This window comes from Latilactobacillus graminis DSM 20719 (genome assembly GCF_001436415.1).
Taxonomy (GTDB): domain Bacteria; phylum Bacillota; class Bacilli; order Lactobacillales; family Lactobacillaceae; genus Latilactobacillus; species Latilactobacillus graminis.
This window is the reverse complement of record NZ_AYZB01000035.1, coordinates 247,252-301,205: the sequence shown is the minus strand read 5'-3', so window position 1 is coordinate 301,205 and position 53,954 is coordinate 247,252. Positions and strand designations below refer to the sequence as shown.

Below are 53,954 nucleotides of genomic sequence, written 5' to 3'. Positions count from 1 at the left end.
TTGAATTCATTCATTACTTCGAGCAAAGCGGTCATTCCGTATGTGTTATTGTCAAAGTATTTTAAAGGCGATTGCATTGATTCAGGCACGATTGAAAAGGCCGCAAAGTGAATTACACCGCTTACTTTTTCTTGTTGGAAAACACTACGCATGAAATCCTTATCACGAATATCACCTTGATAAAAGCGTGCCTGTGCGTTGATCGCAGCTTGGTGACCAGTCACTAAGCTATCAACAACAGCAACATCTGTGCCGCTTTGAATTAATTGATCAACAGTGTGTGAGCCAATATAACCCGCACCACCTAATACTAAAACTGTCATGGTTAGTTCCCCCTATGTAATAACCTTGTATTTCAATTAACAGTATATCATTTGGACCAATAAACAAAAGTCCTGATTGGATTTTAAACGAAATATTATAATTTTTGCTATAATGGGTAAGTTAATGATTTGGAAGTAGTGAGGGATAAATGTGGAAGCACAATATAAATGGCAATTAAAGGCAACACCAACCGATCAAGACTTACAAGCAATAATGGCGGTTGAATCCCTGCCTAAAGCAGCGGCACAGTTATTGTGGCAACGCGGAATAAAAACACCAGCGGCAATCAATGCTTTTATGCATCCGAATGTCGGACAATTGCATGATCCATATGCGCTGCATGATATGCAAACGGCTGTTGATCGGATTCAAGCAGCAGTCATGAATGGTGAGAAAATCACTATTTATGGCGATTATGACGCAGATGGAATTACGAGCACTGCACTGATGCAAGAAACACTGGAAAGTTTAGGTGCAGAGGTGGCAGTCTATGTCCCTAATCGTTTTAGAGACGGCTATGGTCCTAATTTAGATGTCTATAAACAACTGGTTGAAAATGGCACTCAGTTGATTGTAACGGTTGATAATGGGGTGAGTGGAGTAGAGCCAATCGCTTATGCGCAAGAACATGGGGTTGATGTTGTTGTGACCGACCATCATGAGCTTCCCAGTGAATTACCCGGTGCAACGGCGATTGTCCATCCGCGGCATCCAGAAGGGCAATATCCGTTTGGTGATTTATGTGGGGTTGGCGTAGCCTTTAAAGTTGCAACAGCATTATTAGAAGAAGTGCCTTATGAAAGTTTGGACTTAGTTGCAATTGGGACGGTTTGTGATTTAGTTTCATTAACTGATGAAAACCGAGTTTTAGTTAGCTTGGGCTTACAGCAATTACAAAATACAAGTCGACCGGGTTTGGTAGCCTTGTGTCATTCAGCTGGGATTGAGCAAGCTGAACTTGATGCAACTTCAATTGGTTTTAGCATCGGACCACGGCTAAATGCCATTGGACGCTTAGGCGATGCAAATTTAGGCGTCAATTTACTAACGACTTTTGATGAAGAACAAGCAGTCGAACAGGCGCAATTTATTGAACAACAAAATAAAAAACGTCAAGAATTGGTACAAGCGATTAGTACCACTGCGCTTGAAATGGCCCAATCATTAGAAAATCAGGCAAGCTCAACTCTTGTATTGGCACATGAAGGCTGGCATGAAGGTGTATTGGGAATTGTGGCCAGTCGGATTGTCGAGCAAACTGGCAAACCCACGTTAGTATTAACGATTGATCCAGCAACCGGACAGGCCAAAGGATCAGGCCGTAGTGTTGAAGCATACCACCTTTTTAAAGCGCTTGATGAACAACGCGCACTGTTGACACATTTTGGGGGGCATCATATGGCAGTTGGTCTAACACTACCTACGGATCAATTAGGGGCTTTACAAGCTGCCATGAATGCTTACGCAAATGAACATCAAATTGATTTAACGACGAAACTAACAATGGCGATTGATTTGCAGCTTGGGTTATCTGATGTGACGCCAGAGGTCTATCAAGCTGTCAGTCAATTAGCACCATATGGGACGGATAATCCGGAACCACTAATTGAAATCAATGTGCCAACAGTGGCCAATTTGAAACAAATTGGTGCTGATCAAAAGCATCTGAAGTTTACGGCGGTAGACCAAGACGTACAATTGGCGGTACTAGCTTTTAATCGTGGCGCTTTGTATGATGATTTGCAAACAGTTGAACAGCTAAAGTTAGTCGGTCAATTAAGTGAGAATACTTGGCGCGGACAAACAACGTTGCAATTGATGCTCAAAGACTTGCAAACTAGTGGTCGCGTGTTAATCGATCAGCGCAGTAATCGGCTGACGCAACAATCATTTGTGGCCAGAGGGACCTACGTTTTTTTTGATGAAAAGAATTTAGCGCAGTTGCATAATTATGTGCCGACAGGTTGTCAAGCTATTTTAGCCACAGATGTTGACCAGCAAACAGCGCTAATTGTGGTTGATGAACCAGCCGATTTAACTGAGTTTGAAACCTTTTATCGGCAACAACAAGCTGATAAAATTAGCTTTATTTTCTATAGTAAACATTCAGCTTATCTGGAAGGGATTCCGGATAAGCAACAGTTTGCGCAATGCTTAATTTATTTGCGCCAACATGCGTACATTGAAAAAAAACGGCTTGATGAGCTAGCGATTTATCTAAAAATTAAATTGCCACTATTAATTTTTATGTTGCAGGTGTTTTTTGACCTAGGATTTGTTAAAATAGATCGTGGTCTCATTTCGGCCGTGAAACAACCGGAAAAGCATCCACTTGAGAGTGCAGCGAGTTATCAACAACGATTAGCTAAAATTGAAATGGAAAAGCAGCTTGTTTACTCAACCTTCGCGGAGATGAAAGACTGGCTGGTAGGACTCAATCAGTAGCAAACCGTTGAAAGAGTTAAGGAGCGAATTAAAATGACAATCAATTTTAAAGATTATGTTGCAAGTGTATCTGATTTTCCTGAAAAAGGGGTTACATTTCGGGATATCTCACCTTTGATGACTAATGGTGAAGCGTACGCAGCAGCAACCGATAAGATCGTCGAATATGCACAAAGTAAAGGGGTTGAAATGATTGTTGGCCCGGAAGCCCGTGGGTTTATCGTTGGCTGCCCGGTAGCTTACAAATTAGGGGTTGGCTTTGCACCCGCCCGTAAAAAAGGTAAGTTACCCCGTGAAACGGTTTCAGCTAATTATGACTTGGAATATGGTGAATCGACCTTATACATGCATAAAGATGCAGTTAAACCAGGTCAAAAAGTCTTAGTTACTGATGATTTGTTGGCTACAGGTGGAACTATAGCGGCCACCATCAAAATGGTTGAAGAACTAGGTGGGATTGTTGTTGGGACAGCGTTCTTAATTGAATTAAGTGCGTTAAATGGCCGTCAAAAAATTCAAAACTATGATATTTTTAAATTAATGGAATACTAAAATCAATATTTATAGAGCATTGAGTCGTTGGAATTACTGGGATGTGTATACCCGCGTTAAATATAATCGCCAAAAAAAGGTCTGCCGCTATGGCAGACCTTTTTTTTGGCGATTACATCCGGTCGCGGTATAAGCCGACAACCTTACCTAGAATACTAACCTCATTCAAAATAATTGGGGCAAATGTGTCATTTTCAGGTTGCAGACGATAGTGATCCGGTTCTTTAAAAAATCGTTTACACGTTGCTTCATCTTCAGCAGTCATTGCAATAACAATATCGCCGTTATCAGCAGTAGTTTGTTTGCGAACGATAACCTCATCACCGTCTAAAATGCCAGCGTTAATCATACTTTCACCACGAATCGTCAGCATGAATAAATCCTGTTCAGTTTGAAGACTGGGGGGGATTGGGAAGTAGTCAGTGGCTTCTTCGACCGCCAGAATTGGTACTCCAGCTGTGACGACCCCTAATACGGGAATTTTCTTTTGAGAGACCCCGATTGCCGATAAGCCAGCGGCAGTTAATTCAATTGCACGGGGTTTAGTTGGATCTTTTTGTAAAAATCCTTTTTTCTCAAGGCGTGCTAAATGGCCATGAACGGTGGAAGTCGAGGATAAATTAACGGCTTCGCAGATTTCACGAACTGTTGGTGGATAACCTTTATCTTGAACACGGTCATGGATAAAACGTAAGACCTCTAGTTGTTTGGATTCTGTTCTTGTCATAAGAGCACCTCATTTGTTCTAATAATGTTATGGTAGCATACCTATAGTGGGATTTCAAACAAGTGTTCGTGCTTTTTGACATATTAAAGCTTTTAGTTCAAAATAGTTAGATAGTTTGGATTGGAGGGTAATAAGGTGGCAATGGATCAAAAACGATTAGACCGAATTAATGAATTAGCACACAAAGCAAAAGCTGAAGGACTGACTGATGCTGAAACAGCAGAACGTCAAACACTGCGCGATGCCTATTTAAAGGATTTCCGTGAAAGTTTCCGTTCACAAGTTGAGATGCTACAAGTGTACGACAAAGAAGGTAAGGAAGTTACACCTGAAAAAGTGAAAGATATCCAACGGGAAAAAGGCTTGCGTGACGATTAATCTAAGAATTCTGCTTTCTTTTTTAGGTAATTATGTGTAAACTACTAAGTGAACTGAATTAGGAAGGGGTGCATAAGACATGGGATTAAGCATTTTATTATTTTTCATTGGCGCAATCTTAGGTGCAGTCGCTGGTTTCTTTGGCGCACGAGCTTACATGAAGAAGTATTTTCAAGACAATCCACCAGTTAACGAAGATATGTTGAAAGCAATGATGATGCAAATGGGCCAAAAGCCATCTGAAAAGAAATTAAATCAGATGATGAGCTCAATGAAAGCACAACAAAAGCGTAGCAACAAAAAGTAAATAATTAGACGTTTCTAGAGGGTTTCTAACAAGCAATTGGTTTGTTGAAACCCTTTTTTGATGTTGAAATTAAGCTATCAAAATTATTAATTTATGGAAAGATAAATGTTTGTTCCACATAGGCAAGATTGCTATAATGATAGTTATCGAATTTTAGAGGACAGGAGTATAGCATGGGAATTTTTAAAAAATTAGGATGGTATTTTAAACAAGAATATCGGCGCTATCTATTAGGAGTAACTTTTTTAATTCTAGTGGCAATCGTTCAAATTGTACCACCAAAAGTCATTGGGACTTTAGTTGACTTAATGGATACTAAACAATTGACAGCTACCAAATTAGTGATGTGGTTGATCATCTTACTAGCTGCCGCGATTTTGCAATATGTCTTCCGATATGGTTGGCGGACACGTATTTGGGGTGGCGCTGCTAAATTAGAACGGACATTACGGAGCCGATTATTCTGGCATTTCATGAAGATGGATACGACGTTCTTTCAAAAACATCGGACTGGAGACTTAATGGCCCATGCGACAAATGATTTAACGGCGATTCAACAGGTGGCCGGAGCTGGTATTTTAACGTTTGCCGATTCCATTATCACGGGTGGGACGACAATTATCGCAATGGTTATCTTTGTCGATTGGCGCCTGACATTGATGGCGCTGATTCCAATGCCATTATTGGCAGTTGTCTCCCGTCGTTTAGGGGCACATTTGCACACTGCTTTCGGGCAATCACAGGCAGCCTTTTCACGGTTGAACGATAAGACACAAGAGAGTGTTTCAGGTATTAAGGTGTTAAAAACTTTCGGGCAAGAAGCGGCCGATATTGATGACTTTAATGTAATTGTCACTAAAACGGTGAAGATTAACAAACGCGTTAACCTTATCGATGGGTTATTCGATCCATCAATCAGTCTGATTATTGGCTTAACTTACATCGTAACGATTATCTATGGTGGTACATTAGTCATGAATCATAGTATTTCAATCGGTCAATTGATTTCGTTTATCAGCTATATTGCAGCTCTTGTTTGGCCGATGTTTGCGATTGGTCGTTTATTTAATGTCTTAGAGCGAGGCAATGCTAGTTATGATCGGGTTGAAGAACTTTTACAGGAAACAAGTACGATTATCGAAACACCGGATGCACTGCAAATACCGGCAACTGGTGACATTAATTATGCAATCCAGAAATTTACTTATCCAGGTGATCAGCAACCAACATTAGCTAACGTGTCCTTTACCTTACAACAGGGCAAAACATTAGGAATCGTTGGTAAAGTTGGTTCTGGTAAGACGACGTTGATTAAATTATTATTACGCGAATATGACCAATATCAAGGGAAAATCGAAATCAATAGACATGATATTCGGGATTATTCATTAGATGCATTACTCGATAGCATCGGTTATGTTCCCCAAGATAATTTCTTATTTTCAACGGATGTCCGTGATAACATTCGCTTTGCTGACTTTGAACGGGATCAAGCTGCGGTTGAAGCTGCTGCTACATCAAGTGCGGTCCATGATGACATCCTAAGATTTGCGCAAGGCTATGAAACAGTAGTTGGCGAACGTGGAGTTTCATTGTCTGGTGGTCAAAAACAACGAATTGCAATCGCCAGAGCAATCATGACTGATCCCGAAATTTTGATCTTAGATGATTCGTTATCGGCTGTTGACGCGAAAACTGAAGAAGCGATTTTAATGAATTTAAAAACATTGCGCGCGAATCAAACAACCATCATTACCGCCAATCGTTTAAGCAGTGTGATGCATGCCGATGAAATCATTGTGATGGATAACGGGCAGATTGCTGAACGAGGGACACATGAAGCATTGCTAGCTGCAGATGGTTGGTATGCCAAAATGTGGTGGAAGCAACAATTGAACCAAGCTTTAGGAGGTGTATAAGATGGCTAAGCAATACCAATCAGAATGGACTAAAAAGGTACCATTAAAGGAACAGCTCTACATTATGAAACGCCTTTTTGGCTACACCAAACGGTACAAGCGCCAATTTATCGGGGCCATTGTAGCCGCCGCTGGATTAGCAACGATTAATATTTTATTACCACGTCTATTACAAGTATTTATGGACCGTTATTTAACTAATCAAAGTGCAACAACTCAAATTTTATTAGGGGTTGCGGTGTTGTACGGATTGGGGGTCATGTTAAAAGCCGTCACACAATTCTTCCAATCATTTCTCTTTGGAATGGGTTCAGAGCGGGCAATGGAAGATGTGCGCCGCGATTTGTTTCAGAAATTACATCAATTAGGAATGCGGTATTTTGATCAAACGCCAGCCGGTTCGATTGTTTCGCGAATTACTAATGATACGATGACTTTAGTCGATTATTGGAATGTTTTCTTATCATTGCTGGTTGGTTCGTTTTCAATTATCTCAGCGTTTATCGCAATGTGGTTGATTGCACCCAAGATCGCACTGGCAACACTAACTTTCTTACCAGTGTTGTTAATTGTTATCTGGTATTACAGTAGCTATAGCGCGCGGGTTTATCGGCGGATGCGGGAAAAATTGAGCCAGTTGAATACCAAATTGAATGAATCGATTGAAGGCATTACAATTATTCAACAATTTCGGCAGGAAAAACGGTTGACGGATGAATTTGAACAGGTTAACGCCGACTATTTGAAGACGCGCGAAGCGATGATTCGGACGAATTCGTTATTACTCGCACCGATTGTTAATTTATTATATACCTTGGCATTAGTGGTCGTTTTGAGCTTATTCGGGATTTCTGCGTTGCATAGTTTTGTGACAGCGGGTCTAGTCTACGCCTTCACAACGTATGTTGGGAATTTCTTCAATCCAATGACCAATATGATGGATTCCTTATCATCGCTACAAGATGGGATGGTTGCTGGCCGGCGAATTTTTAGAATTCTTGATCAGGAAGAATATGCACCGGCTCAAAATCCAGATGCCACCAATGAAATCACAAAAGGCCGTGTCGAGTTTAAGCACGTTTCATTTTCCTACGATGGGGAACATGAGATTCTACACGATGTATCATTTGTCGTTGAACCAGGCCAGACAGTCGCCTTAGTCGGCCACACTGGTTCTGGAAAAAGTTCAATTATCAACGTTATGATGCGCTTTTACGAATTCTATGAAGGTCAAATATTGATTGATGGCCATGATATTCGAAGCTTTCCAATGACCGAATTGCGACGTAAGATGGGGCTTGTTCTACAGGATGCATTTATGTTTTACGGCGATATTGCGTCGAATATTCGCTTATTCAATGAGCAGATTACAGATGCACAGATTCGATCAGCGGCTGAATTTGTGCAAGCTGATGGGTTTATCGAACAGTTACCCGGCCAATATCATGCTCGCGTAATTGAAGGTGGCGCTCAATTTTCTAGTGGTCAGCGACAATTAATTTCGTTTGCGCGGACATTGGTTACGAATCCGAAAATCTTGGTGTTGGATGAAGCGACGGCCAATATCGATACGGAAACGGAATCCATGATTCAAACTGGGCTTGCTCGTTTACGACAAGGGCGGACTAGTATTGCAATCGCCCATCGCTTATCAACGATTCGTGATGCTGAGTTGATTTTGGTATTGGAGCAAGGTCAAATCGTGGAACGTGGCAATCACGAGAGCTTAGTTGCACAAAAAGGGCGGTACTATGAAATGTATCAACTCCAAAATGGGGCGGAGTAATCAGGAGGAACCTAACATATGAAGAAAAGACGCTGGCTGAAATGGTCGTTAATTAGTGCTATTGCGCTAGTAGTAGTGGTCTTATGGGGTGCTACTATGTATATGTATCAATACGCATTTGTTCCGGGGCAAAAATCATTTTTAAACAGCGGACAGCCGACCAAAGTCTATCAAGCCAATCAACGATGGCTAAAAAATGTCAAACAAACAAAGTGGTATCAACAATCAGCAACCGATCATTTGAAGTTGACGGCACTTTATGTTCCAGCGGCCCAACCAACTAGCAAGACCATATTGGTTGCCCATGGTTATATGGGGAAAAAAGAAGATATGGCACGTTATATACATCTATATCATGATTTAGGTTACAATGTGTTAGCACCAGATGATCGCGCTTCTGGTGAATCAGAAGGACACGCAATCGGCTATGGCTGGACCGATCGTTTGGATTATGTCAAATGGACTAAGCAAGTTGTTCAAAAAAACGGGCAACAAAGTCAGATCGGCTTGTTTGGCGTGAGTATGGGCGGCGCCACTGTGATGATGACGGCCGGTGAAAAATTACCCGTGCAAGTCAAAGCCGTCGTTGAAGATTGTGGGTACAGTAGCATTGAAGGCGAGCTAGCTTATCAATTAAATGATTTGTTTGGTTTACCGAAGTTTCCGATTTTCTATACGACGAATCTAATGGCTCGTGCTCGTGCCGGCTATAATTTTTTTGATGGCGATGCAACGAAAAGTTTAGCGAAGTCCAAGATACCAATTTTCTTCATTCATGGGGGTCAAGATAAGTTTGTACCGACGAAGATGGTGTATGAAAACTATGCAGCAGCAAATCAACCTAAAAAGCTGTGGGTGGTAAAAGGTGCTGGCCATGCTAAAGCAATGGCTAAACAACCTAAATTATATCGGCAAAAAGTCGGGGCTTTTTTTGAACAGTATTTTAAATAAAAATAGCGACTGGTCATCCACTACAGGATAATTAAGTGCTATTTCCATTTAACCAAGTTGCTTGAGAAGAAAATACTAATTGATAAAGATTGTTATTTCTAGGGTGTAAGATCCGAGAAAAAAGTCTGCTATGATGGCTTACTTAAATGAGTTATAAAAACAAATATTTAAGCTTATTTTTGACAACTGTGCTTTTAAAGTTAATAGGCTTTGTCTCCGTAAAATTTATTTAGAGGATTATTACACTCATACAACAAATAGAAGGGGATAATGGTGATCATGGGATCAAGAATTATGCATTATGCGATTGCAAGCATATTAGAAAAAAAATACGGGTTCGACAACAACTTTCTAATTGGAAGCATTGCGCCAGATATTAATAAGAATTCAAAAACACCAAAGGAATTAACACATTTCATGAAAGTGAGAAGTGATGGCGAACATGACATGTTTCCTGAAGACTTCATAAAAGAATACGGGAATTCGATTGATTCATTTAAACAGGGTTATTATTTACATTTGATTTCAGATAATATTTGGTTAAATATGATTTACAAAAAGTACGTTCTTAATAATTCAAATGATGAAAAAAGGATTGCACTTGAGAAATTTTATAAAGACTTTCATTATTTTAATCAAAGAATCATTACCCAGTATAATTTAAAACCATTGAAGATTAGCCATACGGTGATCAGTCATATCAATGAAATTAATGATGACGATCTTCCTTTGATTATTAAGGATTTAAATCTTGATTTTACTGATTTTTCAACTCAAAAAAGCCCTTATTTACTCAGTATTGAAGACATCGACAGATATATAAATACATGTGTTCACTCTTTTGATGCTATTTTAGAAAAAATAAAATGAAGGAATAAGTAGTTTATTGTTTTAGCGATTTCTAGATTGACGTTGATGGATAAATTTAATAACTAGTGAAATCTGTACTAGATTCTGTCAAATTGGCGGATGAAATAGGATAAAATTTTGATGGCGCTAAAGGCCCTCACTCCTATATTCATCTAGAGTAAGGCTATTTCTTGAGTTTGAATAATTAGAATAATTGAAGTGCTTAATATATTCTTCAACCAGTTTCACTAGTTTTTCGATAGTTTTATCCTCATTATTCTTTAAAAACCAGTCTGGTAGTCGACTCTTCACTGTCATCCTAATATAATTGTCAACTCGGAATTGTTTCTGCTCCAACTAATAGGCGTGGATGACTATCAGTTCAAGTATTTTAGAAGAATATTTGTTTTAGGCTTCTCCGTAAATATGAAAGCCCACTACGTTCGTATAAACTATATTCGCAATGTTAGGGGATTCTTATCCAAAATGATATGTAAGAGACGGTTAACTGTTGAAACGCTCTCGATAAATTTTTTTTTTGATAGCCTAGCACTTGAATTTAGACCTAAAAAAGCCCCTCCATAATTATGGAGGGGCTTTTGCATAAATTGTTAAGGCTTTTTGGGGAAGGGACGCTTCGTTTACTTATTTTTTCTCGTTTGGTACGTATTTAAAGTCTGGATTAATTGCGTAGTCGAGTTCATCGAAGGCGGTTTGCATTTGTTCACCAATTTGTGCGATATTTTCATCGGTCATTTTTAATTTACTGTCAACTGGAATCGGTTCGCCAAAACGAATCGTAACTTTTTGCCGCTTTAATAGATCGCGAAAACGTACAGGACCTTGATAAACGGCTGGTACTAACGGAACGTGGGCCATCTTTGCAATGACTACTGCACCGCCTTTTAAATCGCTAGCGTAGCGACTACCAGTGGGAAACATAATCAATGAGAGTTCTTTTGATCGTAAAGCTTTCACCGGGGTTTTAATCGCTGAAGGGCCTGGCTTTTGCCGATTAACCGGAAATGCGTTGGCGTGCACTAAAATAAAACGAATCAATGGATTTTTGAAGAGCTCTTCTTTGGCCATAAACGTAAATTTTCGCGGACTAGCCGCTAAAGCGAAGAAGATTGGGTCCCACCAGGTGCGATGTGGTCCTACTAAAACGTAAGTGCCTTCAGGTAGGGTTTCTTTATTTTCAATGTTTAAATTACCATTTAATACCCATACCAAAATACGGACGATAAAACGTGCAAATGAGAAAAACATAATTTAAATTCCTTTCAAACGTGACTAGTATTTTCTCATTATACCAAATAACAATCCTCTTTGTTATAATAAGTCTTAAAGACAAATGAGGTTGAAGGTAGAACAATGTTAAAAGCAGATGAGCGAATCGATCAATTGTTTCGCTTAGATATCCAAATTATTCAAAGCCCATCCGTTTTTTCTTATTCGATGGATGCGGTGTTGTTAGCCGACTTTGCACAATTGCCAAAACGAGGAACGATTGTCGATTTATGCGCAGGTAACGGGGCCGTCGGTTTATTTATGACGCCTAAAACAAATGGTCAGATTATTGGCGTTGAATTACAAGCACGACTAGCTGATATGGCACAGCGTTCAATTCAATTGAATGCTTTAACTGAACAAGTTTCAATGCTTAATATGGATTTGAAAGATGTTCACACGGTAATTCCCAAAGATAGTGTTGATGTCGTTACCTGTAATCCACCATATTTTAAAGTTAGTGAACAGAGCCAGAAAAATCCGAATGTGCATTTGGCACTTGCTCGGCACGAAATTGCGACTGATTTAAGAACCGTTGTCCAAACAATGAGTGGTTTATTGAAGATGAACGGTAAGGGCTATTTAGTCCATCGTCCAGAGCGATTCTTAGAAATTTGTGATGAGTTGCGCGCGGCTCGCTTAGAACCCAAACGCGTGCAATTTGTTTATCCAAAGATGGGTAAAGAAGCAAGTATGGTTTTAATCGAAGCGGTGAAAGATGGTAAGAAAGGTGGCTTCAGATTATTACCACCATTTTCAATTTACAATCAAGCTGGAGAATATACGTCAGAGATGAGAAAGAAGTTATACATGGATGACTGAAAGTGAAAAACAGTATTTTTTTTACGTTTTACGCTGTCATGATGGCAGTTTTTATGGTGGTTTTACGACAGACGTTACCCAACGTGTGGCCAGCCACAATGCCGGCAAAGGGGCTAAGTATACGAAACAACATCGGCCAGTGAAACTGCTGTATTATGAAACGTTTGAAGATAAATCAGCGGCCCTAAAAGCCGAATATGCCTTTAAACATCAGCCGCGTGCTAAGAAAGAACAGTACTTATTAGCACACGGTGTTTCAATGCAACAACAACGTGGGATTAAATAGGACTAAACGTTGACACTACGTTAAAATTTTAGTATACTTTTAAACGGTATTTGTTTACCAAAAAAATTCACACTGATTGATTTCTAGAGGGGTGCTTGTTAACAAGTTCTCTAAAAAAGTGAAATCAGTGGTCGAAAAAAACCATATGGAGGTCTGTTGACATGGCTGTATTGTCAATGAAACAATTATTAGAAGCGGGTGTTCACTTCGGTCACCAAACACGTCGTTGGAACCCAAAAATGAAGAAGTTTATCTTTACTGAAAGAAATGGGATCTACATCATCGACTTGCAAAAGACAGTTCGCATGGTTGACGATGCTTATGACTTCGTTAAAGAAGAAGCCGCTAACGATGGCGTATTCTTATTCGTTGGTACTAAGAAACAAGCACAAGATGCAATTGCTGAAGAATCAACACGTGCTGGGCAATACTTTGTAAACCACCGTTGGTTAGGTGGGACTTTAACTAACTGGGACACAATCCAAAAACGGATTAAACGTCTTAAAGAAATTAAAGCAATGGACGAAGATGGCACATTCGATCGTTTACCTAAGAAAGAAGTTGCCTTGTTGAAGAAACAACAAGAAAAACTCGAAAAATTCTTAGGCGGTATCGAAGATATGCCTCGTATCCCAGATGTAATGTTCGTTGTTGATCCTCGTAAAGAACGCATTGCTATCAAGGAAGCACAAAAATTAAATATTCCAGTCGTTGCTATGGTTGATACTAACTCAGATCCTGATGATATTGATGTTATTATCCCATCAAACGATGACGCTATCCGCGCTGTTCGTTTAATCACTGCTAAAATGGCTGACGCTATCATTGAAGGCCGTCAAGGTGAAGATGATGTTGAAGAAGCTACATTTGCTGCAGAAAACAAATCAGCAGATTCAATGGAAGAAATCGTTGAAGCAGTTGAAGGCGACAACGATACTAACACTGACGCTAAATAGTAGATTCAAATAAGCTGTCTTAGAGGTTTCGCAAATACTGCCTGACTTGTGGGACAGTTTTTTTTAAACCAGTTATATTGAATATAAATTGTCGGAGGTATGAATGATGGCTGAAATTAAAGCTGCACAAGTAATGGAATTACGTAAGAAAACTGGCGTTGGGATTATGGACGCTAAAAAAGCTCTTGTAGAAAGTAACGGTGACGTTGCTCAAGCAATCGATGCTTTACGTGAAAAAGGGATGGCAAAGGCTGCTAAGAAGAGCGACCGGATTGCTGCTGAAGGTTTAGCAGGTATCGCAATCGATGGCAACACTGCAGCTATCGTTGAAGTGAACTCAGAAACTGACTTTGTTGCTTCAAATGACCAATTTAAAGCTTTATTGAAAGATATTGCTGAAACAATTGCTAAGAACAAACCAGCTGACATGGCTGCTGCTGAAGCATTACCAATGGGCGATGGCACAATTGGTAGCGCAGTAATCAACTTAACTGCTGTGATTGGTGAAAAAATCAGTTTCCGTCGTTTTGCATTAGTAGCAAAGAATGATGGCGATCATTTCGGCTCATATTTACACAATGGCGGCCAAATTGCCTCATTAGTTACATTAGAAGGCACTGACGAAGAAGTTGCACATGATGTGGCAATGCATGTTTCTGCTGTAAATCCACAATACGTTTCACGCGAAGAGGTACCTGCTGAAACATTGGCTCATGAACGAGAAGTATTAACTGAAGAAACCAAGAATGAAGGTAAACCAGAAAATATCATTCCTAAGATTGTTGAAGGACGGGTCAATAAATTCTTGTCAGAGATCAGCTTGAATGACCAAGCTTTCATCAAGGATTCAGATCAAACAGTTGCCCAATATGTTGCATCTAAGAATGGTAGCGTTAAAGGTTTCGTTCGTTTTGCAGTTGGCGAAGGAATTGAGAAAAAAGAAAATAACTTTGTTGATGAAGTTATGGGCCAAATTAAATAAATTTATGGTTAATTCAAAAAGGAACGCGTCCGGCGCTCCTTTTTTTTCGGAATTAGATGATAAATTCAATAGGGCTGACCCAAATATACGATTAGTTATGGTAAAATGAGCCTAGTAATCAACGGAGGGATATCAAACATGTCAAATACAAAATACAAACGGATTGTCTTAAAAGTGAGCGGTGAAGCGCTAGCTGGTGACCAAGGTTTCGGAATTAACCCAGAAGTCGTTAAGGTCGTCGCAAATGAAATCAAATCAGTGCATGAATTGGGTGTTCAAATCGCTATTGTCTGTGGTGGTGGTAATATCTGGCGTGGAGTAACTGGTGAACAAATGGGTATGGAACGCGCGCAAGCCGATTACATGGGCATGATGGCCACGGTTATGAATGCTTTGGCTTTACAAGATAATTTAGAGAGCATTGGCGTGCCAACTCGGGTCCAAACATCAATCGAAATGCGGCAAATTGCAGAACCTTATATTCGCCGGAAAGCCGTTCGACATTTAGAAAAAGGACGGGTAGTAATTTTTGCCGGTGGGACCGGAAATCCTTACTTCTCGACTGATACCACGGCCGCTTTGCGGGCTGCTGAAATCGATGCAGACGTGATTTTAATGGCTAAGAACAATGTCGATGGTGTTTATTCTGCTGATCCTAATACCGATGAAACTGCCGTTAAGTTTGAAACGTTAACCCATTTAGACATTATTAATAAAGGTTTGCAAGTGATGGATTCAACTGCAAGTACTTTATCAATGGACAATGATATCCCATTAGTAGTTTTCAATCTGAATGAACCTAACAATATCAAAAAAGTGGTTGAAGGTGCTAATATTGGGACTACAATTGAAGGAGGAGAATAAGATGACTAATCCTATTTTAACGGAAGCAAAAACAAACATGGAAAAGGCCGAGGCTGCCTTACAACGAACACTTGGTCAAATTCGTGCTGGACGTGCGAATGCAAGTTTGGTCAATCGGGTAAATGTTGAATATTACGGTGCAATGACGCCGCTCAACCAAATTGCGGCTATCACTGTTCCTGAAGCACGCGTCTTATTAATTACTCCATATGATAAGAGTGCGCTTGAAGATATTGAAAAGGCGCTTTATACGGCTGATATCGGGATTTCACCGGCAAATGATGGCTCAGTCATCCGCCTGGTAATCCCACAATTAACCGGTGAACGTCGTAAAGAGATTGCCAAAGAAGTTGGTAAAGAAGCTGAAATTGGGAAAGTCGCTATTCGCAATGCGCGTCGGGATGCTATGGATAGTTTGAAAAAAGCTGAAAAAGCAAGTGAGATTAGTGAAGATGAAATGCATGATTTAGAAGAACAAGTTCAAAAATTAACAAATGATGCAACCAAAAAGATTGATGAAATAGCCGCCAATAAAGAAAAAGAAATTAAAGAAGGCTAGTCACGACATCAAAAAGGCCCGCCACAATTGATGGGCTCAAAAAAGTTAGCCATTAATATTTTATTCTAAGGCAAGTCGCCGTATTGCATACGGTGGGTTGCCTTTTTTGCGACTAATTCTTTTTTAGTGGTCCAAAGAAACTTTCAATTGCCTTTAGTTTTTCGTCAAGTTTATATTTGGTCACAAAAAAGGCCCCAATAAGTTAGATTTTAACGGCTAACATTATTGGGGCCCTTGACTTATGGTGAGGCCTTTTTGATGTAGTAATTAAGGACTAGCTGATTGTGAGCTAGCTTAGTGAATAATTTTACTCTTAGTTGCTGCTTTGTGGAGTTTCTCGAAGAAGGGGTTCACTCGATCGGTCAGGAAGAAACCAATCAAGAAGAAGCTGATTGCAAAGAGCGCTAAAATGATAAAGTTATGCCATAAATTGGGAGCATAAATACCACCTGTCGGTTCACGAAGTAGGTTCACCCCGTAAGTGAATGGTAAAATCGGATTGATAAATTGGAAGAATTTATCAGATAACACAACCGGGAAGTTCCCGCCACCGCCTGATATGGAGAGGACTAGGACAATCATCGCGATTCCTTTCCCGATATTGCCAAACATGGCGGCCAGTACATAAACAATTGTCATAAACACTATGCTGAGGAAGATTGCTAAAAGTATTAGCGGAAACTTATCAACGATGTAGGCCTTTAATAAGAAGATATTGCCAAGTGCTACAATTACGGCTTGAGCGACACCAATTACGATGTAAGTTAACCAACGTGCTATAAATTGTTGTTTCTTAGTGTACCGTTCTTTTTGTTTATCATCTAGCGCGAAGTTCGTTAAGACAATGTTACTTAATAACAAAGCTCCCACCCAAAGACAAAGGGCTGTATAGAATGGAGCACTTGCTGAACCGTACGTCTTAATTGGATAAACATGTTTTTCTTTTAACTCAACTGGTTTAGCTAAGAAATTACTTTCTTTAGTGGCATCTCGGCGGAGCAATTTAATGAGATCCTTAAGATCTACTGTTTTTTGTTGCTTCCGGATGGCGTCTGCACCTTTTTGAATTCCGCTACGCAAGAATGGCCAATCATTATTGATGAGGTCAGTGGCGTCATTTAACGCGGTTTTAACCAGTGGGAATTTTTCGTTAGCTAGATTAAGGGTGGTGGTTAAGTCATTTTCGATTCCTGGTAAATCATTATTAATGAAACCAGTTGCTTGTTGTAATTTATTTTTAAGCAGTGGGTAGTCGTTTTGATAGAGATTAGAGGCCGTATTTAACCCTGAAACAATTGTCCCCATATTTCCATTCAATAAAGTATTAGCATCATGAATTTCTTGTTTTAATGCGGGGAGTTGTCGTGAATATTTTTGCAGATAACTGACTGCTTGTTGAAGTGATTTTTGCGTATTAGCTAAAAGTGCTGGCAACTTAGGTAAGACAGCACTATTCAACTGCGTTAACACAGCATTGCCGCTGGTAATAACTGTTGCAAAATGATTCAGAATTGTTTTAACACTAGCCCCGATATTAGCGGCTTGAATTTTAGCGATTGTATCTGTGACTTGGTTGGTATATTGAATCAAGCCATTAATCTTAGCTCGCACGTCTTCAATGGATAGATCATCATAGTGTGCTAACAAATTATCGATTTGACCTTTGAAGGTCCCCAGTTGACTCGCCAACGTGTTTAAACGCTTAATTGGTGCGTCAAGGGTGTGTGATGCTGGACGTCCATCAGCTTTGGCAGCTTCGTTGTAACTATCTTGTAAGTTTTGCAAGGTTTTGGCTAATTGAATCGAGTGGGCCTGTAAAGTCGCACTGTGATCCGATAGTTGTTGTAAAGCTGTTTTGAGTGCCTGCTTTAGTTCCGCATTATTAGGATCATCTTTAAGTTGACTCAGCAAACTGTTGACGGCCGTTAAGTCCGTTGAAATGTTGGTCGCCAACTGATTTGTAATAGTTAAGCCTTGATCAACAGTCTTTTGAATGACTGGCAATGTTGCTTGGAGTTTTGGAATAAGATCTGATTGTAATTGTCCGGCAACCCCTTGTGCATTTTGGCTAAACGACATTAAATCAGGTAAAACTTTTTGTGTTTTGTTTAAAACATCTAAACCGGTTTGAGCTTCATTAATCCCATTGGTTAAAGTATTGGCGATGCCATCAAAGTCAGAATCTAAAGTGGCAACTTGGTGGCCCGCATTTTTAATTTCCGGAATTTTAGTTTGGACTTTAGTTGCAAGTTGTCCTGCGGATTCAACTTGCGGTAGATATTGATTAATTCCAACGACTTTTTGAGCCATATCATTGGCTTGTGGTAAAAAGGCGGCGAATTCATTAGCTTGTGCCAGTTTTAATTCCATTGTAGGGATTTTCTTTTGCAAGCTGAGGATTTGATCTGTGTATTGGTTAATCTCAGGTAGTTGTTGGTCCGTTTTTAGAATTAAGCTTGAAAAACGATTAATCACCGGTAAATTGGTATCCAGATCAATGCCAGCCTTATTCAGAGTGCTCATTAAGGTTTTTCCCACGGTTGAGACGAATTCTTCTGAAATAGTGGATTGAAGTGTTGTAGCACCAGCACTAGTAATTTTTGGTGCGATTGCGTTGATTTTATCATTGGATGAATAGATAATCTTTGGTTTTTGAATCTTACCATCGACAAAACTAATTAAATCTTTTGAGAAATTTTTAGGGACGTAAATACCGGCGTAATATTTACCAGTTTTAACCCCGTCGTCCAATTGTTTCTTACTAGAAGTGAATTGCCAACCAAGTTTGTCATTTTTTTTCAATTGGCTGATTAGTTCATCCCCAATCCCGACTTTTTTATCAGCAATGACGCCACTTTGATCGGCTGAATAAACAGCCACCTGTAGGTCTTGTGTTTTGCTGTAGGGATCCCATAAGGCCCAGATATTAAACCATGCATACAGTGATGGAATAATGATTAAGGCAATAATCAGTAGTAGCGCGATTGGACTTTTAAAGATGCGACGCCAATCAAGTCGAAAGAGTTCGAAAGTTTTTTGCATGATAAGCTCCTTTTTATGTTTTAAAGTAGTTTATCATATTTAACCTAAATGATGCCAATCCCGATTAAGGAGAACGCATAATCAAGAAGAATTGGCCTAAACTGAAAATGAATTAACAAAAGCAACCGCAAGTCAACGATTACTTTGATGATCAATTGATTTTAAATAGTCACATACTGTGATTTTTGGTACAATCATAAAAGAGTTATTGAAACTGGAGGAAGATGTGGTGTTTACAAATAAAAAAACAGACACACAACAATTAGATCTGACCAATATTCCCAACCATGTAGCGATTATTATGGACGGGAACGGTCGGTGGGCTAAGAAGCGCTTAATGCCAAGGATTGCTGGTCATAAAGCTGGCATGGAAAACGTGAAGACCATTACTAAGGCTGCTAGTCGACTAGGTGTAAAGGTATTGACGCTCTATGCTTTTTCAACTGAAAACTGGAAACGGCCAAACGATGAAGTCAATTTTTTGATGCAGCTACCAGTCGATTTTTTTGAGACGTTCATGCCGGAGTTAATTGCTGAAAACGTGCGGGTCAAAGTAATGGGCAATCGGCAAGCTTTACCAGAGAAAACACAACAAGCTGCTAATCGAGCAATTGCTGACACGGCTCACAATACAGGAATGATTTTAAATTTTGCCCTTAATTACGGCGCGCGCGACGAAATTCAACAAGCAGTTAAACAAATTGCCCAAAAAACGGCTGATGGGACAATTACAGTTGATTCAATTGATGATACACTCATTAGTGATCATTTAATGACGAACTTTTTAGGGGAATATGCGAATCCTGAATTATTAATTCGGACTAGTGGAGAAGAACGGATTTCAAACTTCTTGTTATGGCAGATTGCTTATAGCGAGCTGGTCTTTATCGATGAATTCTGGCCAGACTTTACCCCAGCGGTGTTTGAACGAGCAATCGACGCTTACCAACAACGTAATCGTCGGTTTGGCGGTCTTAAATAGGAGGAGATACAATTATGAAACAACGTGTTATTACAGCGACAATCGCTTTAATTATTTTTATTCCCATTATTTATTTTGGGGGCATTTATATTGATATTGCGGCGGCAGTCTTAGCGTTAGTCGCTTTATCTGAAATCTTTATTATGCGTAAACGAATTATCGTCGCACTAGATGCAACCATTGCCGGACTGGCCGTTTTAAGTTTGGCATTACCCACGGCTGCTTTTAATTGGCTACCAGCCAGAGTATCTCAATTTGATGTTTTTTATTTCTTTGTTGCCATCTTATTGGCAGTAACGGTTTTTACGAAAAATCGGATCAACTTTGACGACATGGGGGTCACGACCCTAGCTAGTTTGTATATCGGGTTAGGCTTTCATTATTTAGCAGCAACACGGAATATCGGTGGCTTTGATACCGTGATGTATATTCTATTAGTTATTTGGATGACTGATATTGGTGCATATACTTTTGGCCGGATGTTTGGTAAACACAAAATGTGGCCAGCCATTAGTCCAAATAAAACTTGGGAGGGCTCAATTGGTGGAGTGCTATCAGCATTGATTGTTGCCGCCATTTTCTTATCATTCTTCCCGCAAGTATACTCGATGCCTGTGATGTTAGGGTTAACGTTGATCTTCTCAATTGCTGGTCAATTGGGCGATTTAGTTGAGTCAGCTTACAAACGTTACTACGGTGTTAAAGATTCGGGCAAGATTTTGCCAGGGCACGGTGGAATCTTGGACCGTTTCGATAGCATGTTATTCGTCCTACCGTTACTCCATTTATTTGGGATGATTTAAGAATCATAAACAAGCTAGTGAAGCCCATTTTCAATGGACCTTTGTCCAAGCGTTTAGTGCAGTTTTTCGACATGCGCTAAACGCTTTTCTTGTTTGACAGCAATTCGTGATATAATATAACAGTTCATATTAATGAGAGTAGCAAAATACGCATTTAGAAGGGAGTCGTACACGATTGGCGGCGATTATTGCGTTTATTATCATATTTGGTATTTTAGTAGTGGTGCATGAATTCGGACATTTTTATATGGCCAAACGCGCGGGCATTTTGGTACGCGAATTTTCAATTGGCATGGGTCCGAAATTGTTTGCAACCCGTAAAAACGGAACAACTTATACCATTCGTTGGTTACCACTTGGCGGTTACGTGCGCATGGCGGGTATGGCAGATGATGAATCTGAAATCGAACCGGGTACCCAGGCGACCCTGCTGTTAGATGAGCAGGGGATTGTGCAAAAAATTAATACAAGTAGTAAAGTTACCACGTTAAACGGCGTCCCATTTCAGATTGCTAAAACTGATTTACAAAAAGCATTATGGCTGGAAGGTTATGAAAGTGGTGACGAGTCTGAATTAAAACGTTATTCAGTTGACCATGATGCAACTATCATAGAAGCAGATGGGACAGAAGTACAAATTGCACCAGTTGATGTCCAATTCCAATCTGCTAGTTTAATTAATCGGATGCTGACTAACTTTGCGGGCCCATTTAATAATTTCATCTTGGCAATTGTTGCTTTTGCACTTTTTGCCTTTCTAAATGGCGGAGTGCCACAAAATAAGGCAATTATCGGCACAGTCATGCCCAACTCTGCGGCGCAAAAAGCAGGGCTTAAGCCTAACGATCATATCGTCAAAGTGGCCGGGCAAAAAGTGACGACGTTTACTGATTTTAGTCAGATAATTACGAAATATCCGAATCATGCGGTTAGCTTACAAATTAGCCGCGCAACTAAAATGAAGACACTACAAGTAACACCAAAAGCTGTAAAAACCGATGGTCAAAAGCAAAAGGTTGGCCAACTGGGAGTAACCGCTGCACTTAACCAACACGTGGGGGCTAAGTTACAATACGGATTCACCCAAGCATGGACGAATGCCAGTCAGATTTTTAAAATTCTGGGCTCCTTTTTAACCGGTGGCTTTTCCTTGAATAAATTAGCCGGTCCGGTCGGTATGTATTCGATGACGACTCAATTTGCCAGCCAGGGTTTTACGATGTTGGTTTATTTCTTAGCATTCTTGTCGATTAACTTGGGAATTATGAATTTAATTCCGATTCCAGCACTCGATGGTGGGAAATTAGTGATTAACGTGATTGAAGCACTACGTGGCAAACCAATTTCACCTGAAAAAGAAGGGATTGTCACCCTTGTTGGGGTTGGTATCATGGTCGTCTTAATGGTCTTAGTGACCTGGAACGATATTCAACGCTTTTTCTTTTAGATTATCTTTGGAGGCATAACAAATTATGAAACAGTCAAAATTATTTATTCCGACGTTAAAGGAAGTCCCTAATTCGGCCGAGGCTAAAAGCCATCGGATGATGTTACGGGCCGGTTATATTCATCAAGTATCAGCTGGTGTTTATAGTTACTTACCACTGGCATTTCGTGTTTTAGAAAAGATTCAAGCAATTATTAAGGATGAAATGCGCAAAATTGATGCTGTCCAAATGCAGATGCCTGGGATTTTACCGGCTGAATTGTGGACGGAATCCGGGCGTTACGAAACTTACGGGGATAATTTGTTTAAGTTCCAAGATCGGCATGGCCGCGACTTTATCTTAGGACCTACACATGAAGAGACGTTTACCGATTTAGTACGCAATCAAATTAAATCTTATAAAAAATTACCATTAACGTTATATCAAATTCAAACGAAGTATCGTGATGAAGATCGGCCACGTTACGGATTGTTGCGTGGGCGGGAATTCATCATGCAAGATGCCTATTCATTTTCAGCAAACGAAACCGATTTGGATACGACATTCCGCCAAATGTACCAAGCCTATGTTAATATTTTCGAACGGTGTGGTTTAGATTTTCGCGCCATTGTCGGGGATGCTGGGGCTATGGGTGGCAAGGATTCAATGGAATTTTCGGCGATTGCTGAAATTGGCGAAGATACGATTGTTTATTCAGACCAAAGTGATTATGCCGCCAATCTTGAGATGGCAACGAGTGTCCGGCCTAAGCAAAACTCAAATGATGTGCAATTAGAACTTGAAAAAGTGGCGACTGGCAATGCTCATACAATCGAAGAAGTCGCCGCTAAACTTAACATAACAGTACAACAAATCATCAAGAGTGTCTTATTTATGGCAGATGAAACCCCCGTCCTAGTCTTAGTGCGTGGTGGTTTTGAAGTGAATGCTGTCAAATTGAAGAACTTCTTGCATGCAGATTTCTTAGAAATGGCAACGCCAGAACAAGTCCAAGCAACAATGAACGCGCCCATCGGTTCAATTGGCCCGGTTAACGCTCCAGAAGATTTGCAAATCATTGCTGATTATAGTGTGGAAGCGATGGTCAATGCCGTAGTGGGTGCTAATGAAGCAGATTATCATTTTACCAACGTGAACCGTAAACGGGATTTTGATATTGCTGAGTATGCTGACTTACGATTTGTCCAAGAAGGTGAGACCTCACCTGATGGTCAAGGACACTTGCATTTTACGAAAGGGATTGAGATTGGGCATATTTTCAAATTAGGCACCCGTTATACTGAGCAATTCGGTGCCACTTTCTTAGATGAAAATGGCCGTGCTAAACCCATCATTATGGGGTCTTACGGAATCGGTGTTAGTCGTCTCTTATCAGCCATTACTGAACAACAAGCTGACGAAAACGGCTTAGTTTGGCCAAGTGCAATTGCCCCTTACGACTTGCATGTCGTACCGGTTAATGTGAAAGATGCTGACCAAGTCTTGTTGGCTGAACAAATTGAAAACTTGCTTGAAGCAGCTGGATACTCAGTCTTGGTCGATGATCGTAAAGAGCGGGCCGGTGTTAAGTTTGCTGACAGTGATTTAATTGGCTTACCAATCCGGATTACAGTTGGTAAGAAAGCTGCTGAAGAAATCGTTGAAGTTAAATTACGTAAAACAGGTGAAACCCTAGAAGTGAAGAAGGATGAATTGATTAATTCATTAAGCATTCTTCTAGCTTCGGAAACAACAGAAGCTGAATAGAGTGCGTCATTAACGGGTTGCTTTTGAGCATTTGCCTAATCAGGCGGATTACCGGTAATGCCGGTGATATGACTGATGTAGCAAAGCACAGAAAGCAGTTAATGAAAAGCACGTTTAGGAATAGAGTGCGTTTGAAACCGTTTGGCTCTGAGCATTAACCTAAATTCGTGAATGAGCGACAACGTCGATCGTTCGCGAATTGTAGTTAAGCACAAGAGGCAGTTTCAAAAAGCACGTTTAAATTATAAATGTTCGGACATCTAAAAAGGGCTGAGACAGAATAATATTTGTCCTAGCCTCTTTTATTTAACTTTCTGAATATAAGGAGGCCCTTTTGTGGCATTAGATCAAACTGCATTGTTTCAAAAATTATTAGAACAAATTGCATTACCAGCAGATGTCGCGAACTATCCCGGCTTCAAAAACGGCCAAGTAGAACAAGTCGTGGTGCATGAAACATCGAAACGGTGGACCTTTAAATTACATTTTGAGGCCATTTTACCGTTCGCTGTTTATGTGACGTTCGAACAGTACTTAGAGGCGGCATTTAAAGCAATTGCCGATGTCGCGATAGAAATTACGACTGATGCGACAGAATTAGATGGTGGCGTCTTAGCAGCTTATTGGGAATACGTTATTAATCATAGTGGGATTCAATCGTCCATGTTGCATGAATTATGCGAAAAAGAAACCCCTTATCTCGATGGACGCAAAGTATTTTTAGTTGTTGAAAACGATATTGTAAAAACCTTCTTTTTAAACCAAGCCCAAACTACCATTCAAGAGGGATATCAACGATTAGGCTTTCCGAAGTTTGCGATTCAGCCATTGATTGATGAATCGGCTGCGCAAAGAGCAATCGACGATTTCCAGGTGAAAAAGGCCGAACAAGATGTCGCCCGGGCACAAGCGGCTGCAGAAGCCATCAAGAAAAATGAAACGCTTAAAGAAAAACGGCAGGCAACAGGTCGACCAGTCAATGGCCCGATTACAATGGGCCGTCGTTTAAATCCAGCCGAACCAACGCGCCAAATGATTACGATCAATGAAGAAGAACGCTCGGTTGTAATTGAAGGGTTCGTCTTTGATAAAGAAGTCCGCGTATTGCGTTCTGGCCGGCAATTATTAATCTTGAAGATGACGGATTACTCATCTTCATTCACGGTCAAGAAATTCTCACGGGATAACGGTGACGAAAGTATCTTTGCAGCCATCGAGCAAGGCATGTGGTTCAAGGTGCGTGGGAGTGTGCAAGAAGACAACTTCATGCGCGATCTGGTAGTGAATGCCAATGATTTGGTGGAAGTCAGTCATCCCAAACGGCAAGACACTGCTGAAAACGGCAAACGCGTGGAATTGCATTTGCATACGAATATGTCGCAAATGGATGCGACCAATAAGATTGGCGACTTTGTCAAACAAGCCGCTGATTGGGGGCAATCGGCGATTGCGGTGACCGATCACTATGATTTACAAGCCTTCCCAGATGCCTATGCGGCTGGGAAGAAAAACGGCGTTAAAATTTTATACGGTGTCGAAGTCAATTTAGTGAATGATGGCACGCCAGTCGCATATAATTTGCGTGATGAAGCACTCGACCATGCTGAATATGTCATTTTTGATGTGGAAACAACCGGGTTATCGGCTGTTTACGATTCGATTATTGAATTGGCTGCTGTCAAAATGAAAGATGGCGAAGTGATTGGTTCGTTCGATGAATTCATCGATCCCGGTCACCCGCTATCAGCGTTCACCACGCAGTTGACGAGTATCACCAATGAAATGGTGCACGGCGCTAAGAAAGAAGCCGAAGTCCTAGCATTGTTCAAAGAATTCGCTGGCGACGCTGTCTTAGCTGGGCATAATGTGACGTTTGATATGGGCTTTATCAACGCTGGCTATGGGCGCAACGACCTTGGTCAAATTGAAAATCCCGTCATCGATACGTTGGAAGTCTCCCGGATGCTTCATCCAGAATACAAAAATCATAAACTCGATACGTTAACTAAGCGGTATAAAATTAACTTGGAACACCATCACCGTGCTAACGCCGATGCTGAATCAACCGGTTATTTGTTATACAAATTAGAAGCCGAAGCGGCCGAAATGTATGGCATGGTCAATGTCAACCAACTCAATGAGCGTGTTGGCATTGGCGATGCGTATAAACAAGCACGGCCTGCGCATGCGATATTGATGGCGCAAACTCAGGCGGGCTTAAAGAACTTGTTTAAATTGGTTTCAGCCTCGATGACTGAATATTATTACCGCACACCGCGCTTGCCAAAGAGTCGCTTGGATGCCTTACGTGAAGGGATTCTTGTCGGCTCGGCTTGTGCTAGCGGCGAAGTCTTCGAAGCAATGATGCAAAAAGGGTACCAAGAAGCCCGCGATCGCGCGAAGTACTACGATTACCTTGAAGTAATGCCCAAAGCCGTTTACGCGCCATTATTGGAACGGGAACTGGTCCGTGACAATCAAGCGCTCGAAGAAATCATCCGCAACATGGTTAAACTCGGTGCTGAATTGGATAAACCAGTCGTTGCAACGGGGGATACCCATTATTTGAACCCCGAAGATTCAATCTATCGTAAAATTTTAATCCACTCGATGGGGGGCGCCAATCCACTGAACCGGTCACAATTGCCGGATGTCCATTTCCGCTCAACTGATGAAATGCTAGCGGCGTTTGATTTTCTGGGGGCTGATGTTGCCCAAGAGCTGGTTGTCACCAATCCGAACCAAATCGCCGATATGATTGATGAAATCACACCGGTCAAAGATAAGTTGTACACGCCGAAGATGGCGGGTGCCGAAGATGAAATTCAAACCTTAACGATGAATCGTGCGCACGAATTATATGGGGATGAACTCCCCAAAATCGTGCAAGCCCGTCTCGATAAGGAATTGAAGAGTATCATTGGGAACGGGTTCTCCGTTATCTACTTGATTTCGCAAAAGCTCGTGTATAAGAGTGGTAAGGATGGGTACTTAGTTGGTTCCCGGGGGTCCGTTGGATCGAGTTTAGTCGCGACGATGACCGGGATTACTGAAGTGAATCCATTGCCGCCGCATTATCGCTGTCCCAACTGTCATTACTCTGAATTTTATACCAAAGGGGAAGTCGGTTCAGGCTACGATTTAGCCGATAAGGATTGTCCAGAATGTGGGACACCCCTTGATAAAGATGGTCACGATATTCCATTTGAAACCTTCCTTGGCTTCCACGGGGATAAAGTGCCCGATATTGATTTGAACTTCTCTGGTGATTATCAACCGGTTGCGCATAACTATACGAAGGTCTTGTTCGGCGAAAATAACGTGTTCCGCGCTGGGACGATCGGGACCGTGGCTGATAAAACGGCCTACGGCTATGTCAAAGCCTATGAACGTGATACAGAGCAAACGTTCCGCGGTGCAGAAGTCGATCGCCTGGCCAAAGGTTCGACTGGTGTTAAACGAACGACTGGGCAACATCCGGCCGGGATCATTGTTGTGCCGGATTACATGGACATCTATGATTTCACGCCAATTCAATTCCCAGCTGACGATCAAGATGCGGCCTGGAAGACAACCCATTTTGACTTCCATTCGATCCATGATAATATCTTAAAACTCGATATCCTGGGCCATGATGATCCGACGATGATCCGAATGCTCCAAGATTTATCGGGAATTGATCCCAAGACGATTCCAACCGATGATCCTGGTGTGATGGCCTTGTTCTCCGGCACTGATTCACTCGGCGTGACGCCTGAACAGATTAATTCGAAATTAGGGACGCTTGGCGTACCGGAATTTGGGACGCGGTTTGTCCGTGGAATGCTCGAAGAAACGCACCCCACGACGTTCTCAGAACTACTACAAATTTCGGGTCTGTCACATGGGACCGATGTGTGGTTGGGCAACGCTGAAGAACTAATTAACAAAGGTGTTGTTACCCTCAAAGATGTTATCGGTTGTCGTGATAACATCATGATGGATTTAATTCACTGGGGCATGGATGATAGTATGTCGTTTAATATCATGGAACGCGTTCGTAAAGGCAAAGGGATTCCTGATGATTGGCAACAAGCCATGCGCGATAACGAAAATGTACCCGACTGGTACATTGATTCCTGTCTGAAAATTAAGTACATGTTCCCGAAGGCCCATGCGACTGCCTATATTTTGATGGCGTTGCGGATTGCTTACTTCAAAGTGTACTTTCCAATTATCTATTATTGTGCCTACTTCAGTGTACGGGCCGAAGATTTCGACCTCGTGGCCATGTCACAAGGGAAAGCAGGCGTCAAAGCCCGCATGAAGGAAATCACTGATAAAGGGATGGAAGCCAGCACCAAGGAAAAGAACCTCTTGACGGTCCTCGAAATCGCCAACGAATGTTTGGAACGCGGGATTAACATTAAGATGGTCGACATCGAAAAATCAGATTCATCTGACTTCTTGATCCAAGACGACCATACCTTGCTTGCGCCGTTCCGCGCCGTCCCAAGTCTGGGTGGTAACGTAGCCAAACAAATCGTCTCTGCCCGCGAAGAAAAACCTTTCTTATCCAAAGAAGATTTAGCCAACCGCGGGAAAGTTTCCAAGACATTGATTGAATATTTAACAGAAAATAACGTCTTAAATGATTTACCAGATGAAAATCAGTTATCGTTGTTTGATATGATGTAATTAAATAGCCCGCCTAGATTGTGAATGCAATTTGGGCGGGCTATTTACATATTTCTTATTTAAATACTTTCGCTATAATTAAAGTGAGTAAGTTAATTGCGCTTTAAGTTACTCTGTAATGAGAAAATAAAAGTTTTAATTTTTTCAAAACATATATAATTATCTGTGATATATCTAATTTAGAAGGGATGAAGTAAAATGATTAATAGAATAGAAGATGTTAATAGTAAGTCGTTTAAACATTTTTCTTATGATGAGACACTTTCAAAAGTAAATATCTTTTTTGGAACAAACGGAAGTGGAAAGACTGCTCTTTCAAATTGGCTGTTGGATCAGGAGCCATTGCATCGGATCTTCAATACAGATTATGTAAGGGAGAATATTCTGGCACAAGATGAAATTAATGGTGTAAAGCTAACAGTTGGTAACGAAGTCATAAACATTGAAGAGAATATTGAAAGAATATCCTCAGCTAATGTAAATATTAGCCAGCAAACGGAAAGCTTAAATATTAAACTTAGAGAAGAAAAAAACGAAGTATTTCAAATTTTAAATACTACGTTAGACAAGGCAAGAAAACAGTTTAAGCTTAATACAAATATTAAACAAAAACAAAAAGCTAAAACAGACCCTATAAAGGCTTTAACACTTTGGTATTCAGACATTAAAGAATTTGATATTAAAGAAAATTCCTCCGAAGAATTAGAACGAGAAAAAAAGTTACTTGAATCTGAAAGTCGGGATTTAGATTTCCAAGTTAATGTTAATAGGGAACGATTTACTAAGTTGGTAAAGGCATTAGAAGAACCAACAATGATACCATCAATTGGAGTTTCTAATGAAGTCGCTATATGGATTAAAGAAGGATTGCACATACATAACATGAATGAAAATACTTTAAAGTGTGAATTTTGTGGAAATAATTTTGATACTCAAAGAGTGTCAAAATTAATCAATGAAAAAACGAATACAACTCATGCTAAGTTAATATCTTCATTAGAAAATTTTAAAAATGACTTAGTTCAACTCTGTAATTCAATACAGGCTTTACCAACTTTAGAACAAAATGAAGAACTTTTGAAAAAGATAAATCAACTCATAGAAATAATAACTAACAAGATTCAGAATACAATGAATACTTTTACAGTTGAGAGTACTTTATTTTCAGAAATTATTAAATTTAATAATAATATAGAGAATAAGAGAGAATTGATAAATAAAGAAATAAGAATTATTAATCAAAAAATAGATAGAATTGAGCAAATTGCAAAATCATGGGTAGGTCAACAATTAAAAGAGAATCAACAAATAAAAGCATTCGTTAAAAATATTAAAGAGATTGAAGAAGCTGTATTAAAAAATAGTACAGTTTTGAAGGAAAATGAACAGTGGATGTCAGACCAAAAAGTGGTTAATTCTGATCTAAAACCTTTTCAAGATTTAGTCAATCAGCAATTTGTCATTTTAGGGATTGACTTTCGATTAGAGATAGCTGCTGATAATCAACATTATATTATCAGACATAAGTCATCAGAGTTTAGTATTAGAAATAAAGATTTGAGTGAAGGCGAGAGAAGACTTTTAGGTTTCTTACACTTTTACTATGATTTATTTGAAAGACCGGAAGAGTCATTAATGAAGCAGGTAAGTTTAGTAATTATAGATGATCCTATAACTAGCCTTGATAATGACAATCGATACTATCTAACTGAATTAATAAATAAATTTATAAAAAAAATAAAGCAATTACACTGTCAGTTATTTCTATTTACGCATTCTTCATTGGACTTTCATAATATTGGGTATGGATCTGATAATCAGTTAACAGCTTTCTATAAAATAAGAAAAAATGAATTTGGTGAAAGTACAATAAAAAAGGTAGATAGATTTGAACGACAGAATTATTCTGATTATTACCAATCCAACTTTAAAGGAATCTTTGAATTTGCGAAATTATCAAATACAAAGATAGGTGAAGATAATTTCTTATCTTACGGTAATAAGGCACGATTAGTATTTGAGTCACATGCACGGACGCATTATAAGCTAGAGTACGCAACCAGGGCTTCAATAGATTCGCTGATGGAATTTTATGAAGTTGGAGATAAATTTAAAGATCAATTTATGAATATGTTGGATGTGGTTAATTCATTGTCACACGGACCGACCTTTGCGGACTATAACGCGATATCTAGTAAAGAAGTTCAAAATGCAGTTCGATTTATGTTGGCGGTACTGTATAAGAAGGATAAGTATCATGTAGAACAAATGGCGGGAGATTTGATAGTTAAAAGTAATAGAAGAAACATAATGGCATGGTTGGATATTTTAGACGAAAGTTATTAGGTGCAAGCCCTCAAAGCAAAATAGATGATAGTAATACATCTTAACTTTGTTATAATTAGGCTGTATTTATTGAGTTTAGCTTAAATATTTAGGATACGGGGATGCGTCTAATGGCTGAAGATAAATTTGAAAATGCTGTAATTACGAAATTGCAAGATGAAGGATGGGACTACCGAAAAGATTTATCAAATAAGAATACCGATGTTCTTTATCAACATTGGCGGGACATTATCAATCGAAATAATCGAATTAAGTTAGATAATAAATTATTAAGTGACGATGAGTTTCAGTCCTTGGTAACAGAATTAAATAAAAATAAGACACCATACGATTCACAATTGATGTTAGCAGGTGCCGGTGGAATTGGAACAATCCCATTAATGCGGGATGACGGATCACAATTAGAAATTGAAATTTTTTATGGTGATGAAGTAGCGGGAGGCAGGTCTCAATACGAAGTAGTTAATCAAATTACATTTGATAAATTACCGTTTACGCTCAGCAAAAAAAGACGTGTTGATATTCTCTTGTTGATTAATGGACTTCCAGTCGCTCATATCGAAGAAAAAGATGAATCCTTACAAAACCAGTGGAATGCCTTTGAACAGTTCCAGAAATATGCGGGTGATGGGATGTATGAAGGCTTATTTTCATTTGTACAGGTGCAATTTATTCTTTCGCAACATTCAGCACATTATTTTGCACGACCAAAGAATCCGACAGCCGAAGCTTACAATAAAGATTTTGTATTTGGCTGGCGGGACAATCATGGAGCCGATATTACCGATACGATGGAATTTATCCATCAAGTAATAGATATTCCTGCACTACATCGGTTAGTGACTGTTAATATGATTCCGGATGCAGCTAATGATAATTTGATGGTCATGCGTTCTTATCAAATTCAAGCAACGCGCGCAATTTTGGACAGAATGAAACAAATGAATGCGAATAATTTTGTTGAAAAGGGTGGCGGCTACATCTGGCATACGACGGGGTCAGGTAAGACTGTAACTTCATTTAAGGTTGCCCAACTACTAGCTTCGATGCCAAAAGTTCGAAATGTTTTATTTGTTGTTGATCGGGTAGATTTGGTTAATCAAACATTTGAAAACTTTAAGGCTTATGCTTATACAACGTTTAAAAAGCGCATTAAAGTAGTCAATGGTCATCAATTAAAACGTGAATTGAGTAGAAATGATGCGTCACATATCTATTTAATCACGGTTCAGGGATTAGATAAGGCGGTTAAGTCTGGTAAATTTACGTCTGACGATCGGATGGTCATTTTGATGGATGAAGCACATCGATCAGCTAGTGGCGATTCTGTCAAACGAATTAAGACTGCTTTACCAAACACAACGTGGTTCGGATTTACTGGAACACCTAACTTTTATAGTGATGAAATCAATGATGTGACAACATCAAAGAATATTTCGACGCATGACATTTTTGGACCAAGATTACATCGTTATACCATTAAGGATGCAATTGGTGACGGCAATGTATTGGGATTTGATGTGACGTATTATCAATCACAGGCAGAAATTGATAAACAAGATGATTTAACAGAGCAAGAATTAGAAAAAGAATTATATACGAGTTTGCCATATCGTCAATCTGTTGTTCAAGATATTGTGGATCATTGGCAGGATACATCAGCAGGACCAATTGAAATGGGGGTTAGAAAGCCAAATCAATTTCAAGGAATTTTTGCTGTGTCGGGTAAGCAAGCAGTTGCAGCTTATTATAATTTATTTCGGAAGCTTGCCCCTAATTTACGAGTCGCAATGACATATTCTCGTGATGAGGATAACGGCGCAGGAACTTCAAATTTACAACAGTCTTTGAAAGATGCAATGGAAAACTATTCTGAATTTTATGGAACACAGAATTTCTTAGAATCTAACGATCCGGAAAGATTGTATTTAAATGATCTATCCAAGCGAATTGCAAGGAAGAAGCCATACAATCGTAATAATGATCAAGATCGATTGGATTTAATTATTGTTTCTGATCAGCTATTGACAGGATTTGATTCAAAATATCTTAATATTATTTATATGGATAAAATTTTAAAAGAAGGCATGTTAATTCAAGCAATGTCGAGAACTAACCGAACAATCAACCGAAACGCAAAGCCACACGGTAAGGTTCGTTTTTATCGAAAAGGTGAAGTGATGGAGGAAAATGTTAAGCGTGCATTGGTTATCTATACAAAGGGTGGCAATGATAGTGCCAGCGATTCGGAAAAAGACCCGGATGAGAGTGAACAACAAGATCTATTTAATAAAAAAATTTTAGCACCGAAACCAGCGACTCAAATTGAAAAATTAGCACCACAGATTAAGCGCTTGAAGGAATTAAGCGGGGATGATTTTTCACAGATACCTCGTTCTGAAAAGGAAAAACAAGAGTTTGTCACATTGGGTGCAGAGATAAATCATAAGGTACAAAGGTTAATTCAAGGTGGCTATGTCATTGGAACGGAAGTTGATAGGTTGGATCAAAATGGTAAGGAGACAGGTGAAAAAATAACATTACCGATAACGAATGTTGATGAATTCAGTGCCTTTCAAGCACGACTAAATGACGTTAATGAGACTCTCCCAGATGAAATAAAAGTCAATCTGAGTCATATCAAGATTTCAATTCAAGCTTATGCAAATGAAATTATCGATTATGACGCACTAGTTGATCTTTTGAACCAATATATCGATGTAACGATTGAAGAAAATCGAAAATCGGTTGAGGATCATATTGTCTCAATGGATGAGAACGGACGAAATGAAATTAATGAAGTGTTAGATGGAATTGAAGACGGTACTTATCAAAAGCACTTTGATACTGAAAGCCTAAAAGCAACACGTAAAAAAATCCGCTCTAATCAGGAAGAATTAAAAATTAGACGTTGGTCGGCGGATAAAAACTACAACGGCAACATTATTTATGAGGCCTATGAGTTATATTTACCAAGTGTTGGGTTGAATGATAATCCAAAACTAAATGATAAATTACAAGAAATAGAAACGAAAGAAAATATTGGTTTTTTTGAGACAGCGGATTTTGAAGATGAATTAATGAAGTTATACGAATCGTTATCTAATAATCAATACCTAGGAGAATAAGAATGGCATTAACCAGTGATAAAAAAGCAATTATTTGGAAAACATTAAATGAAACTAGAGGAAAAATTTCACCTTCACAGTATAAAGATTACATTTTTGGAGTTATGTTTTATAAGTTTCTCTCAGAAAAAGCGCAAGGCTGGTTAGAAAGTGTCTCGCGTGGGGAATCATGGAACGATATCTGGCAACAAGATCCAACAAGAGCTGCTGATTTCATGCAGAAAAAATTAGGTTATGTGATCCAACCAGGTGATATGTTTTCTGACTGGCAACAAGCAATCACTGAAGATAAATTTAATATAATGATGGTTTCAGATGCCTTGACTCGATTTGAACAAGGCGTACGAATTGATGCACGAATTAACTTTGCGGGTATTTTTTCAGATATGGATTTAACCTCAAGTGGTTTGGGGAATAATGCACAAACTAGAACGGCTACGATGATTGATTGGATTAATCTGATTAATCAGATTGAAATGGATGAAGATTCAGACGTCCTTGGTGATTTATATGAATATTTAATTGGGATGTTTGCCGCAAATTCAGGTGCTAAAGCCGGGGAATTCTATACGCCACATGAAGTTTCAGATATTATGGCCCGAATTTTAACAAGCGGTCGTGAAGATATGGAGTCTTACAGTTTATATGACCCAGCGATGGGGTCAGGATCATTGTTATTAACAACTGCATCGTATATGAAAAATGCAGGGACACGTGGCGCAATCAAGTATTATGGTCAAGAATTGATTACAGCAACGTATAACTTAGCGAGAATGAATCTAATCATGAACGGCGTTGAATATAACGATATTAAGCTTCACAATGCCGATACATTAAATAGTGATTGGCCGGACGGTGTGGTTGATGGTGTTGATACACCAAGAATGTTTGATGCTGTTATGGCAAATCCACCATATTCTCAAAATTGGGATAATACGAACCGAGAAGATGATCCACGCTTTAGAATGGGAGTCGCACCTAAATCAAAAGCTGATTTTGCGTTTTTACTACACAGTCTTTATCATTTAAAACAAGACGGGCGAATGGCAATCGTATTGCCACATGGTGTTTTATTTAGAGGTGCTGCGGAAGGTAAAATTCGTGAACAATTACTAAATAATCATAATATCTCTGCTGTTATTGGATTACCGGCTAAGATTTTTACGAATACAAGTATTCCAACGATTATTATTATTTTAGAAAAAAATCGAGTAGCAGATGATGTGTTATTTATTGATGCTTCAAATGATTTTGAGAAGCAAAAGAATAGCAATAAAATCCGCCAAGAAGATATTGAGAAAATTATTGCTGCATACGAGAATAGGGAAAATGTTGAAAAATATGCCCATGTCGCAACTTTTGATGAAATAAAAGAAAACGATTTTAACCTTAATATACCGCGTTATGTCGATACTTTCGAAGAAGAAGAACCAATCGATATTGATGAGGTCAAAAAAGAAATTGCAGCCATCGATTTAGAAATTGCAAAATTAGAAAAAGAATTTTCAGAAATGGAAGCACAGCTCGTATCAACGAAAAAGGAGTCTGATTAAATGAAGGAGCAAAAAAAGCAACCAGAACTCCGGTTTAGAGGCTTTACTGACGATTGGGAACAAGTGGAATTTCAATCCAAAATTAAATTAATTGGTGGGGCAACACCTTTCAAAGATAACCCGGAGTATTGGAATGGAAATATAGTCTGGTTGTCGTCACAAGAAATCAAGAATAAATACGTCTCAAATGGAACATATACGATAACAAAAAAGGCGATTATTGATAATAAAACTAGAATGGTAGATGCTGGAACCCCATTAATTGTTACTAGAAGTGGAATATTAGCTAAGCGATTTCCTTTAAGCATACCGACTATTGATGTTGCAATTAATCAAGATATCAAAGCTTTGCTTTTTGATCAATCCAAATTAAACGTAAATTTTTTTGTCGCTGAACTCCAATCGAAAGAAGCATATATTTTAAAGAAAATCATTAAAACCGGAACGACTGTTCAGTCTGTAAATCTACCGGATCTAAATAAATTGATTATATCAGTGGTATCTGATTTTAAAGAACAAGAAAAAATCGGAGACTTCTTTCAAAAATTGGATCATACTATTGCACTTCAGCAGCGTAAGTTGGAGCTGCTTAAGAAAATGAAACGGGGATATTTACAACAAATGTTTCCTTCTACAGGTCAGCCTACTCCTCAATTAAGATTCAGCAAATTTAAAGGTGATTGGAAACAAAATAAGTTAAGTGGCATTGCAAAAATTACAATGGGGCAGTCACCCAAATCGGAAAATTACACTGACAATCCTAATGACTGGATTTTAGTACAAGGTAATGCGGATATAAAAAATGGTGAAGTCTATCCCAGAGTTTGGACAACACAAGTAACTAAAATTGCACAAAAAGGAGATTTATTATTAAGTGTACGTGCACCTGTTGGAGATGTGGCTAAAACAAAATATACCGTAGTTATAGGACGAGGGGTTGCTAGCGTTAAAGGAACAGACTTCATTTATTATTTATTGGAGAAAATAAAATACTCAGGATACTGGGAGAGAATCAGTTCAGGGTCAACATTTGAATCAATTAACTCTAATGATGTTAAAGAAGCAAGATTTTACGTCCCAAAAGAAATAACTGAACAAAAAAAAATTGGAAATTTTTTTCAAAAACTCGATCAAACTATAACACTCCAGCAGTCTAAAGTGGAAAAACTAAAAATTTTAAAACAATCCTATCTCCAAAAACTCTTCCCTTAAACAAAATTCGTTAATTAACGACCATTTATTTATACTTTGATAGTGACCAAAATTGGTCACTATATTTTATATGGGAGTGGTTAGTTATGCGGAGAAAATATCTTTTTCACGAATACTTTGAAGAATGGATGGTGTTATACAAGCGCGGCGCAATTAAGCAGGTTACTTATGATAAATATGAATTAACGCAACGGCAGATTAAAAATCTTGCACCTACGCTATTATTGTCAGACTTAGATCGGCGAGCCTATCAGCAATTATTAAACGATTATGCTGCGACGCATGAACATCAAACGACGATGGATTTTCATCATCAGTTAAAATCGGCAATCTACGATGCACTTGATGAAGGTTATTTGAAGAAAGATCCGACGCGTAAGGCGATTATCAAGGGCGTTGTCCAAAGGCGCCATAAGATGAAATATCTTAATCAGGGTGAGTTGCGCCGACTTTTTGGTGTCTTGAATCTAGAAGACGAGGTTAACTGGGATTACTTCATTCTATTACTCGCTAAAACAGGGTTGCGTTTCGGTGAAGCACTAGGACTGACACCATCGGACTTTGATTTTAGAACACAACAATTAACAATCGATAAAACATGGAATTATAAACATTACCGAGGTGGTTTTCAATCAACTAAGAATCAGTCGTCAGTTCGAAAAATTTCATTAGACTGGCAAATCGCAACTCAGTTCGCACATTTAATTAAAGATTTACCCGAAAAGGAACCAATTTTCATCGACAGAACACGCCGAACACATAATGATACAGCGAATCATTATCTAGAACGTAAATGTAAACAAGCACAGATTCCTGTCATTAGTGTGCATGGCCTCAGACATACACACGCTTCAATTTTGCTATATGCGGGTGTTTCACTAGCATCAGTGGCTAAAAGACTTGGCCATGCTAATATGACAACCACGCAAAAAACATATCTGCATATTATCAAAGAGCTTGATAGTAAAGATAACGACAAAATAATGCAGTGCTTGATGACACTGAACTAAACAAAAAGGCCGCGAATTTTCGCGACCTTTTTGCTTAGTTATCTATAAGAATAATTTTTGAAGGTATCCCTTTTTCAAGTCAATTATTTTTTTTATTTTATCTTCCTGAAGGAGCAACGTATTATCGATTATTTTTATAAAGTTACCAATATTTTGTTGCTCATCAGGAGTTGGTATAGCTACGCTAAATTGCGAAAATTTTGATATCCAATGTCGAGAATGGTTTTGTGGTTTGTAATTTATTCTCTTTAAAATATTATATGCAAAGTAAAAGTTATTTTGGTTGTTTTGTAAACTTAATATTTTTAACGCTGAGCTTTTTACTTTAAAAGGGAAATCTACAAAATGTGAACTAACAGTAAAATCATCAAAAATAATAGCAGGAGCATCTGATGAGGCAAGCTTTATTCCAAATTTTTCATCGGTATATCCAAGAATAAAACTTTTTCCAGCGGTTAAGACAGGGATTTTAAAGTTAACATCGTAAGCTGTAGATTTTACTATATACTCTGCTGGTTGTTCATATTTAAAGAGATCTGATAGCGTTATATACTTCCAATCGTTGAAATAATTAACAAATCTTATATTAGGAATAAATTCATTCTTGGCTGGCAGTACTTGCTGCAGATATCCACGTTTCAACTTTTTAAGCAGCTCCAACTTACGCTGCTGAAGTGTTATAGCTTTATCTATGTTTTTTAGGAATTTTCCAAGTCGATGTTGTTCTGTAATATTAGGAAATAGGATTTTCCATTTTTTCACCTCAGACATAGGTACTAAATTTGTTATTGCAGATCCCGGATTAGTTCCCGTTAACTTTTTTTGCATAAAATTTGCTCGTACAAATTGAATAAAATACTCTGAATCGGCCTTTTCAGAGTTTATTCTAAATCGGATTAAAGCCTGATTGAAGATACCAGGTTTTATTTTTTTGGGCACTCTAGCGATTTTCCCGATGGTTCCGGCACCACTCATGATAAAATCATCCGGTTTTAATTGAAATTTATTAAGTTCATCAAATTTCTCTTTCGTAATATTATATCTGGCTTTAAAGTTTCGATAGATAGCATTCTGTTGCTCATACACTACATAATCACTCTTTGCGACGAAAAATTCTTTTTTTAGAGCACTTCCAAAAGGACCTCTTCGAATGCCATCTTTTTTATTTAATAAAGCTGTAAACTCACCTTGTTCCCAATCGATAGACATGGTTGACAAAATCCGTAAACGCTATTTAGACTAATATTTATTACTGTTATTTGAATAAATGCTTTCTTATACACAGCGATAGCATTTTTAAGGGCAAATATATTATTTCTTTGTGATTTAGCGTAAAATAAAACTAGATAGAATTATTGATTAAATAGGAGTGTTACTTAGATGACAATTGAAACTGATTATAAGAACTTAAAGCTATGCAAACATGGACTACCAACTTGGGATGCAATGTTGCCAGTTGCATTATCTGTTGCTAGTAAACAGTCATCTGCGATTAGCCGAAAAGAGTTTTCGGAGGCAATTGTAAACAGTTTGCAATTGCCTGATAATCTACGCCAGTTAAAGTCAGAAAAATACCCTGACGTCAATATTATAGATAGTCGAACGACATTTCCTATTTCAGAATTAACAATTGGTGGTTTAATAGAACGGCCAAAAAGGGGATTCTATTTAATTACACCGTTGGGTAAACAATTACTCGAGCAATACGGCGGTAAGTTAACTTCTGAGATAATCCACAAGCTACCACAATTTATCCAACACCAAGACGAGTTAAAACAAAAAGGGAATCTTGAAAAAACTGAAGATAGTCAGTCGACGGATAATTCAGATTCGGTTGAACCGATACAAACTGTAGACTCTATTGTAAAGGACTATAATGACACCGTTAGTATTGATTTACTTGATCGCATTCGTAAAGGAACACCATACTTCTTCGAAAAATTAGTTGTCGAATTACTAAGTGCAATGGGATATAAAGGAACAAACGGGCAAGCTTTTGTGACACAAAAGAGTAATGATAGCGGTATCGATGGTATTATTAATCAGGATGCCTTGGGAACTAGTACGGTTTATATTCAAGCTAAAAGGCATCAAGTGGGAAACAACGTTGGCCGAAATGAGATGCAGGCATTCTTTGGAGCGTTGAGTGGCTTTGGCTCAGACCGTGGCGTTTTTATAACAACCTCTAATTTCTCGAATGGTGCAATTGAGTATGCAAAGAACCAGCATATTGTATTGATTAATGGCATACGGTTGAGCGACCTGATGCTGCAATACCAAGTTGGTGTGAATGTTAAGAAGCAATATACAACATTTGATATCGATGAAGACTTTTTTATTGAAGATGATTAGTCAATGAAATGGAGCTGATTTTCAATGCGCAATCCACTCGTCAAATTTGAATTCGCAAGTCATGGTTATTTTGGCCCGCATGAAGTATATAGTCTCGATTTAGAAACTAGTCTGATGATTGGCAGGATGGTAACGGATGAATTTATCCATCGAGAAGTGGTTAGGCTTCAATTGGATGCAGATACTATCCGTCGAGTTCGTAATCGACTTGCGAGATTGCAACTTCCGAAGTGGGCTGACTATTATATTAACGAGTCTATCATTGATGGTGAGCAATGGTCAGTAACCGCGACCTATGCGGACGGAACAGTGATTGAGTCTGGTGGTTCTAATGATTATCCACTCCGCTTTGGGACAGTTAGAAATTTGTTTAAACCAGTTCGACAACAGTTTTTAAAAGATTAGATGTGTAATGAATAAAGCCTTAGGGATTAGTTTTTCAAGCTAATCCTTAAGGCTTTATTTTTATGAGTGCTTTAGTTATTCTCGTAGTATCTTCTCCATCGCCTTCCCCTTAGCCAATTCATCCACCAACTTATCCAACCAGCGAATTTTCTGCATCAGCGGATCTTCAATATCTTCCACACGGACACCACAAACCACGCCGGTGATGAGAACGCAATTCGGATTCATTTGAGGAGCTTCCTCGAAGAACGTTTGGTAGGGGATATCTTTTGCGAGTTGGGCATCGAGTTCGGTTTGTGAGTAGCCGGTTAGCCAGCAGATAATCTGATTGACTTCGGCTTGGGTGCGCTTTTTGCGTTCGGCTTTTTGGACGAGCATTGGGTAGATTTTATTGAGGGACATGTTGAAGATGCTGGTTCTGGGCATAGTGGGGGCCTCCTAATTTGTAAATGGTTTAGTTTACATCAGTCGATGTTCTAAGTTGGTGGCGGTGAAGTCGACTTTGTCGTAGCGGTGGCGCGTTTGTGAGTATTCAAACGGGGTGCCGTTGTCGAGGTAGACGACTTGGTCGACTTCTAGGACGGGGTCGGTGCTGGCGCAGTCGATGTATTTTTGATCGTAGGCGTCGGATTTATCGGCGCGAATCCGGCGGACTGAGGGGCCGATCGTTAAACCGAGTTGTTTAGTGATGTGGCTGTAGATTGATGATTTGAGGATCCTTTTATTAATGCCGGGAATCACGCAAATCGGCATGATCGTGTATTCCAACATGAGCGGTGTCCCGTCGAGCATTCTTAAACGAATAATATCATAGACAGAATCATTTTTACCGATTCTTAGCTTGAGTTGTTCCGTTTCATCGGGGAAGCGAACTTCAAATGAAATCAGTTTGCTTTCAATCGTACCAAGCTGCGCGTAATGTTTGGTGAGCCCCATGTAGTCTTGCACGGCATTGTCGTAGAGTGAAAATTGTTCAGTGACAAAGGTGCCAACGCCTTTTTTACCGTAGATCACACCTTCAATTTGTAGTAAATCGAGTGCTTTTTGAATTGTCACGCGACTGGTGGCGTACTGGGTTGCAAGTTCGGTTTGAATTGGTAATTGGTCGCCTTGTTGGTAGTCGCCGCGGATGATTTGATTGCGAATGTCGTTTGCGATTGATTGATATTGAGCCATGGCAACCTCCTTTTTTAAAGTCATCATAATTCAGAATCGATAGTATGTAAACCAATTGGTTATCAAAGTCGCTGAATAACGATGAGTCAGGATTCCATTTGGCGCGATAATCGGTTACAGTGAAGATGTAATCGATTACAAGATAATCAGAGGTGACTGAAAATGACAGACAAACAATTTTTCTGGGGCAACTCAGTTTCCAGCATGCAAACGGAAGGCGGCTGGAATGAAGACGGTAAGAGTTTATCGGTTTATGATATCCGCGAAGCGAGTGAATATGCGAGTGATTGGCATTTTGCCAATGATAATTATCACCATTACACGGAAGATTTCGACTACATGCAAGCGATGGGGATGAATATGTATCGTTTCCAGATTTCGTGGTCGCGGGTGGTTAATGATGGAGATGGCAGTTTCAATGAAGCTGGAATTCAGTATTATGATCGGCTAATTGATGCCTTGTTAGCGCGCGGAATCGAACCGATGATTTGTTTGTACCACTTTGATATGCCGTTGCATTTGGCAGAGGAATACAATGGTTTGATGAATAAGCACGTGTTAGATGCGTTTATTCGTTTTGGCAAAGAGATGGTTGATCGGTTCGCGGAGAAGGTCAAGTATTGGATTTCGTTCAATGAACAGAATCTCTATCATCAACCGGAAGCTTTCAGAATTAGTGGTTATTTAAAGGGTGACCAAACCACGGCGGAATTGTATCAGATTGCGCATAATGTGATGGTTGCCCACGCGACGATTTGTAATTACATCCATGAAACAACTGATGCACAAATCGGGGGGATGCTGGCATATAGTGAAGTTTATCCGGCGACGAGTCAGCCGGCCGATATTTTAGCGGCGCGCAAGTGGGATGAATTCATTAACTTTACGTTACTCGACTGTTATGCGAAGGGGCAGTATTCACACGAAATGCTGACATTTATCAAAAACGCACAGATCGATATGCATATTTTGCCGGGTGAATTGGAAACGATTCGTCAAATGACAAGTGACTTCTTAAGCTTTAGTTATTATACTTCGACGACCATTAATGCGGCGAAGATTCCAGCGGGGACTGCCCCAAATGATTATCTTAAATTTGGTGGGCAGAAGAATCCCTACATTGATGCCACAGAATGGGGTTGGCAGATTGATCCGCTCGGTTTCCGCGATGTGTTGAATAAGTTGTACCAACGGTATCGGTTACCAGTCTTCCCAATTGAAAATGGGATTGGTGTTCAAGAAGAATGGGATGGTCAGAATCCAATTCAAGATGATTATCGGATTGAGTACCATCAAGCTCATATTGATGCAATATTTGATGCGATGCACGAAGATGGCGTTGAAGTCCTTGGGTATCTTGGTTGGGGCTTAATTGATATTTTGAGTTCACAAGGTGACATGCGCAAACGGTACGGTATGGTCTATGTTAACCGCACGAATCATGATTTGAAGGACATGCAACGTGTGCCGAAGAAGAGTTTTTATTGGTTTAAAGACTTGATTGCTAAGTATCGGTGTTAAATGTTTTTTAAAAGGAGTGGGGTTTTCGCCACTCTTTTTTATTTACCTATTTCATTTCAAACTTATTCTTGTTATAATCGATACCAGTTGTCCGTGTTATAATACAGCGGACTAAATGTTATAACAGAGGAGAGTACAGATGAGTATTGGCGATATTTTAACGAAGACGTTTACGAACATGGATATTGTGAGTTCGATCACGTCGACAGTGTTTATTATTTTATTAGGATTCTACTGCCGCAAACGCGAGATCTTCACGGATAAATTTGGGAAGATTCTGTCAAAAGTCGTTTTAACGGTTGCTTTACCAGCTTTGGCATTCAACTCATTCATGCAAGATATTAATGGGAAGACTTTAAAAGAAGGCATCAACGTTTTAGTTTGGGGCTTCTTGATCTATATTATTTTAATTTTAATTTCAAAACCGTTATACTTACGCTTTAAGGGTGATCAACAAGATACATTACGCGTGTTGACGATCTTTGGTTCAACCACGTTCTTCGGGATTCCAATTGTTGGGGCCGTTTTTGGGGCTAAAGGCGTGATGTATAGTTCCATCTTCAATATTGGTTACCGGGTCTTCTTATACTCATATGGTTATATCAAGATGAGTGGCTTGAAGATGGCATCGAAGAACTTGAAAAACATGTTTTTAAATCCAATCGTGATCGCCACTTTTGCCGGGTTAATCATCTGGTTAGTCCAAGGCGCATTACCACAAGTGGCCGTTGCTGGGCATTCAGTAGCTTTCTTACGAATTGATCAAACGGCACCATGGTTGTTCAAACCGATGACATACTTAGCCGGTTTATGTTCACCATTGGCTTGGTTAGCCATTGGGACCACCCTTGGCGAAATCAGTTTCAAAGATGCGGCTTCAGACAAGACATCGTGGATCTACAGTATTAATAAAGTGATTTTAGTGCCTGCTTTAAATATCGTATTATTGGCCATCTTAACCATGACCCATATTTTACCGGTCAGCTACATCAGTTTAGCAACCATCGTGATTATGATGGCGACCCCAACGGCAACGGTTGCAGCCGCGTATGCAATCAGTTTTGATAAAGATGCAATTTTAGCATCAAACGCATCTTTATTATCAACAGTTTTAGCAGTTGTCATGACACCTGTTTGGTTAGTGATTTTAGAAGTGATCAACCAAATCGGGATTTTCTAGGAAGAGGGAAATTAAATGTTTAAAATTGCTTGTTACGGCGTGCGTCCCAACGAAGTGGCGACGTTCAATAAATATAACAACTACGATTATGATTTAACGTTAATTGAAGACTTACTGACGCACGACAATATCGCAACGGCTAAAGGCCATGACGCAGTCTTATTACGTGCCAATTGTATCGCTGATGCCCAAAACTTAGCGCAATTGAATGACTACGGCATTCGTTACGTGTTTACCCGAACGGTCGGTTACGGGCATATCGATTTGGCTGCAGCAGGTAAGTACAACATGGAAGTGGCTCGCGTCCCAGCTTACTCACCAAACGCGATTGCTGAATTGGCCTTGACGTTAGGGATGTCGTTATTGCGCCATACAACATACACAACGAACCGGACTGCCCACCATGATTTTCGGGTGAGCCCAGTCATGTTCAGTAAAGAAGTTCGTAATTGTACCGTGGGGATTATTGGGACTGGTAAAATCGGTTATACCGAAGCAAAGTTATACAAAGGTTTAGGCGCCAAAGTGGTGGGGTATGATGTATATCCATCAGAACGGGCTAAAGAAGTCCTTGATTTTGTTAGCTTGGACGAATTACTGGCGCAAAGTGATATTGTCAGTTTGCATATTCCGTACTTTGCAGGGGAAAATGACCAATTCATCAATGCTGATTTTATCGCCAAGATGAAAAACGACGCTATTTTGGTCAATACTGCGCGTGGCCAATTGCAAGATAACCGAGCAATTATCGACGCTTTGAAAGCTGACCAATTAGGTGCATTTGCCGCTGACGTGTTACCAGCTGAAGGTGAAATCTTCTTCAAGCAATTCCCAGAAGACCAACCGGTCCCAGATGCGACAACCCAAGAATTGATTGATTTATACCCGCGCGTCTTGTTGACACCACACGTTGGTTCGAACACTGATGAAGCCCTCAAGAACATGGTCGAAATTAGTTTTGAAAACTTCCATGAAATCTTGACGACGGGTAAGACACAAAATCGCGTTGCAACGACGACCGATTAAAGTGGTTGTTTGTATTTATGTGGAAAATATGGTATATTACTATTAGTATTTAGATACTTCAGAGTGAGTGAGCAGAAATGCTCACTCTTTTTATTGGAGCACGTCTAATCTGAATTATAATAATGAATTGGAGGGAATCATTTGAGTACCGTTGTGGAAACAGTTCACGATCTGATCGTGCCGATTCTTGATCAACACCATTTTGAATTGGTGGACATTGAATTTGTTAAAGAAGGCAGCAGTTGGTATCTGCGGGTCTTCATTGATAAACCAAATGGTATTGACCTTGAAGATTGTGCCTTAGTTAACGATGCGTTAAGTGAGAAACTGGATTCAATCGACCCGGATCCAATTCCGCAGGCTTATTTCTTAGATGTTTCATCACCAGGCGCCGAGCGACCTTTAAAGAAGACCGCTGATTTTCAAAATGCGCTTGGTAAATACATTCATATCTCGCTATACCAAGCTATTGATGGCGAGAAAATTTATCAAGGCACATTAAAAGGCCTTGATGATGATACCTTAACGTTAGTCATTAAAATTAAAACGCGCCAAAAAGAAATAACGTTTAATCGTAAGGAAATTGCCAAAGCTCGCTTAGCAATTGAATTTTAGTAAAGGTAGGCTAGTTACATGAGCAAGGAAATGTTAGGTGCACTTGATGCGCTAGAACAAGAAAAAGGCGTTAAAAAAGAGATTGTCATCGAAGCCCTCGAAGCAGCACTTGTTTCGGCGTATAAACGTAATTATGGTCAGGCTCAAAACGTGGAAGTTGAATTCGACCAAAAGAAGGGCAATATTCATGTCTATGCGGTCAAAGAAGTGACTGACGAAGTATTTGATTCACGGCTTGAAGTGAGCTACCAAGATGCTCTAGAAATTAATAAGGCATACGAAGTGGGCGATAAGATCCGGTTTGAAGTGACGCCTAAAGATTTCGGACGAATTGCTGCGCAAACGGCGAAACAAGTCATTATGCAACGGGTTCGTGAGGCTGAAAGAAGTATTATTTATGATGAATACAGCCAATATGAAAACGAAATTATGCAAGGAATTGTTGAACGTCGCGATAATAAATTTATCTATGTTAACTTAGGGAAGATCGAAGCAGTTTTAAGCAAGCAAGATCAAATTCCCAACGAGGAATACCAAGCACATGATCGGATTAAAGTTTATGTGTCAAAGGTTGAAAATACAACCAAAGGCCCACAAGTTTTTGTCAGCCGGACCCATCCTGACTTAGTAAAACGACTATTTGAACAAGAAGTCCCAGAAATCTATGATGGTACAGTTGAGATTGTTTCAATCGCTCGTGAAGCTGGCGATCGGACGAAGATGGCTGTTCGTTCAACGGATCCGAATGTCGACCCTGTTGGAACTTGTGTTGGACCTAAGGGGCAACGAGTTCAATTAGTTGTTAATGAATTACACGGTGAAAATATGGACATTGTGAAGTGGGAAGAAGATCCTTCCGATTACATCGCCAATGCCTTGAATCCAGCCGAAGTTATTGCTGTTCAATTCAATGGTGATAACGAACATACATGTACCGTTATCGTCCCTGATTATCAATTGTCACTGGCAATCGGTAAGAAAGGTCAAAATGCCCGGTTAGCTGCGAAATTAACCGGCTACAAGATTGATATTAAACCTGAATCAGAAGTTGAATTCGTTGATGAAGACGACACAGAAGATGATGGCGCAGTCGTTGAAGGTTTTGAAGAAGAAACAACAGAGGCTGTTGAAGGCTTCCAAGACCAAGCAACGGATTCTGCTGTTGATTCTGAAGAACAACCACAAGAATAAGTGAGGTGTTCATGATGAAGCAAAGAAAAGTACCAATGAGAAAAGACGTTATTTCGCAAGAAATGAAGCCTAAAAAAGAAATGGTGCGAATTGTGAAGACTGCTGCTGGTGAAATCAGTATTGATCCTACTGGTAAGAAGTCGGGGCGCGGGGCCTATGTTTCACTAGAACCTGACGCCATCAAGCGTGCTCAGAGCAAGCAAATTTTAGAAAAAACGTTTGGCATTGAGGTTTCTGCTGATTTTTACACAGAACTGTTTGAATATGTCGATCATCAAAAAGCCCGTCAAGAATTATTTGGAGTACGAAAATGAGTGAACAACCAGACCGTTTATTACAACTCTTAGGCATTTGTATGAGAGCAAGGCAACTGGTTAGTGGTGAAGAGCAGGTCTTAAAAGCCATTCAGCAGCAAAAAGCGAAACTGGTTTTTATCGGCCAAGACATTAGCCAACTAACACAGAAGAAATTGACTGATAAGAGTCAGTTCTACGAAATCCCGGCAACCAAAGCGTACACCGCAGCCCAGTTAACCCAAGCAATTGGATTACATAGAGCTACGATCGCGGTTGTTGATGCCGGGTTTGCCAAAAAGATGATAACGCTACTGGGATAATAAAGGAGCGTGAAGATATGGGTAAAAAACGTATCTATGAATTAGCAAAAGAAATTAATGTTGCCAGCAAGGATCTTTTAGAAGTTGCTGGTAAAAAAGGCTATGATTTAAAAAATCACATGGCAACGATTGATGATGCTCAAGAAAAGGTTTTAAGAGCTAGTCTCCACAAAGAAGCCAAGCCAGCTACAGTTGAGAGCAAACCAGCCGCAACAACATCGGCCCCTAAGTCGAGTGAAAAAACTGACAACGGCAAGATTAAGATTAATAAAGCGGCGATCCGTCGTCGCCCAGAAGCCAGCAGTAAACCAGCACCACATGCAAACAATCAACGCCCACAAGGCAACCGGAATGGCCAAGCAGCAAATGGGCAAAGCCGTAATAATACCAACGGTCGTCCGAATAACAACAATGCGCGTCCTAATAATAGTCGTCCAAATAATGGTCGCCCAAACAACAATGCGGCGAACCGGCCAAACAGCAATGCGCGTCCATCCGGGTCAAACCAACCATTGAGCTTGCAAGAACAAATCTCACAAGCTAATGCACGGCGGCAAAAAACACAAGAACGCATTCAACAACAGCGCGAACAACGTGAAGCCGACGAAAAGAAACGCCGTCAACAAAGTAATCGTCCGCGCCCAACTGGTAATAATAGTCGTCCAACTGGCAATAAGCCAGCCGGTGCACGCCCAACAACGACGAATAATCGGCCAGCTAACAGTAGCAATAACGGCCGTCCAGTAAATAATACAAACAGCCGTCCCAACAACAATTCCAACCCAAGCCGGCCAGTTTCGGCACAAGAAATGCAACAAAAAATGCAAGCTAATACGGTTAGTGCTGCTAAACCAGCATCAAACAATACAGCAGCAAGTAAGCCAAAGAACTTTGGTCCAGATAAGAAACGTGGCGGTGGCTATAACAGCTATGGGAACAATCGTCAACGTTTCAATAAAAAGCGTAAGAAGACCCGTAAACAACAATTAGCTGAACAAAATGCAGCTAAGAAGGAAATGCCACAACGTAAGGAACGACCATTACCAGAAGTTTTAGTTTTCTCTGAAGGTATGAACGTGGCTGACATCGCTAAGAAGATTCACCGTGAACCAGCTGAAATCATCAAGAAGTTATTCATGTTAGGGATTATGGTTAATATGAATCAGTCACTTGATAAAGATACAATCGAATTATTAGCTACAGATTATGGGATTGAAGCAGAACAAAAAGTAGAAGTTGATATTGCTGATATTGATTCAGTTTTTGAAACAGAAGCCAAGAGTGATGCTAACCTTGTTAGTCGACCACCAGTTGTTACAATCATGGGGCATGTTGATCATGGTAAGACCACCTTATTGGATAACTTACGGCACAGTCATGTGACTGACGGTGAAGCCGGCGGGATTACGCAGCATATTGGTGCTTACCAAACGAAGTTAAATGATCGTTTGATTACCTTCTTGGATACACCGGGACATGCGGCCTTCAGTAACATGCGGGCGCGTGGGGCAGATATTACTGATATCATCATCTTAGTGGTTGCTGCCGATGATGGTGTCATGCCACAAACAATCGAAGCCATCAATCATGCAAAGGCTGCTAAAGCCCCAATCATCGTTGCGGTAAATAAGATTGATAAACCTGGCGCAAACCCCGATCATGTTATGGAGCAATTAATGGGCTATGGCCTTGTTCCTGAAGACTGGGGTGGTGACACAATCTTTGTTAAGATCTCCGCGAAGACGGGCGAAAACATCGATGAATTGCTTGAAATGGTATTGCTTGAAGCTGATGTGCTTGAATTGAAAGCTAATCCAGATCAAAAAGCGGTTGGGACAGTTATTGAAGCCCGCCTTGATAAGGGTAAAGGACCGGTTGCCTCACTCTTAGTTCAACAAGGGACTTTGAAGATTGGAGATCCAATTGTAGTTGGGAATACCTTTGGTCGGGTCCGGGTCATGACTAATGATCGCGGACGTCGGGTGAAAGAAGTCTTCCCATCCGAACCAGTTGAAATTACTGGTTTAAATGATGTTCCACAAGCAGCTGATCGTTTTGTTGTCTTTGAAGATGAAAAGACAGCACGGGCTGCGGGGGAAGAACGCGCTAAACGGGCCTTATTGAAGGAACGAAGCCGTGCTAACCCAGTTACATTAGATAACTTATTCGAAACAATGAAACAAGGCGAACTAAAAGAAGTTGATGTCATCATCAAAGCTGACGTGCAAGGTTCATCAGAAGCCTTGGCTGGTAGTTTACGGAAGATTGAGGTTGAAGGGGTCCGCGTGAATATTATTCATGAAGCCGTCGGCGCAATTAACGAAAGTGATGTTACCTTGGCTGCAGCAAGTAACGCTATCATCATTGGATTCAACGTACGTCCAACACCACAAGCTAAGATTCAAGCTGATGCTGAACAAGTCGATATCCGATTACATCGAATTATCTACAAGGCAATTGAAGAAATCGAAGCCGCGATGAAGGGGATGCTAGAACCCGTCTATGAAGAAAAAGTAATTGGTCAATTAACTGTTCGTGAAATATACAATGTTTCTAAGATTGGGACAATTGCTGGGTGTATCGTCGACACTGGTGTTATCCAACGTGATAGTGGCGTCCGCTTAATTCGCGACAGTATCGTGATTTATGAAGGTAAACTTTCAAGCTTGAAACGTTTCAAAGATGACGTTAAAGAAGTCAAAACTGGCTTTGAATGTGGTGTGACAATCGAAGATTACAACGACATTAAGATTGATGATCAAATTGAAGCCTACGTGATGGAAGAAGTACCTGTTAAATAATTAATTTACAGGAGGACAAGCAATGAAACATCGTGTTGGTCGCGTTGAGCAAGAAATTCAACGTGAAATAAATGATATTTTATTAAAAAGAGTGCGTGATCCGCGTGTCGAAGGGGTTACAATTACAGATATTAATCTTAGTGGTGACTTACAGCATGTAAAGGTTTATTACAGTATTTTATCCGGTTTAGCCAGTGATGCTGAAAAGACACAGGCTGGTCTGGATAAGGCCAAAGGTTTAATTCGGAGTGAACTTGGTCAACGGATTAAGTTGTATAAGATTCCAGAAATTACTTTTGAACAGGATGGTTCAGTCCGATATGGTGAACATATCGATGAGCTTTTACGTAAGTTACACGCAGATGAAGCGCAACGTTAAGTTGTAGCTGAAAAAAGAATCCCGCGAAAGCGGGGTTCTTTTTATTTGGGCAAAACGTGCTTTTTGGACTGTTTTTTTTCGGTTAATTACCAACTAGAAGTTATGCTAAACAATGGTATAATTTTCAATTTTAAATTAATCCGCAAAGCCAACCCGTTCGAATCAGTACTCTGTGCTATAATGGTATGGTTAATGACTAAAGGAGATTATTTATGGACGGCATTGTACCCTTATATAAAGAACGCGGCATGACCAGTAGCGATTGTGTTTTCAAAGTACGCCGCATTTTACACATGAAGAAAGTCGGTCATTCTGGAACATTGGACCCCAATGTTGATGGCGTTTTACCAATTTGTATTGGGCAGGCAACCAAAGTGGTTGATCAGCTAGTACAATCTGGGAAAATCTACACGGGTGAAATCACACTGGGACTATCGACCACCACTGAAGACTTAGATGGTGAAATTGTTGATGCGATACAGTTGAAAGAACCTTTTTCTACTGAGAAAATCAAAGCGACCCTTGCTAGTTTCCTTGGCGATTCGATTCAGATTCCACCAATGTTTTCGGCAGTGAAAGTTAATGGTCGGCGCTTGTACGACTATGCGCGCGCTGGGGATCCGGTTGAACGACCACAACGCTCAATTACGATTACACAATTTGATCTAGATGGTGAACCACAATTTGACGCCGAAACCGGTCGGCAAACATTTCGCTTTATTGTAGGCTGTTCGAAAGGCACATATATTCGAACACTAGCCGTTGATTTTGGCCGTAAACTTGGCTTACCAGCGGTAATGTCTGATTTAACACGTCTAAAAAGTGGTGGCATTCAAATTGGCAATTGCATTACGCTAGAACAATTGGCACAAAAAGCGGCAGCCGGTGAACTCGCAGATGTATTATTGCCAATTGATCATGTGTTTGAAGCTTACCAGAAAGTTGCTTTAGATGACGAGCAATGGGCAAAAGTTTTGAACGGTGTCTTCTTAACCTTACCAGAACAAACTGATGAAATTGTAGCGTTGACCTATCAAGGGCACATCAAAGCATTGTATCAAGTCGAAAATGCGGCGCGACATTTCTATCGGCCGTATAAAATGTATTTACAAAATCAAGGGACTCATTAAAAAAACTAGGTGAAAATTATGCGAGTTATTGAATTAAACCATCCTTATTCTCAAGACCAAGTCCCCACTGATCAAGTGGTTTTAGCACTTGGCTTTTTTGATGGGGTGCACCGTGGACATCAAGCAGTGATCCATCAAGCAAAACAAATTGCAGTGCAAAAAAAGCTGCCATTAGCTGTGATGACATTTGATATCCACCCGGCGATTGTTTATCGTAATGCTGATCGAGCGACTTTTCGTTATTTATCGACGATTGACCGAAAACAGACATTGATGGCAGATCTAGGGGTTGATTTGTTGTATATCGTGCACTTTAATGAGGCATTTGCAAAATTAGATCCACAGACATTTGTTGATCAATACTTAGTCGCTTTGCATGCAGAGACTGTCGTAGCAGGATTTGATTATACTTATGGAAAAAAATCGGTTGCGAATATGACAACTTTGACAGATTATGCTCAGGGACGTTTTAACATCGTAACGGTCGCAGAACATGACTACCATGGTGCTAAAATCGGCTCGACATTGATCCGCGATTATTTAGATGCTGGGCGAATCACTGAAGCCAACGAATTATTAGGCTATGTGTACCAAACGACAGGTGAAGTGGTGCATGGTGAAGCACGCGGTCGAGAGTTAGGGTTTCCAACTGCTAATATCGAGTCACAACAACCAGAACGATTGCCGGGTATCGGGATTTATGCGGTTCGCTTATTTGTGCAGGGCCAATGGTATCTAGGGATGGCCTCAATTGGACGCAATGTTACGTTCCATCGCAATAACCCGGTGACCGTCGAGATTAATTTATTGGATTTTAATGCTGATATTTATGGTGAATCCGTTAAAGTGGATTGGCATCAATATTTACGTGGTGAAGTGAAGTTTAATTCTGCAAAAGAGTTAGTTGCCCAACTCCACCAAGATGAAGCCAACACGCGGGCTTACTTTGCACAGTTAGCGGGGCAACAATAATGGCGGGCGCATACATCCATATTCCTTTTTGTGAGCACATTTGTTACTACTGTGATTTCAATAAAGTTTTCATTGAAGGCCAACCTGTCGATGATTATGTCGAAATGTTGATCCATGAATTTCAACTAGTGATGGCTGAATATCCAGATGAAAAAATTGATACGATTTATGTCGGTGGCGGGACTCCCACAACGTTAACCCCAGCACAGTTGCAGCGCCTCATTAATGGCATACATCAATACTTACCGTATGATGGTGGTGAATTTACGTTTGAAGCTAATCCCAATGATTTGCAAGACACTGCGAAATTACAGGTTTTAAAGGACAATGGCGTTAATCGTTTAAGTATTGGTGTTCAGTCATTTAACGATCAAATTTTGAAGAAAATCGGTCGAATTCATCGAAGTGCGGACGTTTATCAGGCGATTGATAATGCACATCGAGTTGGTTTTGAAAATATTAGTATCGACTTAATTTTTCGGTTACCGCAACAAAGTGAAGCAGATTTTATGGATAGTCTGCATAAAGCAATTGCACTTGATTTACCACATTATTCAACTTATTCACTGATTTTGGAACGTAAAACAATTTTTTACAACCTGATGCGCCAAGGTAAATTACACTTACCATCACAAGATGTCGAGGC

Annotated in this window: 45 protein-coding genes (1 of these 45 running past the window's edge); 38 read left to right on the top strand and 7 right to left on the bottom strand. The window is 39.8% G+C overall.

Annotation, left to right across the window (positions count from 1 at the left end; translation table 11 throughout):
• On the bottom strand, window positions 1–323 hold a 323-nt coding region (locus tag FC90_RS06520), incomplete at its 3' end, for an NAD-dependent epimerase/dehydratase family protein (RefSeq protein ID WP_157053048.1).
• 151 nt (window positions 324–474) lie between these two features.
• Between FC90_RS06520 and recJ the strand changes: the two genes are divergently transcribed.
• On the top strand, window positions 475–2,769 hold the full coding sequence (gene recJ / locus FC90_RS06515; RefSeq protein WP_057908460.1) for a single-stranded-DNA-specific exonuclease RecJ: 2,295 nt from the start codon (window positions 475–477) through the stop codon (window positions 2,767–2,769).
• Between the two features lie 33 nt (window positions 2,770–2,802).
• On the top strand, window positions 2,803–3,321 hold the full coding sequence (locus tag FC90_RS06510) for an adenine phosphoribosyltransferase (RefSeq protein WP_057908459.1): 519 nt from the start codon (window positions 2,803–2,805) through the stop codon (window positions 3,319–3,321).
• Window positions 3,322–3,433: 112 nt separating this feature from the next.
• On the opposite strand, the gene lexA is transcribed toward FC90_RS06510, so the two are convergent.
• Window positions 3,434–4,048 (bottom strand): transcriptional repressor LexA, encoded by a 615-nt coding sequence (lexA, locus tag FC90_RS06505; RefSeq protein WP_057908458.1) that lies wholly within the window; start codon window positions 4,046–4,048, stop codon window positions 3,434–3,436.
• A gap of 141 nt (window positions 4,049–4,189) precedes the next feature.
• Between lexA and FC90_RS06500 the strand changes: the two genes are divergently transcribed.
• The 6 genes from FC90_RS06500 to FC90_RS06475 all read left to right on the top strand — a co-directional run bounded on the left by FC90_RS06500 (window position 4,190) and on the right by FC90_RS06475 (window position 10,259).
• Complete coding sequence (locus FC90_RS06500; protein WP_057908472.1) at window positions 4,190–4,426, top strand: DUF896 domain-containing protein; 237 nt, start codon at window positions 4,190–4,192, stop codon at window positions 4,424–4,426.
• A 79-nt stretch (window positions 4,427–4,505) separates the two neighbouring features.
• Window positions 4,506–4,733, top strand: a complete 228-nt coding sequence (locus tag FC90_RS06495) for a YneF family protein (RefSeq protein ID WP_057908457.1) — start codon at window positions 4,506–4,508, stop codon at window positions 4,731–4,733.
• A 173-nt stretch (window positions 4,734–4,906) separates the two neighbouring features.
• Window positions 4,907–6,652 (top strand): ABC transporter ATP-binding protein, encoded by a 1,746-nt coding sequence (locus tag FC90_RS06490; protein ID WP_057908456.1) that lies wholly within the window; start codon window positions 4,907–4,909, stop codon window positions 6,650–6,652.
• A gap of 1 nt (window position 6,653) precedes the next feature.
• Window positions 6,654–8,438, top strand: coding sequence for an ABC transporter ATP-binding protein (locus tag FC90_RS06485; RefSeq protein ID WP_057908455.1), 1,785 nt, complete (start codon window positions 6,654–6,656; stop codon window positions 8,436–8,438).
• 18 nt (window positions 8,439–8,456) lie between these two features.
• Entirely contained in the window at window positions 8,457–9,389 is a 933-nt protein-coding gene (locus FC90_RS06480; RefSeq protein WP_057908454.1) for an alpha/beta hydrolase, read from the top strand.
• A gap of 279 nt (window positions 9,390–9,668) precedes the next feature.
• A complete protein-coding gene (locus tag FC90_RS06475; protein WP_151886732.1) occupies window positions 9,669–10,259 on the top strand; it encodes a hypothetical protein in 591 nt (196 codons plus the stop codon).
• Between the two features lie 624 nt (window positions 10,260–10,883).
• Here the strand turns inward: FC90_RS06475 and FC90_RS06470 are convergent.
• A complete protein-coding gene (locus FC90_RS06470; protein WP_057908452.1) occupies window positions 10,884–11,507 on the bottom strand; it encodes a lysophospholipid acyltransferase family protein in 624 nt (207 codons plus the stop codon).
• Window positions 11,508–11,612: 105 nt separating this feature from the next.
• Here FC90_RS06470 and FC90_RS06465 point away from each other — a divergent pair, with 105 nt between their 5' ends.
• The 6 genes from FC90_RS06465 (at window position 11,613) to frr (ending at window position 15,997) form a co-directional block, all read left to right on the top strand.
• On the top strand, window positions 11,613–12,350 hold the full coding sequence (locus tag FC90_RS06465) for a tRNA1(Val) (adenine(37)-N6)-methyltransferase (RefSeq protein WP_057908451.1): 738 nt from the start codon (window positions 11,613–11,615) through the stop codon (window positions 12,348–12,350).
• On the top strand, window positions 12,343–12,636 hold the full coding sequence (locus FC90_RS06460; RefSeq protein WP_057908450.1) for a GIY-YIG nuclease family protein: 294 nt from the start codon (window positions 12,343–12,345) through the stop codon (window positions 12,634–12,636). The genes FC90_RS06465 and FC90_RS06460 overlap by 8 nt, the downstream gene beginning before the upstream one ends.
• Before the next feature lie 161 nt (window positions 12,637–12,797).
• Complete coding sequence (rpsB, locus tag FC90_RS06455; RefSeq protein WP_057908449.1) at window positions 12,798–13,592, top strand: 30S ribosomal protein S2; 795 nt, start codon at window positions 12,798–12,800, stop codon at window positions 13,590–13,592.
• A 106-nt stretch (window positions 13,593–13,698) separates the two neighbouring features.
• Window positions 13,699–14,574 (top strand): translation elongation factor Ts, encoded by an 876-nt coding sequence (gene tsf / locus FC90_RS06450; protein ID WP_057908448.1) that lies wholly within the window; start codon window positions 13,699–13,701, stop codon window positions 14,572–14,574.
• Between the two features lie 138 nt (window positions 14,575–14,712).
• A complete protein-coding gene (gene pyrH / locus FC90_RS06445; protein ID WP_057908447.1) occupies window positions 14,713–15,438 on the top strand; it encodes a UMP kinase in 726 nt (241 codons plus the stop codon).
• Window position 15,439: 1 nt separating this feature from the next.
• The gene (gene frr / locus FC90_RS06440) at window positions 15,440–15,997 is read left to right on the top strand and encodes a ribosome recycling factor (protein ID WP_057908446.1); all 558 of its coding nucleotides are present in this window, start codon (window positions 15,440–15,442) and stop codon (window positions 15,995–15,997) included.
• A gap of 294 nt (window positions 15,998–16,291) precedes the next feature.
• Here frr and FC90_RS06435 read toward each other — a convergent pair whose 3' ends face one another.
• Window positions 16,292–19,039, bottom strand: a complete 2,748-nt coding sequence (locus FC90_RS06435; protein WP_057908445.1) for a YhgE/Pip domain-containing protein — start codon at window positions 19,037–19,039, stop codon at window positions 16,292–16,294.
• 229 nt (window positions 19,040–19,268) lie between these two features.
• Between FC90_RS06435 and FC90_RS06430 the strand changes: the two genes are divergently transcribed.
• The 10 genes from FC90_RS06430 to FC90_RS06385 all read left to right on the top strand — a co-directional run bounded on the left by FC90_RS06430 (window position 19,269) and on the right by FC90_RS06385 (window position 37,944).
• Window positions 19,269–20,021 (top strand): isoprenyl transferase, encoded by a 753-nt coding sequence (locus FC90_RS06430; RefSeq protein ID WP_057908444.1) that lies wholly within the window; start codon window positions 19,269–19,271, stop codon window positions 20,019–20,021.
• Window positions 20,022–20,035: 14 nt separating this feature from the next.
• On the top strand, window positions 20,036–20,824 hold the full coding sequence (locus FC90_RS06425; RefSeq protein ID WP_057908443.1) for a phosphatidate cytidylyltransferase: 789 nt from the start codon (window positions 20,036–20,038) through the stop codon (window positions 20,822–20,824).
• 175 nt (window positions 20,825–20,999) lie between these two features.
• Window positions 21,000–22,271, top strand: a complete 1,272-nt coding sequence (rseP, locus tag FC90_RS06420) for an RIP metalloprotease RseP (protein ID WP_057908442.1) — start codon at window positions 21,000–21,002, stop codon at window positions 22,269–22,271.
• 25 nt (window positions 22,272–22,296) lie between these two features.
• On the top strand, window positions 22,297–24,018 hold the full coding sequence (locus FC90_RS06415) for a proline--tRNA ligase (protein ID WP_057908441.1): 1,722 nt from the start codon (window positions 22,297–22,299) through the stop codon (window positions 24,016–24,018).
• A 336-nt stretch (window positions 24,019–24,354) separates the two neighbouring features.
• Window positions 24,355–28,695 carry a PolC-type DNA polymerase III gene (locus FC90_RS06410; RefSeq protein WP_057908440.1) on the top strand — a complete coding sequence of 1,447 codons (4,341 nt, stop codon included), beginning with the start codon at window positions 24,355–24,357 and terminating at the stop codon, window positions 28,693–28,695.
• Window positions 28,696–28,893: 198 nt separating this feature from the next.
• Window positions 28,894–31,041, top strand: a complete 2,148-nt coding sequence (locus tag FC90_RS06405) for an AAA family ATPase (RefSeq protein WP_057908439.1) — start codon at window positions 28,894–28,896, stop codon at window positions 31,039–31,041.
• Between the two features lie 110 nt (window positions 31,042–31,151).
• Window positions 31,152–34,169, top strand: coding sequence for a type I restriction endonuclease subunit R (locus tag FC90_RS06400; RefSeq protein ID WP_057908438.1), 3,018 nt, complete (start codon window positions 31,152–31,154; stop codon window positions 34,167–34,169).
• A 2-nt stretch (window positions 34,170–34,171) separates the two neighbouring features.
• On the top strand, window positions 34,172–35,722 hold the full coding sequence (locus FC90_RS06395) for a type I restriction-modification system subunit M (RefSeq protein ID WP_057908437.1): 1,551 nt from the start codon (window positions 34,172–34,174) through the stop codon (window positions 35,720–35,722).
• Window positions 35,723–36,934 (top strand): restriction endonuclease subunit S, encoded by a 1,212-nt coding sequence (locus tag FC90_RS06390; RefSeq protein WP_057908436.1) that lies wholly within the window; start codon window positions 35,723–35,725, stop codon window positions 36,932–36,934.
• Window positions 36,935–37,020: 86 nt separating this feature from the next.
• Entirely contained in the window at window positions 37,021–37,944 is a 924-nt protein-coding gene (locus tag FC90_RS06385) for a site-specific integrase (RefSeq protein WP_057908435.1), read from the top strand.
• 42 nt (window positions 37,945–37,986) lie between these two features.
• Here FC90_RS06385 and FC90_RS09320 read toward each other — a convergent pair whose 3' ends face one another.
• The gene (locus FC90_RS09320; RefSeq protein WP_057908434.1) at window positions 37,987–39,153 is read right to left on the bottom strand and encodes a restriction endonuclease subunit S; all 1,167 of its coding nucleotides are present in this window, start codon (window positions 39,151–39,153) and stop codon (window positions 37,987–37,989) included.
• A 171-nt stretch (window positions 39,154–39,324) separates the two neighbouring features.
• Between FC90_RS09320 and FC90_RS06375 the strand changes: the two genes are divergently transcribed.
• Both FC90_RS06375 and FC90_RS06370 read left to right on the top strand, forming a co-directional pair.
• Window positions 39,325–40,296: a restriction endonuclease gene (locus tag FC90_RS06375; RefSeq protein WP_057908433.1), complete on the top strand. Its 972-nt coding sequence runs from the start codon at window positions 39,325–39,327 to the stop codon at window positions 40,294–40,296.
• Window positions 40,297–40,320: 24 nt separating this feature from the next.
• The gene (locus FC90_RS06370; RefSeq protein WP_057908432.1) at window positions 40,321–40,701 is read left to right on the top strand and encodes a hypothetical protein; all 381 of its coding nucleotides are present in this window, start codon (window positions 40,321–40,323) and stop codon (window positions 40,699–40,701) included.
• A 75-nt stretch (window positions 40,702–40,776) separates the two neighbouring features.
• Here FC90_RS06370 and FC90_RS06365 read toward each other — a convergent pair whose 3' ends face one another.
• Together FC90_RS06365 and FC90_RS06360 are read right to left on the bottom strand one after the other, a co-directional pair.
• The gene (locus tag FC90_RS06365; protein ID WP_057908431.1) at window positions 40,777–41,127 is read right to left on the bottom strand and encodes a DUF2200 domain-containing protein; all 351 of its coding nucleotides are present in this window, start codon (window positions 41,125–41,127) and stop codon (window positions 40,777–40,779) included.
• Between the two features lie 33 nt (window positions 41,128–41,160).
• Window positions 41,161–41,877, bottom strand: a complete 717-nt coding sequence (locus tag FC90_RS06360) for a GntR family transcriptional regulator (RefSeq protein WP_057908430.1) — start codon at window positions 41,875–41,877, stop codon at window positions 41,161–41,163.
• Between the two features lie 162 nt (window positions 41,878–42,039).
• Here FC90_RS06360 and FC90_RS06355 point away from each other — a divergent pair, with 162 nt between their 5' ends.
• The 12 genes from FC90_RS06355 to hemW form a co-directional block, all read left to right on the top strand.
• Window positions 42,040–43,398 carry a glycoside hydrolase family 1 protein gene (locus FC90_RS06355; RefSeq protein WP_057908429.1) on the top strand — a complete coding sequence of 453 codons (1,359 nt, stop codon included), beginning with the start codon at window positions 42,040–42,042 and terminating at the stop codon, window positions 43,396–43,398.
• Window positions 43,399–43,537: 139 nt separating this feature from the next.
• A complete protein-coding gene (locus tag FC90_RS06350; RefSeq protein WP_057908428.1) occupies window positions 43,538–44,578 on the top strand; it encodes an AEC family transporter in 1,041 nt (346 codons plus the stop codon).
• A 15-nt stretch (window positions 44,579–44,593) separates the two neighbouring features.
• A complete protein-coding gene (locus tag FC90_RS06345; protein ID WP_057908427.1) occupies window positions 44,594–45,604 on the top strand; it encodes a 2-hydroxyacid dehydrogenase in 1,011 nt (336 codons plus the stop codon).
• A gap of 141 nt (window positions 45,605–45,745) precedes the next feature.
• A complete protein-coding gene (gene rimP / locus FC90_RS06340; protein ID WP_057908426.1) occupies window positions 45,746–46,219 on the top strand; it encodes a ribosome maturation factor RimP in 474 nt (157 codons plus the stop codon).
• 18 nt (window positions 46,220–46,237) lie between these two features.
• Entirely contained in the window at window positions 46,238–47,410 is a 1,173-nt protein-coding gene (nusA, locus tag FC90_RS06335; RefSeq protein WP_057908425.1) for a transcription termination factor NusA, read from the top strand.
• A gap of 14 nt (window positions 47,411–47,424) precedes the next feature.
• A complete protein-coding gene (gene rnpM / locus FC90_RS06330) occupies window positions 47,425–47,724 on the top strand; it encodes an RNase P modulator RnpM (protein WP_057908424.1) in 300 nt (99 codons plus the stop codon).
• On the top strand, window positions 47,721–48,026 hold the full coding sequence (locus tag FC90_RS06325; protein WP_057908423.1) for a L7Ae/L30e/S12e/Gadd45 family ribosomal protein: 306 nt from the start codon (window positions 47,721–47,723) through the stop codon (window positions 48,024–48,026). Before rnpM ends, FC90_RS06325 begins: the two co-directional genes overlap by 4 nt.
• 17 nt (window positions 48,027–48,043) lie before the next feature.
• Complete coding sequence (infB, locus tag FC90_RS06320) at window positions 48,044–50,827, top strand: translation initiation factor IF-2 (RefSeq protein WP_057908422.1); 2,784 nt, start codon at window positions 48,044–48,046, stop codon at window positions 50,825–50,827.
• Window positions 50,828–50,849: 22 nt separating this feature from the next.
• The gene (gene rbfA / locus FC90_RS06315) at window positions 50,850–51,206 is read left to right on the top strand and encodes a 30S ribosome-binding factor RbfA (RefSeq protein WP_057908421.1); all 357 of its coding nucleotides are present in this window, start codon (window positions 50,850–50,852) and stop codon (window positions 51,204–51,206) included.
• 212 nt (window positions 51,207–51,418) lie between these two features.
• Complete coding sequence (gene truB, locus FC90_RS06310; protein WP_057908420.1) at window positions 51,419–52,336, top strand: tRNA pseudouridine(55) synthase TruB; 918 nt, start codon at window positions 51,419–51,421, stop codon at window positions 52,334–52,336.
• Window positions 52,337–52,354: 18 nt separating this feature from the next.
• Window positions 52,355–53,308: a riboflavin biosynthesis protein RibF gene (gene ribF / locus FC90_RS06305; protein ID WP_057908419.1), complete on the top strand. Its 954-nt coding sequence runs from the start codon at window positions 52,355–52,357 to the stop codon at window positions 53,306–53,308.
• A protein-coding gene (gene hemW / locus FC90_RS06300; protein WP_057908418.1) for a radical SAM family heme chaperone HemW crosses the window boundary here: on the top strand, window positions 53,308–53,954 show its 5' portion. The gene runs 493 nt beyond the window's last position; the window shows 647 of its 1,140 coding nt (coding positions 1–647); its start codon is at window positions 53,308–53,310; its stop codon lies beyond the right edge, outside the window. The genes ribF and hemW overlap by 1 nt, the downstream gene beginning before the upstream one ends.

What these genes read in the sequence shown, in the direction of transcription:
- FC90_RS06360 (WP_057908430.1), bottom strand. Translation starts at nt 41,877, where the DNA reads ATGGCTCAATATCAATCAATCGCAAACGACATTCGCAATCAAATCATC.
- tsf (WP_057908448.1), top strand. Translation starts at nt 13,699, where the DNA reads ATGGCTGAAATTAAAGCTGCACAAGTAATGGAATTACGTAAGAAAACT.
- FC90_RS06465 (WP_057908451.1), top strand. Translation starts at nt 11,613, where the DNA reads ATGTTAAAAGCAGATGAGCGAATCGATCAATTGTTTCGCTTAGATATC.
- ribF (WP_057908419.1), top strand. Translation starts at nt 52,355, where the DNA reads ATGCGAGTTATTGAATTAAACCATCCTTATTCTCAAGACCAAGTCCCC.
- FC90_RS06480 (WP_057908454.1), top strand. Translation starts at nt 8,457, where the DNA reads ATGAAGAAAAGACGCTGGCTGAAATGGTCGTTAATTAGTGCTATTGCG.
- lexA (WP_057908458.1), bottom strand. Translation starts at nt 4,048, where the DNA reads ATGACAAGAACAGAATCCAAACAACTAGAGGTCTTACGTTTTATCCAT.
- FC90_RS06405 (WP_057908439.1), top strand. Translation starts at nt 28,894, where the DNA reads ATGATTAATAGAATAGAAGATGTTAATAGTAAGTCGTTTAAACATTTT.
- rpsB (WP_057908449.1), top strand. Translation starts at nt 12,798, where the DNA reads ATGGCTGTATTGTCAATGAAACAATTATTAGAAGCGGGTGTTCACTTC.
- pyrH (WP_057908447.1), top strand. Translation starts at nt 14,713, where the DNA reads ATGTCAAATACAAAATACAAACGGATTGTCTTAAAAGTGAGCGGTGAA.
- frr (WP_057908446.1), top strand. Translation starts at nt 15,440, where the DNA reads ATGACTAATCCTATTTTAACGGAAGCAAAAACAAACATGGAAAAGGCC.
- FC90_RS06490 (WP_057908456.1), top strand. Translation starts at nt 4,907, where the DNA reads ATGGGAATTTTTAAAAAATTAGGATGGTATTTTAAACAAGAATATCGG.
- FC90_RS06470 (WP_057908452.1), bottom strand. Translation starts at nt 11,507, where the DNA reads ATGTTTTTCTCATTTGCACGTTTTATCGTCCGTATTTTGGTATGGGTA.
- rnpM (WP_057908424.1), top strand. Translation starts at nt 47,425, where the DNA reads ATGAAGCAAAGAAAAGTACCAATGAGAAAAGACGTTATTTCGCAAGAA.
- truB (WP_057908420.1), top strand. Translation starts at nt 51,419, where the DNA reads ATGGACGGCATTGTACCCTTATATAAAGAACGCGGCATGACCAGTAGC.
- FC90_RS06475 (WP_151886732.1), top strand. Translation starts at nt 9,669, where the DNA reads ATGGGATCAAGAATTATGCATTATGCGATTGCAAGCATATTAGAAAAA.
- FC90_RS06385 (WP_057908435.1), top strand. Translation starts at nt 37,021, where the DNA reads ATGCGGAGAAAATATCTTTTTCACGAATACTTTGAAGAATGGATGGTG.
- FC90_RS06500 (WP_057908472.1), top strand. Translation starts at nt 4,190, where the DNA reads ATGGATCAAAAACGATTAGACCGAATTAATGAATTAGCACACAAAGCA.
- FC90_RS06325 (WP_057908423.1), top strand. Translation starts at nt 47,721, where the DNA reads ATGAGTGAACAACCAGACCGTTTATTACAACTCTTAGGCATTTGTATG.
- infB (WP_057908422.1), top strand. Translation starts at nt 48,044, where the DNA reads ATGGGTAAAAAACGTATCTATGAATTAGCAAAAGAAATTAATGTTGCC.
- FC90_RS06485 (WP_057908455.1), top strand. Translation starts at nt 6,654, where the DNA reads ATGGCTAAGCAATACCAATCAGAATGGACTAAAAAGGTACCATTAAAG.
- FC90_RS06435 (WP_057908445.1), bottom strand. Translation starts at nt 19,039, where the DNA reads ATGCAAAAAACTTTCGAACTCTTTCGACTTGATTGGCGTCGCATCTTT.
- FC90_RS06355 (WP_057908429.1), top strand. Translation starts at nt 42,040, where the DNA reads ATGACAGACAAACAATTTTTCTGGGGCAACTCAGTTTCCAGCATGCAA.
- FC90_RS06375 (WP_057908433.1), top strand. Translation starts at nt 39,325, where the DNA reads ATGACAATTGAAACTGATTATAAGAACTTAAAGCTATGCAAACATGGA.
- FC90_RS06460 (WP_057908450.1), top strand. Translation starts at nt 12,343, where the DNA reads ATGACTGAAAGTGAAAAACAGTATTTTTTTTACGTTTTACGCTGTCAT.
- FC90_RS06390 (WP_057908436.1), top strand. Translation starts at nt 35,723, where the DNA reads ATGAAGGAGCAAAAAAAGCAACCAGAACTCCGGTTTAGAGGCTTTACT.
- FC90_RS06365 (WP_057908431.1), bottom strand. Translation starts at nt 41,127, where the DNA reads ATGCCCAGAACCAGCATCTTCAACATGTCCCTCAATAAAATCTACCCA.
- FC90_RS06350 (WP_057908428.1), top strand. Translation starts at nt 43,538, where the DNA reads ATGAGTATTGGCGATATTTTAACGAAGACGTTTACGAACATGGATATT.
- FC90_RS06400 (WP_057908438.1), top strand. Translation starts at nt 31,152, where the DNA reads ATGGCTGAAGATAAATTTGAAAATGCTGTAATTACGAAATTGCAAGAT.
- rbfA (WP_057908421.1), top strand. Translation starts at nt 50,850, where the DNA reads ATGAAACATCGTGTTGGTCGCGTTGAGCAAGAAATTCAACGTGAAATA.
- FC90_RS06495 (WP_057908457.1), top strand. Translation starts at nt 4,506, where the DNA reads ATGGGATTAAGCATTTTATTATTTTTCATTGGCGCAATCTTAGGTGCA.
- FC90_RS06345 (WP_057908427.1), top strand. Translation starts at nt 44,594, where the DNA reads ATGTTTAAAATTGCTTGTTACGGCGTGCGTCCCAACGAAGTGGCGACG.
- FC90_RS06510 (WP_057908459.1), top strand. Translation starts at nt 2,803, where the DNA reads ATGACAATCAATTTTAAAGATTATGTTGCAAGTGTATCTGATTTTCCT.
- FC90_RS06395 (WP_057908437.1), top strand. Translation starts at nt 34,172, where the DNA reads ATGGCATTAACCAGTGATAAAAAAGCAATTATTTGGAAAACATTAAAT.
- FC90_RS09320 (WP_057908434.1), bottom strand. Translation starts at nt 39,153, where the DNA reads ATGTCTATCGATTGGGAACAAGGTGAGTTTACAGCTTTATTAAATAAA.
- FC90_RS06370 (WP_057908432.1), top strand. Translation starts at nt 40,321, where the DNA reads ATGCGCAATCCACTCGTCAAATTTGAATTCGCAAGTCATGGTTATTTT.
- FC90_RS06425 (WP_057908443.1), top strand. Translation starts at nt 20,036, where the DNA reads ATGAAACAACGTGTTATTACAGCGACAATCGCTTTAATTATTTTTATT.
- FC90_RS06415 (WP_057908441.1), top strand. Translation starts at nt 22,297, where the DNA reads ATGAAACAGTCAAAATTATTTATTCCGACGTTAAAGGAAGTCCCTAAT.
- nusA (WP_057908425.1), top strand. Translation starts at nt 46,238, where the DNA reads ATGAGCAAGGAAATGTTAGGTGCACTTGATGCGCTAGAACAAGAAAAA.